The sequence below is a fragment of the Bacteroides clarus YIT 12056 genome, from assembly GCF_900129655.1.
GTDB classification, from domain to species: domain Bacteria; phylum Bacteroidota; class Bacteroidia; order Bacteroidales; family Bacteroidaceae; genus Bacteroides; species Bacteroides clarus.
The window spans coordinates 1-57671 of the sequence record NZ_FQWK01000008.1; the positions used below are offsets into that span (position 1 = coordinate 1).

Sequence of the window (57671 nt, forward strand, 5' to 3'; positions counted from 1 at the left end):
CCGTTACGATATACGTTGAATTCGGTATCCATAGGGTCGGATGAGAGGTATCTCCATGAAATGGTGACGGTAGAAGCGTCTTTGCGGATAGCGACCACACCACGTCCGAGATTTTCACGTTGCAATTTCTTGTAGTTGTAGTTAGTCCGGGCGTTTAAGCTTATAGTAATAATCAGCATGGATGCGATTAGATAATACAGGTGTTTTCTCATATCTTTTTCAGTTCTTGGGTTACGGGAATATTGTTTTTCAAATAGTCCAAGTAGCATCTGCAGATTAAAAGGCTTTGGGGAACTACAGAGAACTCGGCACGAATCCAAATCTATTGTGCTATCATATCCTAACCTTGTAGCCATTGTTCAATGCAATATACAACTCGAAAGAAGTATATACGAGGTATGCATTTCACTTACGGATAAGTCCAATCTCGTAGATTTATTCAACAAAAATAAATTCATAAGTTATCAAAGAGGAAAGCGGTCTTGATAGACTAAGTTTATTTGATTTTCTAAATTCTAGTGCCCCACTAACTTGTAGTGGGCACTAGTGATATTTATCAATAATTTAGAATGCCAACAAGTAGCGGTAAAGGCGCTTATCTTTCAGACCAACACCTTTATAGCGATCTGCCAATGCTGTCTTACCATAAGAATAGCACCAATTTGAACCAGCAGCACGAAGCGATGTAGACCAATAAAGATCGGTTGAAATTTTATCACCTTCAGCCTTATCTAATGAAGCATCTATGGCAGTGCGATTGGCCTCTATGTTAATATGATCGCGAAGTGATGGAAGATACCAACCCGATGTTATATCAGGAGCAACAGTCGTTCTACACCAAATATTGTATGACTCTATCATTACACAATTGTAACTATGGGTGTAACCTCCAATAACTAGCGGATTGCTAACAGACATCCATGAGTGGGTATCCTCAAATCCTATTTCAGCAAAGGTATCTTCCTTAAGAGAACCTGCAGAATTGGTATTCTGATTGGCTAAACCATGACCATAATCTATCCACCAGTTCCTCCATCCCGCGTTATTCTCCGCCGATGTAGTGGCAGCATAGTCACCCCAGGCTGCAAGACTACCGTTATTAAGTGAAAGGACAATGGCGTGAGTAGCTGTCTTATAGGATGAAGAAATACCGTCTGTTGTGCCAAGTTTTGCCACAACACCTATTACCATTGCTTTCTGTTGCGCCGTGAGCTCTGCATCTTTTGATACAAGTTTGCCAGTGGAAAGATAGTAGTCACCTACCTGCAGATTGTAACCAGAAACAAGGTCTACACCGCCATCTATAACATAGTCAGCATATTCACCTTTGTTGATATTTGCGAGGTTGTTAATGGTAGCATTGTTTTGTCTGTCACCATCTGTATACGATACGTTGAGTGTCTCTGAAGTGTTCGCCTTTACTATAAGGCGGTAAGACTGTATCTCTGTATCAAAATATGGTTTTACAATCTTGCCGCCAAGTTTGAACTGAACATTTTCCGCTTTCGTCAATACATAAGGTTCCATACCTTGGTTTGTGAAGACATACGAACTGTTAGGTAGTTCAACATTCACCATGCAGTTGACATGTGTCATATTCAACTTTACATAATGCAATTTTGTATCTACCGTGCAAGCACCTGTAACCATGATATCGGCACTATTAAAGTTCTTTACATTCTCTTGATTCAACGGAACTTGAAGACTGTTGATGTATTCAGAAAAAGGGGTTTCCGACGAGGCGTCGAAAGTGATATTTTCATTATAAGGAAAATATGCATAGAACTTAATGTCTGCCATGTCTACCGAGTAGTTGAGACTTGTTGCGGGAGACCAAAAACCAGACTGATTGAGTGTAAGTGGCAAATTGTTCAGATCTTCAACAACATAGCCATTTTTCACTCCAAATACACCGGCTTTATCGCCAACGGTAAAGACAGTGGTCATTGTAGTAGTGTTGATAGAGGCGCGCGTATGTGATTCAGTGATTTCAAAGCGCAGTGCAGCAACATTAAAGTTGCTCATCGTGTAGTCATCGCTACTACAGCTATTTAGCACAAATGTTAGCACTAAGGTAAGAATTGAAGTTATCTTATTCATGGATTTATCAATAATAAATTGGTTAATCATTAGTGTGAACTTATGTTACCGCCACCAGTAGAAGGGGTCCACTGTGCACCACCTGGAATAAACTCGATGGAACCTATGCCGTCAGTAAGGTCTATATTATATTCGTTCATATGGTCTTGAACCAGTGATACTTCACCCATGGCAACTGTGTAAGAGCGGTTGGTTCCAAGTATAACAATCTTAGCAGGATCGTAGGAATCAGCGGTAACTATTTGTGGAATAAGGGTAAGTGTAATAACTTTTGCACTATTATAAACAACATCTGCGAGATCTGATGTAACATTGAGTTCAATATCGTTTGTGAACGAATTGACGGTAGCTTCATGAACAAAACCACACAGACGATAGCCCTTTATGGTCTCGTCTTCCGGAACAATTAGGTTCAACTTCATTTGAGCATATGCATACTTAAAGTTTAATATTGCTGAAGTTACACCTATAGTAATATCGTTTGTATTTGCCACAAAGAGTGGTGGAATAGCGCTTTGGTCCTTTGTATTAAGATTGATGATGGCCTCATTTCCGTCTTCACCCATAAAAGGATAGTAAGCCGAAATAAATCCATTACCTTTAATGTATATAGGTACGCCTATAGTAGCATCAAACGTAGCTCCATCCTCGGCACAAGTGTATGAACGATTACGCGAGGTATTATCGTTGTAACTTGTGGTAATGCCTATCTTATCGCCAGCAACGAAGGTCTTATCTTGAAATAATTCAGAAGTTATATGTGCCGAAATATTCACCATGCTACCCTCTCTATCAGTAGTAAAGTGTCCACCTAAGTAATCTTCGTTAGAACAGCTCGCTAATACAAACAATATGATTAGCAAGAGCGATATATTTGAAAATTTTTTTTTCATACTTTTCTTTATATTAACGTGTCGTTTAATATCCCTTATTCTGAGTGTATAATCCCTGGTGAACCTGAATTTGGCTCAACGGAATAGGGTAGAGATACATGTCTGGGGTTACGCGGTTGGCATAAACAGTATAGTTTGCCGAGTGGCTGCCATCGCGAAGGTCGCGGTAGTTGATGAACTTCGTCTTGATGTCGTCAACAAACGTATTCAGGCGAACCTGATCGAACCAACGTTGCCCTTCGCCTAGTAGTTCGTGACGTCGCTCGCTTAATACAGCAACTTGGAATTGTTGGGGTGAGAGACCTGTCAGTGTACTCATACCAGCACGAGTACGAATAAGATTAAGACAGTGGTAACCTTCATTTGTATTGCCTACACATTCGGCATAAAGTAACATCACATCTTCTATGCGCAACAGAGGAAAATTCTGTGGCCAGTACGTACGGTCTACAATAGAAGCGTCCATATCGGGGAAGCCAAGTTCATTTCTCTTCATTTTATGCTCGAAGAACTTTACCATAAAGTTGTTTGCATCCTTTATGCCACCAACATATTCGCCCGTCTCTTCGTCGTAAAATGAGGCCGTGTTGATAGTTCCCGACAAACGTTCATCGAGTATGTCAGTGACTTCACCACCCTCGACATCAGCATTTAGCTGGAAGAACTCGTCTTGAAGATCGCGGTTGATGTATAAGTGTGGACCTATAGTGAGGTTAGCGTTACAATAGTTGTCAGCTTTAGAGTTCTGAACGCGTGTAAGTGGTGTCATTGGGTTACCGGCATCTTTTTCGCAAGCATACTGAATTTCAAAGAGGAAGTACTTATTATTGTTTTCATGAATCCACATCTTATTCCATTCATCAATATCTTTTGCCCAATACTTTGTTGGAATACCATTCAATGCATTAGCTTCTTGTAATACTTCACGTAGCATTTCCTCGGCTTGAGCCTTAGTGTCTTTGTAGAGTGGAAAGCCTGCCATCTGCATGTAAACCTTTCCCAGCAAAGCTTTGGCAGCTATAGCACTCACACGTTCAGGATGTTTCTTGCCTTGGAAGTCTACAGATGACTCCTGAAGATTGTTAGTGGCAAACTCAAGGTCTTCTATAATCTGAGTATAAATCTCTACACTCTCGCTTTGTTTCAGTGCAAATGATTCGGCTGTTGACAATACTGTTGTAGATAACGGCACACGACCGAAGAAACGAACCAAATCGAAATAAGCAAAACCGCGCAAGAAACGAGCTTCAGCCTCGTATTGCGTCTTAACGTCTTCGGTAGTTTCAGACAAACCTCCCATATTTTCTAACAAAGCATTAGCTGAAGCTATTAATTTATAATAGTCGGCCCAACAGTTTGCTACGATAGAGTTGGTTAGTAATGAGGTGGAGTTAAATTGAGAACAATCAGCATAGTCATTTGCCTTGGCTTCGGTAGTTTGCAACATATTATCTGAACGAATTTCTGACATTGCAAAATAATATATAGATAATGGCTTCAAGCAACTATATACACCAGTAAGTGCTTGATCCATTTGCGCCGGTGTCTTGTAGAAGTTTCCAGTACTAAGCGAACTTTTGGATGGAGTTTCAAGAAAGTCGCTGCAGCTTGTGACCACAAGTGTTAGCACTAAGGCTAATATTGATATTTTTTTGTTCATCTTGGTATATTCGATATTATTATTCAAAGTGTATATATGGTTATTACAAACTGATATTACAGCCAATAGAAAATGTACGAGCAGAGGGATAAGCTCCATAATCGTAAGCACGTACCTGACTACCAGAGTTGTTGGATTCTGGCGAATAACCACCATAATAGTTATCTATCATAAAGATATTCTCAACACTTGCAGTAATGCGCAAAGAGCGGACCATAACATCCTTCGAGAAATTAAAGCGATAACCAAGGGTTATATTTTTCAATTTGATGAAGTCAGTTGAATACAACCAGCGTGTAGAGAATTGCTCTTCAATGCTGCCATAGGTACCCACAGCAGCTGGTATCTTCCCATTACCCACGTGGTCAGGATTAAGCCACATATCTTTATAATGATCCAAGCGATTGAGCGCGTTGCCTTGATACTGCATGTCTATTGCACGTCCTAGAGCAGACCATATTTTTCCGCCACACTGACCGGTGATAAGGAACGACATGTCCCAATTGTTCCACTTGAAGGAGTTGTTTAATCCAAAAGTCCATGATGGTTGTGGCTTGCCACAGTATGTGCGGTCGGCCTCGTTAATGACACCATCGCCATTAACATCGCGATAACGGACAGAGCCTACAACTGAACTTTCTTGTTTAGGGAAGCGTGCAAGATCCTCTTCGTTACGGTAGACTCCATCAGCTATATACATATAGTATTCACCTACTGGATGACCGACCTCTATGATTTGAGTTTTATTATCAAAGCCTGTGTAGATAGTACTATTCTCACCAAGATCGGTGACCTTATTTGTAGAGTAACCTACGGAAGCCTTTGTTGTCCACGTTATGAGGCCTGTAAGATTTTCTGTTTTTAACTCTATTTCTACTCCATTTGTACGAATATTCCCTATGTTATCCCATCCCTTAGCATATCCGATAACCGATGGAAGAGTGACCTGATAGAGCATATTACTAATGTTCTTTACATAGTAATCTACTGCAACTGAGATGCGATTTCTGAAGAAACTAAGATCAAGGCCATAGTTCCATGAGTTAGTTTTCTGCCATCCAAGGTCATCATTGTTCAATGATAAGGGGATGTAGCCTGGGATAAGTGTTCCGTCTTGAGCATAATTGGTAGATGTAAGCATACCATCTGCCGCATTTGTAGGAATAGAGTTAGAACCGTTAGAACCGTAGGATACTCTCACTTTGGCTTGATTCATAATCCAAGTGCGGTCCCAAAACTTCTCGTTACTGATACGCCATGCTGCAGATATGGCCGGAAATGTACCCCATTTGCGATTAAGACCGAACCGACTAGAACCATCTCGACGTATTGATGCATTAATGAGATACCGTGAATCATAGCCATATTCGACACGACTAAAATATGAAATCAAATGGTCGTCAGTAGAATATGTAGCATCAAAACGTGTAGGCTCAACGCTAGTTAGTGTCCATCCCTGTATGGTGTTATTAGGAAATTGTGTAGCAGCCATGGTGTATGATGCTGCGTCTTGCGTAGATTCTGCAGACCAACCTACTACAACATTAAAGTTGTGCTTTTTTGCAAACTTACGAGTGTATGTAGCTGTAGCTTGAATAAGATACTTGTGCGAACGTGTTCCATTCCAGTTGCCAACAGCTGCATAACCTTCACCCTGTGTCCAGTTGCGGTTTAGCGATGACGGTGTAAAGGTTTTGCGTTCACGATTATTGAATATCCATGAAGCCAAGGCCCGTATTTTAAGATGTTTATTTACCTGATATGCGGCGCGAGCACTTGCTTGTAAGCGTATCTGCTCGTCACGATACGAACGATCGCGCATCAGTGCAACGGGTGAAACGGTAGAACCAGCCCACATATAGCGTGAGAATGGTTCAGCTGCAGTGTTTAAGCCTGCAGCCTGTTCTACCACAGGAACCAGTTGAAGTGCCTGCATTGCTGCATTGTCTTTACCATCGACATTGCCACCAGTAGTCACCATCATTTGAGGGGTTAAATCTAGTCCTAGTGTAAGGCGTTCCTTAATCGATGTCTCGGTAGATAGTTTTGCGTTCAAACGGTTCAATCCAGTGTGTATTACAATACCATCTTGGTGTGTATAACCCAATGATGCACGATAGCTAGATGTCTTGTTTCCGCTAGAAATGGCTAGGTTATAGTTCTGCGAGAATGCTGTACGAAACATTGCTTTCTGCCAATCTACGAGTGATAATCCGCCATATCCTATCATTTTCCAACGAGGATCTGACACAGAAGAGGTTGAAGCACTACCGCCAGTCATTGCGACTTGCTCTGCATATGTATCACCCGCAAGTGCCCCACGGTTCCCATAAGTGTAAACATAACTATTGTCATTGCTCATCTGTCGCCATATCATCCAGTCTGATGGGTTGAAAATATTCATCATTTTTTCGGGAGTAGATAATGAGAAATTTGTCGTGACATTAACACTTGTACGACTATTCTTATCTCCCTTTTTTGAAGTGATAAGAATTACACCGTTAGCGCCACGCGAACCATAGATGGCCGACGATGAAGCGTCCTTCAGTACTTCTATAGACTGTATATCATGCGGGTTAATACTATTAAGATCAAAGCTTTCGTCCATAGGCACACCGTCTACAACATATAGTGGGCTTGACGATGCACTCTCATTAATAGAAGTCGCACCACGTACTTTTATCTGTACCGATGAACCTGGGGCACCTGATGTAGATTGTATGTCAACACCAGCAAGCTCACCTTGCAGTGCAGCAGCTACATTAGTTAGTGGACGGTCTACAAGAGCATCGCCTTTCACCTGTGCCACGGCATTGGTAATATCACCACGCTTTACAGAACCATAACCAATGGCTACAACTTCGTTAATAGTGATTGTATTCTCCTCAAGTCGAGCATTAATTTTGCCATCTACTACTTTTATAGTAAGTGGCTTGTAACCAATGTATGTAATCTCAACTTGTTTTGCATTGCTCTTCAGAGTAAATTTTCCGTCTATATCGGTAATTGTGCCTTGTGTACCTGCCTTTATCGTGGCACCTATAAGTGGCTCGCCATCATTATTGCTGACAACCGTTCCTGTGATAACAGCTTGCGCTGAAACAATAGTCACCACCATCAAAAGCATAAGGGTTAATAATATCCTTTTCATATCTCTCTTTTTATTCTACAATATTCATATTTTTCCATATAGGAGCATTCTTGTAAGTCTCGCTACAACCTGTAGGGACTTTAACTTCTGCTGATGAACTAATACTAGAGAATACGGTTTCATCGGCAATTATTGGTGGCTCTGTGGCATTAACTGTGATGAAACGTAGAGCAATACAGCCGTAAAACGCCATACGTCCTAGCTTTGTTACTGATACAGGTATATTTATAGATGTAAGTTTTTCACAGCGCCCAAAGCATGCAGAAGGTATTTCTGTGACACCTTTGGGGATATTTACACTAGTCAATGTCGTGCAGATATTGAATGCACCTTGGCCAATGGAGGTTACTGTTTCAGGCAAAACACATGCAGTCATAGTGCGACAACCCATAAAAGCCTCCTCACCAATACTTGTTACGGTGAGTTGTTTACCGTCATTTTCAATGAATTCGGGTACATTTACATCTCCTTTGTAGGTAGAGACTTTAACAGTTGCAGTGGAAGCATCCTGCCAATGCAGTGGGTTACTACCATCGAATGTCACTGTTGCTGTGCCATTTTTGCTGTCAAGGAAGAACATCTTTGTGCCATCTTTAAGTATTGAGATGAACTGTCCGCGTGATGATGTCCAATAGTTTGGATCACCTTCAGTGATACCATCGTCGTCACAACTACATAAAACCGTGGCGCAAAGTATCAGCAATTCGAAAGCTTTGAAAAAGTTTTTTTTCATATAAAAGATCATAGTCATAAATATTATCTTTAGTTTTATTCCGTTGTTTAGTTATACTTGTTTTTCCAGACTCTCTCCCATTTTTCCTCCCAAGTTTTACGTTCGCTTTTAGGAACGAATGGTTGGTCGAGTGCTGGATATACATGTCCATCTTTAGAGAAACTTACTCTTACAAAACCAACTTTTTCTCGAAAATGAGTCTGTGTGTCGTTACCAAAGTAACTACACCACCAGTCACCCTTCTTATCTTTGAAAAATCCTGTACCACCACCACATGGAATTGCTTCATGGCGCATAGTGTAAGGACCGTAAATAGACTCTGAAACTGCAACGCATGGTGAGTAACGGCCTTCGTAGGTGTCGGCACCGCCAAGGTAGTATTTACCATTATATTTAAATATGACTGCACCTTCATGACCGATGTCAGCGAAATTACGCTTAACACATCCTGTAGCGTGGTGTGAAGCAATGGTATCTGGAGTGCTGAAAATTACAGTACGAAAATCTTCAGCAAAACCATCCATTTCTTTGTTCAAGCGAGCAATGCGTGTAGCACCTGCATAAGTGAAGTAGACTTCTCCATCCTCATCTTCAAACAATGTTGCATCAATAGCTGCAACTATAGGTTCATTGCTCTTGAAAGCATTAACGTAAGGGCCTTCTGGTTTACCTGTAGCACTCTTTAGTATGCCAATTCCTCGTGGACACATACTGAAGCAAATGAAATAGTTTCCGCGAATATAATGAATTTCTGGAGCCCATACGGCACGTACAGCACGGCGTGGGTGTTTACGCCACTGTTTTACCCATTCGTCAGCCTCTTTGTCGATATCCCAAACTAGACCCATATATTCCCACGACTTGAGGTCAGCAGATTTCCAAAGTTCAATACCTTTGGCATAAGCCCAAATATTATCGCCCGACGAACCTGTTAGATAATACATGCCATCTCCACCAAGAGTAACGACTCCATCGCGAAGGTGAACATCCCATGCTGGTTTGATAGGAGGTACCAACCCCTCTTCTACAGCTGTTCCGCTGCAAACCTTTGACACTACAGTATATTCGGGGCGTATATCCTGCCCTTGATACTGTACATCGATAACGCCACTACGCCATCCACCACGTCCATCGCCAACAACAGCATGCCCTGCACCACTTGTTGCACGGAACTGCATAGCCCAATCAATGTCAGATTGTAGTGGAGTGAAGTCTCCGTCTAACGCGTGCATAATTTTTGCCACTGCTGGTTTATTGTTGTTTTTGTATTCAACCTTTAGAGCAAATACAGCTGAACCAGACAGGCGAATTGCATCCTGACTGGTTATATCTATTGAAACTAGTTTTCCACCGAAACTATTGAAAGTGCCAATTTCATGGCGAGCATGGTTATTCTTCCATATCTTTACATACATAGGTCTATTGTCTGTGGCGGCCTTATAGGCATACATTGTAATCTTGGAAACCTCTTTTGACTTTTCTATTGTAAGGATTCCCTCTCCTTGGCGACGAAAGAAAATGCCAGGGTAACATTTTCCATCAATTAAGATGACCCGCTCTTTCTGTAGATAGTTTGAATTGAAGAGTACATTGTCTTTCTGTCCATCTACATCTTTTGATACTAATGTGACGAGAGCTGTTTCAGTAGAACCATAAGTGACAGATGTTACTCCACCATTGATACTTTTTGATAACTCAATGTTAGCGTTGTTACCAGCACATACGAATGTGTTTTGCGCCCAAGCTCCAATAGAAAGAGTCATGATGCACAATAAAGAAAATACTTTTTTCATTTCATTGATATTAAATTCTTGATTTTGTTTAATTACGCCGGTAAAAGTACTGATGGTTTGCAAAATAGATATTTGTTTTTGTTCAATACCGTACAATATTATTCAAATCCTATTTATAGTCGTTTATTACAAAAGTATTTTCATCCCGCCACTAATAAAAACACGATATTCACTTTTTATATTCTTGGCTTTTTTATAACATCATAATGGAGTCCAAGGCTATTTCTTTCCTTGTCATGAAATACATAAAACATTTTATACGCTTTAAGATTTTGAGAAATATATTAATCTAACTTATAAGGTAGGTGACTATATACTATCTTATAGCAGATTGCACCCTCTTTATATTTCCATACACCCTAATTCTTAACAAAGATTCACACTGTAAGGTAATATGTAGTTACCATACAGTAAAATAAAAAAATAAGTTTATGTACAATAATTAAGTTATCTTTTCTGATATTCAGAAGGCTTAATACCAAAATATGCTTTGAAACAAGTAGAGAAATACTGAGGTGTAGAGAAACCTAGTTGATATGCCACCTCTGCAATTGTAAGCTTTTCATCCTTAAGCATCTCAGCAGCATGTTGCATCCTACGCTTACGAACATATTCTTTAGGTGAACATCCTACAAGCGAAGTTATCTTCTTGTAGAAGTTGGTACGCTTGTAATCTAAAGCCTCTGCGATATTATCTATGTTCATATTAGCGTCACTCATGTGTAAATCTATATATCTGTCAAATCGGGCGATAAGTTTTAAATCTCGTTCTTCAGTGATTAATTCTGGCAGTATGACCTTTGCACCTGTTGGTTTTACATCGTCATCAGAGACAGTATTGGCATAATCTAGCTTCAGATAACTGCGTTGTTTTATCAGATTAACGGTTTGTGCTATCAGTAATTGCATACTGAAAGGTTTTGTCACATAGGCATCAGCGCCCATAATCATAGATTTTAATTCCGTATTTTCACTATCTATAGCAGTAAGCATAATTACTGGGAGGTATCGATAAGAACTTTTACGAATATGTTGTAGCAGTTCCATACCATTTTTATTTGGCATCATGTAATCTGTTATTACCAAATCTGGCAACTTTTGCTCTAGCATCTCTACTGCTTCGGCACCATCTGTTGCCACCATAACATGAAAATACTGGCTAAGTTCTTGATGTAATATGTCTTGTATATCAATATCATCCTCAACAATTAGTACACAGCGATCGTTTAGCGGGTTGCTTATAAATAGTTGTTCACGCTGTTGATAGCCGTTAGGGCCATCACTGGTGAGTGAAAGCTGCTGTTCACTCATTACCTCGTTTTCAGCATATTCATCTCTGCCTATGGGAATAGAAAGAGTGAACACGGAGCCACATACATCCATGCGATTGTTGTAAGTGAGACAACCATGGTGGTTAACGGCCAACTCATAGCTAAGATTTAGTCCAATTCCCATAGAGTCTAGAGATGAAGTAAAACGTGAATAACGGTCAAATATGGTATCCCGCTTATCTGCAGGTACGCCTATACCATTGTCTGTTACTTTTACAGATAGTACCTTATTCTCATTTACAGCAAGGTACACTGTAATTTCACCACCAACGGGGGTATACTTGAAAGCATTCGAAAGCAAATTAAATATGATTTTATCTATATAGCCGCGGTCTACCCATGCCTTTACGTGGGTAGCAGTTCGGCTGAACTGGTAATTTATACGACGACGTTCGCTTTCTTCATGAAATGATTGGTATATATTGTATATAAATGTAGATACATCCGTTTCTTGTACTCGCAATTGCAGATTACCAGTCTCTATTTTGCGAAATTCCATCAACTGATCTATAAGTCGCTTAAGCCGTTGGCTATTTTGGCGCATCATCTGTATTGACCCTTTTATTGTGCTAGATGTGGCGGATAGTTGTTCAAGCTTATCGATGCTAGATAGAATTAGGGTAAGTGGTGTTCGGAATTCATGTGAGATATTTGTAAAAAATTTTAAGCGATATTCGGTAAGTAGATGCTCATCACGCATGCGTTGACGCAAGATACGTTTCTTGCGATTTTCATTATAAATCACTATTACCACTACCGCTGCTATCACTATATAAATAATATATGCCCACCAAGTGTTCCACCAAGGCTCACTGATAACAATCTCGAGCATGCGCTCTTCAGTTTTGCTTCCACCGCAAATGGCTTCAACATGAAAGATGTAGCGACCTGGCAAAAGATTCTGATAGTTGACACTATTACTTGTAGTGGTTTCGCTCCATTCGTCTATACCTTCCATAAAGTAACGATATGTGGTAATATTACCGCTAAATATGTTCATGTCAGAGACGTTGATAGTCAGAGAATTTTGATTATGTGCCAATGTTACCTTTTGTACTCCATTTATGTTAACTTCACCTAGTGGTGACGAAGTCATTCGGTAGGTCGGCTGGCCGTTAATAATCAACTCTGTGAACTCAAGATTACGTTGTCTTTTATCGTGTAATCCTTGTTTGAGGTTATGTACAACTATACCATCAAGAGTACCAAACCATACATTTCCATTGCTTAATGCTACGGTACAATTGGGGTTACAATAGTTTAATAATCGGTTATCATCACTCAAAAACTGGCTAGCTTTGTGATTCTTGGGATTATAGCAGGTGCAACCGTTCTCTGTTCCAATCCACATATTACCTTGTCTATCACTGATGATGCTCTGTATAGAGAGGTTTGTGATAATCTCATTAGACAGATCCTCAAATTGAATGTCGACATGATTGACAATTTTACTCAGAGGTATGTTACTACGATACAGACCATTGTGCGTGGTCCCCACCCAAAGATAACCCAAATGGTCTAGATGCAAGCAGTTGGTGCTCGCTATGCTGCCGCTACTATTCTTCAGTTTATATAGCTGGTATGACTTGGGATTAGTTAATAATTCATCTGGGCAGAATGATACTACACCACCATTACTGCCTATCCAAATACGATTATGTTTATCATAAAGGAACTGGCGAGTTTCAAGTAGTTTTTCATTGGTAAATAGCCTCTGAAACTCGCCATAGCTACCATCTTTTTTAGGTTCAGCTACGGCTATCAGCCCCTCTACACTTGCCACCCAAACACGTCTTTTATTGTCTACAACTACATGATCTGTACGCTGTCCGTCCATATAGAATCGGTCTTTCAAGAATACTCCTCGCGAACGTGTTGTTGCCCAAAGCGAACCATCAGGCATATTGCCTATATTGTTGTACAGAACGTTTGATGGTAGTTGGGCAAAAGACTTGAATTCCCCAATTTCATCTACACTATACACCTGACCAGCAGCAGTAGCTGCAACTATTTCGCCTGACTGCAACCGTGTTAGAACCTTCACTTCGTTATCGTCATTTAGGCGGCTTTTCCCGAATTTTATAGTTTCTGCCTCTTTTTTATTGCCAACATGTAGGCGGGTAAGTCCATACCTAGTATTGCTGATAACAATGTCTCCAGCCATATCTAGTGTTATTGCTACAATATGATTAGAAGGCAAAAGGTCAGGATAGTCTTGTGTAGTCAAATGCTGCAGTTCTCCAGTTGTAGGGTAGTAGATAAACAATCCATTACCGTTGGTACTCACCCACACGCGGCCTTCTTTGTCAGTAACTATGTAAATTTTTAAATCTACTGCCAACTGCCTCAGTTCGTCGTCAATAATATGCAAAGTAAAACTCTTACCTACATTACTATCTGTATACCGCAATGTTCCATTCTTATTGTCATATACAAATAAACGACCAAGATTGTCATAGAGGTGCATACTATTATGACTATACATGCTTTTATAAAATGTAACAGAATCACAGAAAGCTACCAGTTTATCACTTTCTAGGTTATACAATAGCAGTTGATTGGTATTGAAGCGAAACAATAATTGATTGTCTGTCCAATTGTTTATAGACACAATACGATTTGAAGGCATCAAACTCATATCGCCTTTAGTACTGCGTTGATACTGACGATAGCTATAGCCATCATAACGATAAAGGCTGTATTGTGTGGCAAACCATAGAAAACCTTTGCTGTCAAATTTGAGACACCGTACATTATTATCTGGCAATCCATTATCTGTTGTAAGATGATATGCGGTGATATCAGCTTTCGCATAACATATAGTGGTAAAGATTATTAATAATAAAGTTAAAAAGAAATGTCTCATAGTATTCGTTTTTAGCATGAGTATATTGTACAAAAACGCGATTTTTTTATACGAAAGGCTATTACTAGTAAGTCCGAATTTTGTTTCACTAGTTTTTGCAAAGTTAGCAATTTTCATAGTATCAAGCAAGTATCTGCTGAATCAAAGCAATGACCGGACACGGCTTTTTCATTAAAAAATATTGTTCATCGCTTGTTGCTATAAAAAAAATCCTTATATCCGCGTGCAGCGATGCGAAAGCACCGCCTTAGGTGTTTTTTCTTATCGTTTATTTTTTTAGGCAGGATTCAATAGGATATGATTTGATATTGTCTTCCGCCTTTGTTTTTGCAATAACCAAAATACGATTCATTTTACGGATATACAATATTTACATATAACTCTACTAAAGAAGAAGCACTTTGACAGTCTTCGTGACAGCGCCATGACCCATTTGAGAAAATTTGTATCCTCAGTCCCTGAATATCGCAGAACAAGTAGAGGAAACTTCAAACACAAACTTGAAGACACACTCATGCGTCATATTGGGGAAACTCAGCAAGTGTATCACCAGAGCTAAAATACTTCAATTTGGCAAACGTCACTTGAAACGCCTGCAGGCGAAAGCGTTATTTCCGTATGGCTTACTGTCAGAAGCTACACTTTACCGTGTGTTTCAAAACACAGACAATGAAAGGACGGCTGATCGAATATCTGTTTTTGTAGATGTTTTCCGCAAGGAAATATGCTCTTCGGCAACGAACATTATGTGTATTGATGGCAAGGTCATGCGAAGTACACTATACGACAACGGACGTAATCCTAATATCGTTTCTGCATACTCACTTCGTTCAGGTCTTACTTTGACTGCTAACATTTGCAAGGAGAAAAGTAATGAAATCAAATCCCTACCCCGATTATTGGATAAACTGGACGTGTTAGAATGTATAGTCACAGCAGATGCCATGTCATTCCAAAAAGGTAATAATAGACAAGATTAAATAGAAAGAGGAGACTTCGTGATTGAATTCAAAGCGAATCAAAGATCTGAGCTTGAGACTCTATAAAGACTGATGTTTACAAGAAAGGTCCATACTTGGAGCACGGTAGGATTGGGTCAAGGATATGCCGTATATACCGCAGGGAAGAACTTATTGCCGACAAGAAAAAAATGGAATGGTAGTTTGGCAGTTATAGAAATACTCACATCTACGGAAAAAAAGTCTGATAGTAAGATTATATCTGAACAGCGAGTGTATATTTCAAGCCTGAATAGCTGTGCAGAACCCGCTTAGTCAGATAACCAAATAGCATTAGGCGCAAGCGTGCACTGGAATCTTGGCCGCAACTTCCGGCAGGACAGCATAAAGCGTAAGGCTGAACGGACGGCTAGGAATCTCGACACAATTCAAAGGATGGTCTTGGCACTGATTGTTGTTTTGAAGAACAGAAGGAAAAAATATCAGATAAACGAAAAGGTACGGCTGAGATAACAAGAGAGCTATCAGTAAGTTTCACTAAGGTATTACATTTTCTGGCTCAAAAGGGGAAAACATCAGACTTAATATATTTATAATCTATTAATTATCAACAATATGATTAACATCCATGCCGTACTGAAATGGATAGGGAGATTGTACCCCTAAATCAAAGCTTAAATAAAAAGCCGTAGGAATAAGAGAGGGCGGACTATTCCGCCGCTACGTCCCAACCCGAAAGTACATCACCGTAGAAATAGAAAGTAACTTTAAAGACAGTCTCGCTATTCTCATCCGCCACCCGATAGCAACGGGTAGCATCGTAAGATTCCGTTTGCTTATATTCACCCAAAGCCAACGAGGGCAGTTCCTCTGTACCGGACGTTTTGGCTATAATCTGCCGCATACGTTTCTCTATCAACTCCATGACGCCTTTATGGGCAAAAGGATTCGCATCCGCCACATGAGGATAAACAGCTTCAATGATGCCGCCATTAGCTGCACGTACCGCCTTTACGCTGTCTGTATAAGCCTTGAACCGCTTCTTTACTTCAGGAGAACGCAGACCCGCCACCGTAAATACGGCGATACCTTGAGCGCCGCTATTCAAGGCGGCGTCCATACATGCAAACATCTCCGGACCGTCGGTAGCGGTCATACCACAGTACAACACGGTTTTATCATTCTTGTCGCGCGCATTCTCAACGGTACAATCGGAAATGAAGCTGACATCTTCCGTATAGAAAGTATGGTACACCATCGGGAAGACGATATCCAGATTCCATTTACCCCAGTCCTGCCGCACCATGCGTGAAGCCATTTTCGGAGTAGGAAACGGAGATGCCGCCATTGTCTTGCCGTACGAATGTACCACCTCGGCAATCATATTGGCAACTTCCGTTATCCGGTCGCAACGGAACTGCCGCCACTTCACGTCCGATGAAGGGTCTTCCTGCCCACGCGGATCATAACCATATTGTTCCTTGAACTCTTCGAGCATGGCGGGATGATAACCGTAATCCCACGCGGCATATTCGCGATCCTGCACAATACCGTAATGCGGCCATAACGTGGTAGGAAGCACGACATCCACAAAACGGTTGTAATCAATGGCAATCCCGTTCAGTCCTTCGACTTCACAATACGACTTAATTTTCTCTTTGATAAATTCGCGTACCTCAGGCAGCGCAGGACACAGGAATTTATAATAGTCCACGTATGCCGTAGTATCCGCAAGACTTTTTCCGTTACGGTTCACACTGAACCATTCGGGATGTTCCGCCAGAATCTTGTCGCGGTCATGCTCCAAATTCATAGTCCATAGCCATGCATATACTTCAATGCCGTGTTTATGGGCAATAGGAATCGCGATACGATAATCGTCGGGAGTGGGTGCGTTCAGCATTATCCCGTCCATGCCGATGTCATTCATCACTTGGCATACCGAATCAAAATTCATGCAAGGATGATAATCCAGCCATGTCCAGAACATGGGGTATTCCTTAACGGTAACTTCTTTTTCCTGTCGGCATGCATACAGGCCTGCTATCAGAAACAGCACTAAGAATGGTGTCAAAAAGTTCTTCATCATATTAAACTAAGATTAAATATAAAATTCGGGAAAACTCCTCTTATATAAAGACAGGTGACAACGCTCCATCCCTAAGAAATCCGGTAAAAGTTTTCGTTAATAAATTCAAAGACGGGATTTTCCAGCCGGACAGAGAGAACATAAAAAAGGCAGAAGAACAATCATCTCCTGCCTGTAATATAATGTATTGACAATCCTTTATTCTTCGTACATCTTGTCAATCAGTTCCTTATAGTTCTTTGAGACAACGGAGCGTTTCAACTTCAATGTATTGGTCAATTCTCCCCGTTCCATATTAAACGGTTCGGGCAATAAAGTGAAACGTTTCACTTGCTCGTAATTGGCAAACTGTTGCTGCAACGTATCGATACGGGCACGGAACAAAGCCTGCACTTTAGGATGTTGCAATAAATCGGCCATATCTTTATACTCAAGACCTTTTTCCTTAGCGTAGTTCTTTACCAAGCCATACACAGGAACAATCAGGGCGGATACAAACTTGCGCTGATCGGCGATAATGGCAATCTGGTCGATATAACGGTCGATTGCCAGTTTGGTTTCCAAAGCCTGCGGAGAGATATATTTGCCATTGGAAGTCTTGAATAAATCCTTGATACGTTCGGTCAGATACAAATGATCATCTTTCAGATAACCGGCATCACCCGTATGGAACCAACCGTCTTTATCGATGGCTGCCGCAGTGGCTTCCGGTTTCTTATAATAACCGGTAGTAATCGTCTTACCCCGGAGCAGGATTTCATTATTCTCTCCAATCTTTACTTCAAGATCGGGCATGACGGTTCCGACCGAACCGATTTCATATCCTTTGTCAAGGAAGCAGGAAACGGTAGCGGTAGATTCCGTCAGTCCATAACCCACTACCATATTAATGCCCACCGAATGCACGAATTCGCAGATTTCATCGGACACAGCCGCACCGGCGGTCGGGAAGAAATTACCGTTCTCAATACCGATTGTCTTTTTCAGCAGGGCATAGATAGTCTTTTCGTAGAACTTGTACTTCAGATGAAGCATCAGAGGCGGCGTCTTGCCCACACGCAGGTAATCGATGTTATGCATCTTGCCTACTTTGATGGCATCCAGCATCATTGCTTTCCGCAATCCGGTTTCCTGCGCAATCTTTTCCTGTACGCCCGCATAAACCTTCTCCCAGAAACGGGGAACGCTGCACATCAATGTAGGACGCACTTCCTTGATAGTAGTCTGAATATCCGCCGGACGAAGATTGATACAAACCTGTACCCCTCTATGAATACAGAGATAAGTCCAGGCTTTCTCAAACACATGCGTCAGCGGAAGGAAGTTCATGGATACATCCTTATCCGTCATGGCGGTCAAACGAATATCATGGATACGGATAGCCTCTCTGTAATTGAAGTGGTGTAACATCACGCCTTTCGGCTCTCCGGTAGTACCGGATGTATAAAGGATATTCGCGAGGTCGTCATCCGATGCGCGGGCGCTACGCTCTTCCACAACATCATTGTGGGGAAGCCCCTCACCCAATGCGAGAAAATCATCGTAGTAAATGGATGTCTTATCGCGGGGATCGAGCACCACGCTACGGTCGAAGATAATAAGTTTCTGCAAAGAATGGCAAAAACCGAATGCGCTGAAAGCGGCATCGTACTGAAACTGCTCGCCTACGAAAAGGAAACGTATCTGAGCGTCATTAATAATATACTGCGCCTGAGCCGAAGAACTGGTAGCATACAACGGTATGGTCACCAGACGATTGGCAAAAGCCGCAAAATCAGTAAATAAACATTCCGGTTTATTTTGTGAGAAGATACCGATATTTCTCTGTTCCTCTACACCCAAAGCCACCAACGCATTGGCTGCCTGACGTACCGTTTGAGAGAATTTATTCCAAGTGATGGGTATCCATTGTGATGTTTCATAGTCCCTGTATTTAAGGGCTACTTTGTCTCCATACTTCTCTGCCTGACGATGTACCATGACAGACAAATGATGATAAGTCATATTTTTAATAAATTGGTAAATATGGGTGCAAAGGTATTAGTTTTATTTGAAACTATCTCCCTTTTTCGGGATTTATCCGTAAGTTTGCAGAGTAATAACGAATATATAACTAATCTTGACGATGACAACCGACATACAGACTTTAGTTTCCGAAGCAACCGGACTGCTTAAATCATTGATAGCTATCCCCTCATTAAGCCGCGAAGAAGAACAGGCCGCGGACTTTTTACAGAACTATATCGAAATGCAGGGAATGACAACCGGAAGAAAAGGTAACAATATATGGTGCCTCGGCCCGATGTTCGATTTGAATAAACCGACGCTGCTGCTCAACTCTCATATCGATACGGTGAAACCCGTAAACGGATGGCGGAAAGCTCCGTTCAGCCCGTCGGAAGAAAACGGAAAGATTTACGGTTTAGGAAGTAACGATGCCGGAGCAAGCGTAGTCAGCCTGTTGCAGGTGTTCCTGCAACTTTGCCGGACTACACAGGCATACAACCTGATTTATCTGGCTTCCTGCGAAGAAGAAGTATCGGGCAAGAACGGCATAGAGTCCGTATTGCCGGAACTGCCTCCCATACAATTCGCCATTGTGGGCGAGCCTACGGAGATGCAACCCGCCATCGCCGAAAAAGGGTTAATGGTACTGGACATCACCGCTTACGGCAAATCGGGGCATGCCGCCCGAAACGAAGGCGATAACGCCATATATAAAGTATTAAACGATATCGCCTGGTTCCGCGACTACCGTTTCCCGAAAGAATCGTCTTTATTGGGGCCGGTAAAGATGAGTGTAACCATGGTAAATGCGGGAACCCAGCATAATGTCATACCCGACCGCTGTACATTTGCGGTCGACATCCGCAGCAATGAATGCTATACCAACCGGGAACTTTTCGACGAGATACAGAAGCATATCGGTTGTGAAGCCAAAGCCCGGTCTTTCCGTTTGAGTTCTTCGCATGTTTCTCCCGAACATCCGCTGGTAAAAAAGGCTGTTGCGATGGGCAGAACGCCATTCGGTTCCCCTACCCTTTCAGACCAGGCGCTGATGTCCTTCCCGTCCATGAAAATGGGACCGGGCAAGAGCAGCCGTTCCCATACGGCAGATGAGTTTATCTTCATCAAAGAGATTGAGGAAGCCATTACGCTCTATCTGGATTTGCTGGACGGGGCGACAATATAATGCTACCTGTTCAGCCAGGGTTCGGGATTCAGTTTCTCCTTTTCACGGCGTAGCTGGAAGTGAAGTACCGTACGTCCGCCGTCAGCTCCATCCGAGAATACCTGACCGATAGCTTGCTTGGTAGTAACCGTGTCACCTTGTTTAACGGAAGCGGAAGACAGGTTGCAGTACACTGAAATATATGCTCCGTGGCGGATAAGGATATTAAACAGCCCGTTCAGTTTGAATACGGCCGCCACCTTACCGTTAAAGATGGCGCGAGCCTGCGCTCCCGGTTTTCCCTGAATGTCGATGCCTTTATTATCCAACTTGACATTGCGCAGTCCTTCCACCGCATATTGCCCGTAATGACTGGTTATGATATAAGCTCCGCTGATAGGCATAGGCAACTTGCCCCGATTATTGGCAAAGTCGCCGGATAGCTCACGGTCGGCCTTACTCATGGTATAAGTTTCCAGAGGAGCAGCTTTGTTTTTGGAAGCGGACGCCGCCGACTTATCCGTTTTCGCCCCTTCTTTCTTGCGGGCAGCCGCTTCGCGGCGCGCTTCTTCGGCGGCGCGTTTGCGGGCTTTCTCTATTTCTTCGGCAATCAGGCGGTCGATACGCGCATTGAGTTGATTGGCCTCGCGGCGCTTTCTGGCAATCTCGTTCTGCAATCCGCGTTGTTTCTTCTGCAAGCTGGTTACAAGGGTACGCTTTTCTTTCTCCTGCGCTTCCAGTTTTACTTTCTCGGCCTCACGCTCTTTCAGCAAATCGGCTTTGGCGGTCCGCACCTGCCTGAGTTCCGCCTTTTTCTTATTGACTTGTTCCTGCTTTTTCAGCACTTCCTCACCTTGCAGACGCTGGTAAGTGGCATACTCACGCACATAGCGCAAGCGGCGATAGGTCTGCGCCAAACTCCGGGCAGAGAAAATAAACATCAGTTTCTCCTCGATGGAACGGTTCTTATAAAGGTATTGAACGGATGACTCGTATTTCTTCTTCTTATCCTTTAAGTCACGCTGCAATTTTCCTAACTGGCGTTCCAACGACGATAACTCACGGTCTATCGCCTCCACATCCTTGTTTATAGTAAGGATATAGCGTTTACGCTCCTCTATCTGGCCTGTCAAAGCGGCAAGTCCATTCAACTGGCTGCTTACGGTTTTCTTTGTGGTTTTCAGAAGTGTTTCCGATTCGGTAATCTGCTTTTGCAAAGCGCCGCGCTTGCTTTCCAATTCCTTTATCAGCCTGTTAGACTGCGCGAGGAGCGGAAAAGCCATACAGAAACAACTTATAAAAATACAAAGCAAACGTCTCATAGGCTCATCAGCATTTCTAATATTTCATTTAACTCTACCTGCGTATACTTTGAAGACAATTCGGTAGGCGTCAGAGAAAACGAATCATTGGAAAAGTTGGACAACTCGACTTTGCCTTTCTCCAAAGAGGGAATACCCAGCTCCTTTCCCGACAAATCTTTCTTGCCGTCGGGTTTGGAAGCGTCAAACAGAATCTTTTCCAAATGGGCAAAGTCGGCTTTCTTCGGCAACACATCCTTCAATTCCTTACGGGTAGCACGCACATAACGTTTGCCCATACGGTCTACCAGTAATATCTCTTCGGGCGTCACTTCCATGCGCGCCACCTCTGTACGTATGATGGGCATCAGGAAAGAGAGCTGCATCCGTTCGCCGCTTATCAACTTCATCGTGCCGTTTACGGTAAAAACCGCATCTTTGGTAGGAACCGTCAACTTCACCTTAGACGACAGATAGCGGGCGCTTTCGAGTAATTTGGACGTCTCCGCCTTACGAGAGGTTTTACAACCCGCCAGACAGCAGAGGAGAAAGAGCATGAAGAGCAGCGTCTTACTATTGAATTTCGTTTGTTTCATCGCCTTATTACTTTTATCATTTACACTTTACCGCCTTACTTATCGCTGATATACTTCTTCTTTTGAATCTTCTGTTTCAGCGTTTTGGACTTACTGCCTATCTCCAATGCCTGTTTCCAGTATTCCAAGGCCTTGTCCGCGTCACCTGTCATATAGTAGATATCACCGCAGTGTTCCACGATAACATCGCTTTTGCCGCCATCATTCTTCATGGCATCGTCTATATACAAACGGGCTTCGGCATAGTTGCCTTTCTCAAACAGAATCCAGGCGTAAGTATCTAAGTAAGTGGCATTATCAGGTTCCGCCTTTACCGTCTTATAACTCATCTCCTCGGCTTTATCCAGATTACGACGCTCGACAGACAGGTAATAAGCGTAATTATTCAAGGCTCCGATATTGGAAGAATTATACACCAGCGCCGAATCATAAGCGGCATAAGCTTCCGTATTCAAATCTTTCGTATGATAAGCATCTCCCAAAATGGAATAGAAATCCGAAACGACCTCTTTCTTACTGTCCGCCGTGATTTGCGTCAACGCTTTTTGGCAGATGGAAATCACATCATCTGTCCGTTCCGCCTGATTATACGCAATAGCCAGATAGAAATAGAATTCCAGCATTTCAGGATTGGTTTCAACACCGGCTTCGCATAAATCAATCACATCCTTGTAATCCTCTTTGCGTACCGCCTCACCCAGTAGCATCATACGCGCGGCCGTATTGGTAGGGTCGATTGTCAATACCTGACGCAGTACCGGAAAGGCTTCTTTGTTCATTCCTTTAGACAAGAGATACTGGGCGTAAAGCATCGGTATCCCGGCATCGTCCGGTTCCTGTTCCAGAATACGGTCGAAAAGGTTGATAACCCGCGTACTATCCTTGCCGTCCTGCTCATTCTGCACTACGAACTGACGCATTACGTTCAGTTTTGTTTCCGAAGGAACTTTCTTGTTGAGCAATAAAGTATCCAACTGCCGCTGGTAAAGGTCTTTCTGACCGGTCGCCTCATAATAGGACGCCAGCGAATACATCGCCATAGCATTATCCGGCTCGGCATCCAGCACCTTGCGGTACACGCTATATGCTTCTTCCTTCTTTCCGTTCTGCATATACACGTCTCCCAACACAACCTGATAACGGGAATCCATCGGATACTCCGCAACCAGACTCTCTATCTCATGGAAAGCATTCTTGTTATCTTTCATTTGCAGGTAAATACGGAACTTCTCCATACTCAACTGCTCGCTTTTGCCCATCTTCCCCTCAATCCGGTTCAAGGTGGCAATCACTTTATCGTACTGCTCCTGCCGGTTATAAATATCCAGCAAGGCATAAAGCGGATCCAGCTTGTCAGTGAAACGCACGGACATATCTTCCAGCAGCTTCATGGCCTTCTCCTTCTCGTCCTGTTGCTGATAAAGATTCGCCAGTCCCTGGCTGTACCAATAATTATCCGGATCATTCTCCACGGCTTTCTCCAATGCGGCCTGACCCTGAGGCGCTTGTTTCAAGTACAAATAATACTGAGCCAGTTCATATAAAGCCGACGAAGCATTCGGATTGATAGTCAGGCAATGCTGCAACAAATCAAAGGCCGCGTCATAGTCTTTCTGAACCTTCAGGCGGGCTGCCTCCAAAAAGAAGTAATCGTACTTACGCTGCTGTTCCGGAGTGAGCACAACAGCCTCTGCCGGCCGTACCTTCATCTTCTGCCGGGAAGTACCGCAGGAAACAAACAGCACACAGGCCAATAAGCATCCGATTATTTTAATATTCTTATTTCTCATTCAAGCATCCTGTTATACGCCCGTATGTCCGAAGCCACCGGCACCGCGTTCCGTTTCATCCAACACATCCACTTCCTGCCATACGGCCTGCTCATGGCGGGCAATCACCATTTGGGCGATTCGTTCTCCATCCTCAATCATAAATGTTTCCGAAGAAAGGTTCACGAGGATGATACAGATTTCACCGCGATAGTCGGCATCGATAGTACCCGGAGAGTTCAATACCGAAATACCTTTCTTGATAGCCAAACCGCTGCGGGGACGGATTTGCGCCTCAAAACCTGCCGGCAAAGCGATGTACAGCCCCGTAGGCACCAGGCAACGCTGCAATGGCTCCAAAGCCATCGGTTCGGAAAGATTGGCACGGATGTCCATTCCGGCGGACAATTCGGTAGCATACGCAGGCAACGGATGTTTCGACTTATTTATAATTCGGACGGTCATACTATTATTTGCCATTTTAATGAAGTTACGATTAAGATTACTTTAATTCACTATTTAACGGGCAAAATTACGGATTTTGAAGCAAATAGTCATACATTTGCAGTTAAATAATAAGAAAGTAATAACATGATGGATTGGAATACCCTCATATCCGCCAAACGATTCGGTTTGGAAGAGTTTCATAAAGAGCGTCACGAGAACCGTTCTGAATTTCAGCGGGATTACGACCGCCTCATCTTCTCCGCGCCCTTCCGGAGGTTACAGAACAAGACACAAGTGTTCCCCTTGCCCGGCAGCATATTCGTGCACAACCGCCTGACACACAGTCTGGAAGTTTCCTGTGTAGGCCGTTCGCTGGGCAATGACGTAGCCAAAGCCATCCTTGCCCGCCGCCCCGAATTGCAAAACTCTTATCTGCCGGAAATCGGTTCCATTGTTTCCGCCGCGTGCCTGGCCCACGATTTGGGTAATCCGCCATTCGGACATTCCGGCGAACGCGCCATCTCCACGTTCTTTTCGGAAGGAAAGGGATTGGCATTGAAAGGGAAGCAGCCCGACGGGGAGCAACTCACCCCGACGCAATGGGAAGACCTGACACACTTTGAAGGAAACGCGAACGCCTTCCGTCTGCTTACCCACCGGTTTGAAGGACGCCGCAAAGGCGGCTTCGTCCTGACCTATTCCACCCTTGCCGGCATTGTAAAATACCCCTTTTCATCGAGTTTGGCAGGACAAAAGTCCAAATTCGGGTTCTTCACCACCGAGGAAGAAAGCTTCCGACGGATAGCCGAAGAACTGGGCATGAAAAAGCTTAATGACTCGCCTCTGAAATATGCACGCCACCCGCTTGTTTATCTGGTAGAAGCCGCAGATGACATCTGCTATCAGATGATGGATATCGAAGACGCTCACAAGCTGAAGATTCTCACCACGCAAGAAACGCAGGATTTACTTTTATCCTACTTCCCCGACGAGCGTAGAGCGCATATACTCGATACTTTCAAGATTGTGAGCGACACCAACGAGCAGATTGCCTATCTGCGCTCTTCCGTTATCGGACTGCTTATCGGAGAATGCACCAAAGCGTTCCTCGACAATGAAGCGCGGATTTTAGAGGGAGAATTCGAGGGCAGCCTCATCAAACATATTACCGAACGGCCTGCCGCAGCCTACAAACATTGCGCAGAGGTGTCTTTCCGGAAGATATACCGTTCGCGTGATGTATTGGATATAGAACTTGCCGGTTTCCGCATCATCAGCACTTTGCTCGAGCTGATGATTGATGCGGTATGTTCACCGGAAAAAGCATACTCGCAGTTGCTCATCAACCGGGTGTCCGGTCAATACAATATGAAAGCGACCGCGCTGTATGAAAGAATACAGGCCGTACTGGACTACATCTCCGGCATGACGGACGTCTTTGCCCTCGACCTCTACCGGAAAATCAACGGGAACAGCCTGCCTGCGGTATAACTATCTGCTTGGGAAGAATATCTTATTCGCTCCGGAAGTCAGATTACACGATTCCGGCTCGTTTTCGATGAATGACTGGATATGGCGAATACGCTTTTCCGCCAGGATTTCATCGACAGCGATTAAGATACCTGTCTCTTCCACATCACCGAAACCGTAATTAATAGCCGTACCGAACATACGCATTGTCGGGCTAAGGCTCATATACGCATTTACCAACGGCGGAATATTGTATCCCAATTTACGGATTTCACCATTTAAAATCTTATAGTCTTCTTTAAATGTATCCTTACAGAATAAAGTAGCCAACTCATTCTCGTCAGATTCCAATTGCAGCGGTTTCATCGGAGTAATCAAGCTGTCTTTATCGGCGAAATGCTTCTTCAGGAAATAAAGAATCATGTCACGTCCCTTACGGATATAACTGGGGTACATAGTCACCTTTCCGAAGAAATACTTCACGTTGGGCATAACCACTGTCAGCGCGCCCAAACCGTCCCACAGATTATCCAGCGCAAACAGGCCTTTACTGTCGCGGCGGGTAGACTGATATTCGAGCGTCACGAACGAACGTCCGAGCTCAATGGTAGTGGGAAGATATTCATTCAGGAACTTCTCGGAGAAGTTAAACATGTGCGCAGTAGCCAGAATCGGCGCGCCGTGCTCGTCGAAACGTACGTCCGTACCGAGAATATAGCGATAACCGCCTAATATTTCTTCCGCTTCCGGATTCCAGACAATCAATTGTTTATAAGGATTATCCATCAAGTCATATTCGTCGAGGTCCATGGACATCCCTGTTCCGCCACCGGCAGCACGAAATGCTATCTCACGCAGACGTCCGATTTCCTTCATCGTATTAGGTGAATCCTGAGCGGTAACAATGTATATCTGATTATTACTCTTATTCGTCATGCGCAAGCGTTTGTCTTCGGTCAACTCCGCCTTCAGCAATTCTTTGCTTATCGGTGCAATAATATCTTCCATCTTCCGAGCTTCTATTTTTTAATATTCAATGTTCAACTTATAATTTATACACGATATCCTTCACATACTGCGCCCACTGCGCAGGTGTTTTCGTCTTATCGAATGTTTGCCAGGGAATAGGCTTGCCTATCGTAATGGTAAATGTCTTATGGCGGTTCTTCAACATCTCGTCCGCCAGATACAGCATAGCGATATTGAACTTGATGCCCGACAGTTTGCAGAGATTGGCCAGGTTATAAAAGAAATTGGAATTACGGCCTTCAAAATGAATGGGCACTACATCGCGGTGCGCCTCAACGCTCTTCACAATAAACGTCTTTTTCCAATCCAAGTCGCGGATAACTCCATTCCGGCGCCGCGAGCAAAGCCCGGCAGGAAACATAATGAGTTGGTCGTCCGACGCAAATCCGGCCTCTACCATTTTCGGAAAGTCCTTAGCCTGTTTGCCGGTCTTGTTAATAGGTATGCAGAGAGGAGCTAATCCACGCAGGTTCATGAGCAGGTCATTCACCATATATTTCACCTTTCCATCGTAAAAAGTACCGAGTACGTAGCCTAACGCCACCCCGTCCTGTCCGCCCAAAGGGTGATTGGAAACAAAGGTATAAAGTCCGTCTTTCGATAAGTTCTCCTCGCCCTTCACTATCAGTTTGGCATCCAGAAAGTCCAAACAGGCCTGCAGGAACTCCACCCCCACTTTATCTTTCGACTCTCTCAGAAAAACATTCAATTCATCTTGATGAACGATGCGCTTCAAATAAGACACGACAAACTTAGGGATATACTTCACATGCTTCGGAGCTTTCTCCCGAAGAATCTTATCAATGTCAATCAAAAATAAAGAGTCGTCAGCCATTCTTTTTATGATGAAATGATTGCGCAAAATTAACGCATCTTTTTAATTAAATGCAAATAATCGATAGAAAACTACACCCAAAATCTATCAAATAGCACCTAAAATCTATCAATTGATAGTTTTTACCCCAAAGATTGCTTAAAAACCACCCGACACAAAGCCGAAACTTTCGTAAACTTGCAATGCTGAAAGGCTAAACGAACAAGTAACCATTTAACAAAGCACATTATGAATAGTATTACATTTAAAAAAGATCTGCTCGGAGTTCAAAACGATTTATTACGCTTCGCGTACAAGCTCACCTCCGACCGTGAAGAAGCAAACGACCTTCTTCAAGAAACATCTCTCAAAGCTTTGGATAATGAAGATAAATACATGCCCGATACTAATTTCAAAGGTTGGATATATACGATCATGCGTAACATCTTTATTAACAATTATCGTAAGGTTGTACGCGACCAGACATTTGTAGACCAGACAGATAATCTTTATCATCTGAACCTGCCGCGCGATACCGCTTTTGAGAGTACGGAAAGCGCATACGACCTGAAAGAGATGCACCGCATCGTCAACGCATTGCCACGCGAATACAAAGTTCCGTTCTCCATGCATGTTTCCGGTTTTAAATACCGCGAGATAGCCGAAAAGCTGGGACTTCCGTTAGGAACCGTAAAGAGCCGTATATTCTTCACCCGCCAGAAACTACAACAAGACCTGAAAGATTTTGTTTAATCAATATCCCATATAAAATCATCCCATGAGATAAATGTATTTGTCTCATGGGATGAATCTTTTTGTCCCGTAAGATGATTTTATCCGTCTTACGGGACAAAATCATTCGTACAGGGAGACGATTATAGGCCCCTCACAAAATCACAGGGTTCACCCGCCAAGCGCCGTCAACAGGAAGCCGTGAAAGGTGAAGGGGATATAAGCGAACATTGTTTTATCCGAAACACACTATCCGTCCGGAATAAACGCACCATGTATTTCCACTAAACAGATAATGCGTTTCCGGCCGACAGACCATGCGTTTCCCCGGAGGATATTTTACTTTCCTACGAGGATAAATTCATTTGATACGCCTTTCATCACACATCCGTCCCGCCTGCCGGAGCAACCCGTCCGCCCGCACCAATCCCCCACCAATCAAGCGACGCAACACTCTGTTCATTTTCAACAGAATAAGTAATCAACATGCTGTTGAAAACTTCTAAGTAAGATTTTAGTTAAAACATTGTGGGGAATTGTGGGGAAATGTGTATTTTTACCGTCGCTTATTATAATAAGGTGAAAATGATACGCTTTTTAGGCAATATTGAAGCAAAAACGGATACAAAGGGACGCGTATTCATCCCTGCCGGTTTTCGGAAACAGCTGCAGGCTGCTTCCGAAGAGAGACTCGTATTGCGTAAAGACGTGTTTCAGGAGTGCCTGATACTCTATCCCGAAAGCGTCTGGTTCAAAACGCAAACCCAACTTCGGCGGCGGCTGAACAAGTGGAACGCCAAACACCAACAAATTTTCCGGCAGTTTGTAAGCGATGCGGAAATCATGGTTCCCGACGGGAACGGACGTATCCTGTTGCCTAAGCGCTACTTGCAAATGGCGGGCATACAAAGCGATGTACGTTTTATCGGCGTGGACAACACCATCGAAATCTGGGCGAAAGAAAAGGCGGAACAACCTTTTATGAATCCGGAAGAATTCAGCGAGGCATTGCAAGATATTCTGGGAGACGAGAATTGGGAAGAAACAGAGGCAAGCGATGAGACAGCAGAGTAATAAACGATTCTAACTAAAAAATGAAGGAAGAAACAACATATCATATTCCGGTACTTTTGATGCCAAGCGTCGACGGGATGAACATCCGCCCGGACGGAACGTATGTAGACGTGACATTCGGCGGCGGCGGTCATTCCCGCGAGATAGTGTCACGCTTGGGCGAGGGTGGCAGATTGCTGGGATTCGACCAAGATGAGGATGCGGAACAAAACATCGTAAACGACCCGCACTTCACATTTGTACGCAGCAATTTCCGTTATCTGCATAACTTCCTGCGTTATCATGGTATCGGGCAAGTGGACGCCGTACTCGCCGACCTCGGCGTGTCGTCACATCATTTCGACGATAGCGAGCGGGGATTCTCTTTCCGCTTTGACGGCGCACTCGATATGCGGATGAACAAGCGCGCCGGACTCACTGCCGCCGACATCGTAAATACATACGACGAAGAGCGTCTGGCCGACATTTTCTATTTGTATGGGGAACTGAAGAACAGCCGCAAGCTGGCATCCGTTATCGTCAAGGCGCGCGCCACCCGAAAGATTGGCACCATCGGAGAGTTCCTGGATATTATCAAACCGCTCTTCGGACGCGAAAGAGAAAAGAAAGAACTTGCGAAAGTGTTTCAGGCGTTGCGCATCGAAGTCAATCAGGAAATGGAAGCGTTGAAGGAGATGTTATATGCAGCTACGGAAGCATTAAAGCCCGGCGGACGACTGGTAGTGATCACCTACCATTCGCTGGAAGACCGCATGGTGAAAAACATCATGAAGACCGGCAATATAGAGGGCAAGGCGGAAAAAGACTTCTTCGGAAACGTACAAACGCCTTTCCGTTTGGTAAACAACAAAGTGATTATTCCGGATGACGACGAGATTGAGCGTAACCCGCGTTCGCGAAGCGCCAAACTGAGAATCGCGGAGAAAATCATAAAGTGATTAAGATGATAAAGCTATAAAGTGACAGGGCGATGAATGAGACGGCTAATAAACAGGAAGAGGTGAAAGGCGAAAAGGTAAAAAGACGGACTTCGCTAAAGAACATCATAGGCGGTGACATTCTGGCTACGGACTTTTTCCGTCGTCAGACGAAGCTGCTCGTCCTCATCATGGTTCTTATTCTGTTCTATATCCATAACCGCTACGCCTGCCAGCAGCAGATGATAGAGATAGACAAGCTCAAGAAAGAGCTGATAGACATAAAATACGACGCTTTGACACGCAGTTCCGAACTGATGGAGCGAAGCCGTCAATCGCGTATCGAAGAATATATCGCGACGAAAGAAAGCGATTTGCAGACTTCGACCAATCCGCCGTACTTAATCAAATAAGTATAGGGAATGGAAAACAGACCGGTAAATAGTAAATAGTAAATAGTATAATAGTAAATCGAAACAGCCTTGGCAGTAAACAAGAAAAATATAATGACCCGTTACTTCTTCGTAGTCCTTGTTATGGGACTGATAGGAGTAGCCATTATCGTAAAAGGTACCGTCATCATGTTTGCCGAACGTCAGTACTGGCAAGATGTCGCCGACCGCTTTGTGAAGGAGAATGTTACGGTGAAGCCCAACCGTGGCAATATTCTTTCATCGGACGGTAAATTAATGGCGAGCTCCCTACCGGAGTACCGCATTTATATGGATTTCAAAGCGGGTGGAGAGAAGAAAGACACCATGCTGATGAATCATTTGGGCGAAATCTGCGAGGGATTGCACCGGATATTCCCCGACAAAAGCGCTGCCGAATTTAAAAGGCATCTGCTAAAAGGACGCAAAAAGGGCAGCCGCAATTACCTGATTTACCCGAAGCGCATCTCTTATATCCAGTATAAGGAAGCCAAAAGATTGCCGGTGTTCAACTTGAACAAATACAAAGGCGGTTTCCACGAACAGACTTACAACCAACGTAAAAAGCCTTTCGGCTCTTTGGCCGCCCGTACGTTGGGCGACCTCTATGCCGATACGGCGCAAGGGGCAAAGAACGGTATCGAGCTGGCATTCGACACGCTGCTGAAAGGACGTGACGGCATCACCCACCGCCAAAAGGTGATGAACAAATACCTGAACATAGTGGACATCGCTCCCGTAGACGGTTGCGACATCATCTCCACCATCGACGTAGGCATGCAGGATATTTGCGAAAAAGCGTTGATAGATAAGTTGAAGGAAATCAATGCCAGCGTAGGTGTCGCCGTACTGATGGAAGTACAGACAGGAGAGATAAAAGCCATTGTCAATATGATGAAAGCGGGTGACGGCAACTATTACGAAATGCGCAACAATGCCATCAGCGATATGCTGGAACCGGGCTCTACCTTCAAGACCGCCTCTATCATGGTAGCCCTTGAAGACGGGAAGATTACTCCCGACACGGAAGTCGATACGGGTAACGGCATCATGATGATGCACGGCCGCCCGATGAAAGACCATAACTGGCACCGGGGCGGATATGGCAAAATCGATGTGACACGTATTCTGGAAGTATCATCCAACATCGGCGTTTCCTATCTTATCGACAAGCATTACAGCGACAATCCGCAAAAGTTTGTAGACGGATTGAAGCGTATCGGCATAGACCGCCCGCTTCATCTGCAAATAGCCGGAGAGGGCAAGCCTAACATCCGCGGTCCGAAAGAACGCTATTTTGCCAAAACCACGTTGCCCTGGATGAGTATAGGATATGAAACGCAGGTACCGCCGCTGAACATACTGACTTTCTACAATGCCATCGCCAATAACGGCACAATGGTACGTCCGAAATTCGTGAAAGCGGCTGTGAAAGACGGCGAGGTTGTGCATGAATTCCCTACGGAAGTCATCAATCCTAAGATTTGCTCGGACAATACGCTGACGCAGATACGGGAGATTCTGCACAAAGTAGTCTCCGAAGGTTTGGCCAAGCCGGCCGGAAGCAAACAGTTTGCCGTAGCCGGCAAGACGGGTACGGCGCAGATTTCGCAAGGCGCCGCCGGATATAAGGCGGGACGGGTGAATTATCTCGTCAGCTTCTGCGGATACTTCCCGGCAGAGGCTCCCAAGTACAGTTGTATCGTCTCCATACAGAAACCGGGACTTCCGGCATCGGGCGGTTTAATGGCGGGCAGCGTATTCAGCAAGATTGCGGAAAGGGTATATGCCAAGAATCTGCGGTTTGATATACGCAGTGCGATAGACAGCACCACGAATGTGATTCCCGCGGTAAAAGCGGGAGAGATGAACGAGGCGTTGCGTGTGCTCAACACATTGGACGTTCCGGTGCAGAAGCAGTTCGAGGCACAGAAAGGGCGAGAGTTATGGGGACACAGTCAGGCCGCCCCGTCTGCCGTTATCCTGCAAAATCAGAAAGTTTCCGCAGGCATAGTGCCCAGCGTAGTGGGCATGGGGGCTAAAGATGCCGTTTATCTGCTGGAAAGCAAGGGGCTTAAAGTACGCCTCAACGGCATCGGCAAAGTAAGAAACCAGTCCATTGCAGGTGGAAGCCGGCTGGTAAGAGGTCAGACGATAGCCTTGACGTTACGTTAATATAAGAATATACATATATATAATAAGGTATGAAATTAACCGAACTATTAAAAGCAATACAACCGGTACAAGTTATCGGCAGTACGGAAAAAGATATAACAGGAGTAAACATCGACTCCCGTTTAGTTGCGGCCGGACATTTGTTCATGGCAATGCGCGGCACGCAGACCGACGGGCACGCATATATTCCGACAGCCATTGAGCAAGGCGCTATAGCCGTACTGTGCGAAGACATGCCGGAAGAACCCAACCCCGATATTACATATATCCAGGTAAAAGACAGCGAAAATGCGGTAGGTAAGGTTGCCACCACCTTCTACGGCGACCCCACTTCCAAGATGGAGTTGGTAGGCGTAACCGGCACTAACGGCAAAACAACCATTGCCACCTTATTATATAATACATTCCGTTATTTCGGGTATAAAGTCGGACTGATTTCCACCGTATGCAACTACATCGATGACCAGCCCGTTCCAACCGAGCACACCACTCCCGATCCGGTTACCCTTAACCGCCTGTTGGGTGAGATGGCAGACTCCGGATGCAAATACGCATTCATGGAAGTCAGCTCCCACTCTATCGCGCAGCAGCGCATCAGCGGTCTGAAGTTTGCCGGCGGCATCTTCACCAACCTTACGCGCGACCACCTGGATTATCACAAGACTGTTGAAAACTACCTCAAAGCAAAGAAGAAATTCTTCGATGATATGCCGAAGAGTGCGTTCAGCCTGACCAATCTGGATGATAAGAACGGATTGGTCATGACTCAGAACACACGCTCACGCGTATATACTTATTCATTGAGAAGCCTCAGCGACTTTAAAGGGAAAGTACTGGAGTCTCATTTTGAAGGCATGCTGCTCGATTTCAACAATCACGAGCTGGCCGTACGTTTTATCGGCAAGTTCAATGCTTCCAACCTTCTCGCCGTATTCGGCGCAGCCGTGTTATTGGGCAAGAAAGAAGAAGATGTGCTTGTCGCCCTCAGCACTTTACATCCTGTAACAGGCCGGTTTGATTCTATCCGCTCCCCGAAGGGCATCACCGCCATTGTAGATTACGCCCACACTCCGGACGCTCTGGTAAATGTACTGAATGCCATCCACGACGTATTGGCAGGCAGGGGGAAAGTGATAACCGTAGTTGGCGCAGGTGGCAACCGCGACAAAGGGAAACGTCCTATCATGGCCAAGGAGTCCGCCCGTCTGAGCGACCGTGTTATCATCACTTCCGACAATCCCCGCTTCGAAGAGCCGCAAGACATCATCAATGACATGCTGGCAGGCTTGGACAAAGACGATTTGGAGAAGACGATCAGTATCACCGATAGGAAATACGCCATAAAGACCGCCTGTTTGCTGGCGCAACCGGGAGACGTTATCCTCGTTGCCGGCAAAGGACACGAAAACTATCAGGAGATAAAAGGAGTGAAGCATCATTTCGATGATAAAGAAGTACTTAAAGAAATTATGAATTGAGCAGTGTGAATTATGAATTTCAATGCAGCGTATCGTACGATATTCCCCGTATGCATCCCGATTCATAATTTATAACTCATAATTAGAAAAGACATGTTATACTACTTATTCCAATGGTTAGATAAATACGACTTCCCCGGTGCGGGTATGTTCGGTTATACATCTTTCAGGGCGTTAATGGCTATCATCCTGGCATTGCTCATTTCGAGTATCTGGGGTGACAGGTTCATTAATCTGTTAAAACGCAAGCAAATCACCGAGACACAACGGGATGCCGACATCGACCCGTTCGGCGTAAACAAGGTGGGTGTGCCGAGCATGGGTGGAGTAATCATAATCTTTGCCATTTTGATTCCCTGTCTGTTGCTGGGTAAGCTGAACAATATCTATATGATTCTAATGCTTATCACAACAGTCTGGTTAGGCTCGCTGGGATTCGCCGACGACTATATCAAGATTTTCAAGAAAGACAAGGAAGGTCTGCACGGTAAATTCAAAATCATCGGCCAGGTAGGCTTGGGGCTCATCGTAGGACTGACGCTGTATCTCAGCCCGCAGGTCGTTATTCGTGAGAACATCGAAGTGGAAAAGCCGGGACAAGGTATAGAGGTAGTACATGCCGCTAAAGAAATCAAAGCTACGCAGACGACCATTCCTTTCTTTAAGAGCAACAACCTGGACTATGCCGACCTCGTATCTTTTATGGGAGAGCACGCCCAAACGGCCGGATGGATATTGTTCGTATTCATTACAATCTTCGTAGTGACCGCCGTTTCCAACGGCGCTAATCTGAATGACGGCATGGACGGCATGGCAGCGGGCAACTCCGCCATCATCGGTCTGACTTTGGGTATACTGGCGTACGTATCCAGCCACATCGAATATGCCGGCTATCTGAACATCATGTATATCCCGGGCTCGGAAGAACTGGTAATCTTCATCTGCGCCTTCATCGGCGCCATGATAGGCTTCCTCTGGTACAACGCTTACCCGGCACAAGTATTCATGGGTGATACAGGCAGCCTGACCATCGGCGGCATCATTGCCGTATACGCCATCATTATTCACAAAGAACTATTAATACCGATTCTCTGCGGTATATTCCTCGTAGAGAACCTGTCGGTAATTCTGCAACGGGTATATTACAAAGCCGGTAAACGGAAAGGCGTCAAGCAGCGTCTCTTTAAACGAACGCCGATACACGACCACTTCCGCACCGGCATGAACCTGATAGAGCCCGGTTGCAAAGTGGTATTTACCCAACCGACGCAATTGTTCCATGAATCAAAGATTACCGTCCGTTTCTGGATCGTAACCATTGTATTGGCAGCGATAACAATTATAACGTTAAAGATAAGATAACAATTAAATGAAGAATTATGAATTATAAATGAAGAATCTGGCTGCGCACTATTACGCTGCATGGCAATTCTTCATTCATCATTCTTCATTCTTAATTATAATAAAGTATGAGTAGAATTGTAGTTTTAGGAGCAGGCGAAAGCGGCGCGGGAGCTGCCGTACTCGCCAAAGTTAAGGGTTTCGATACGTTCGTATCCGATATGTCCGCCATTAAAGACAAATACAAGGAACTGCTGGACAGGTATGACATTGCTTGGGAGGAAGGACAGCATACCGAAGAGCTGATACTCAATGCCGATGAGGTGGTAAAAAGCCCCGGTATCCCCAATGACGCGCCGCTGATTCTGAAATTGAAAGAGAAAGGTATCTCTATCATCTCCGAGATAGAATTTGCCGGACGTTATACAAACGCTAAAATGATTTGTATTACAGGTTCTAACGGTAAGACTACCACTACTTCGCTCATTTACCACATTTTCAAGAGTGCGGGACTGAACGTGGGACTGGCCGGAAACATCGGCAACAGCCTCGCCTTGCAAGTAGCAATGGAAAAGCACGATTATTATGTTATCGAGCTCAGCTCCTTCCAACTGGATAATATGTATAAGTTCCGTGCCAATATCGCCGTACTGATGAATATCACTCCCGACCATCTGGACCGATACGATCATTGTATGCAGAAATACGTAGACGCCAAATTCCGCATCACGCAAAACCAGACGCCGGAAGACGCTTTCATCTACTGGAACGACGACCCTATCATCCGCAGGGAATTGGAGAAGCACGGTCTGAAAGCGCATCTCTATCCTTTTGCCGCCGTGAAAGAGGACGGAGCCATCGCTTATGTGGAAGACGGCGAAGTGGAAATCAACGAACCTATCGCTTTCAATATGGAACAAGAGGAACTTGCCCTGCACGGAACCCATAATCTCTATAACTCATTGGCGGCCGGTATCTCCGCCAATCTTGCAGGCATCAGGAAAGAAGATATACGCAAAGCCCTATCCGACTTCAAGGGTGTGGAACACCGTCTGGAAAAGGTGGCGACCGTACGCGGCATCCAGTTCATCAACGACTCCAAAGCGACCAATGTCAATTCTTGCTGGTATGCTTTACAAAGCATGACAACCAAGACCGTACTGATTCTTGGCGGCAAAGACAAAGGCAATGACTATACCGAAATAGAAGACCTGGTACGCACCAAATGCTCGGCCTTGGTTTATTTGGGGCTGCACAATGAAAAGCTGCATGAGTTCTTCGACCGTTTCGGGCTACCCGTTGCCGATGTGCAAACCGGTATGAAAGATGCGGTAGACGCAGCTTTCAAACTGGCGCAGAAAGGCGAAACGGTATTATTGAGTCCCTGTTGCGCCTCATTCGACCTCTTCAAGAGCTACGAGGACAGAGGCGACCAATTTAAGAAATACGTAAGAGAGTTATAAATGGATTTATTAAAAAGCATATTCAAGGGAGACAAAGTAATCTGGATTATCTTCCTCTTCCTTTGCCTCATCTCCATCACAGAGGTATTCAGTGCGGCCAGTACGCTTACCTACAAAAGTGGCGACCACTGGGGGCCTATCACTCAGCACAGCATTATCCTAATGGTGGGCGCTGTGATTGTGGTACTTATGCACAACATTCCCTATAAATGGTTCCAGGTATTTCCCGTCTTCCTGTTACCGGCTTCCGCGATACTGCTGGTGCTGGTCATGATGATGGAACGTATCAATGGCGCGGCGCGCTGGATGACATTCATGGGTATACAGTTCCAACCCTCGGAGATTGCAAAAATGGCGGTTATCATCGTCACGGCTTTCATCCTGTCCAAAGGGCAGGATGAGGACGGCGCCAATCCGAAGGCGTTCAAACGGATTATGATAATAACCGGGATTATCTGCCTGCTCATTGCTCCGGAGAACCTGTCCACAGCCGCACTGCTGTTCGGAGTAGTCTTTTTGATGATGTTCATAGGACGTGTCTCCGCTAAAAAACTGTTGATACTGATTGGCGGTTTGGCATCGGTGGGTGTTATCGCCGTAGCTTTCCTGCTGATGACAAAGAACAGCGATATACCTTTCCTGCACCGGTTTGACACGTGGCGTGCCCGTATCGAGAAATTCACGAGTGACAAGGAAGTACCCGCCGCCAAGTTCGACATAGACAAAGACGCGCAGATAGCCCACGCACGCATCGCCGTTGCCACCAGCAATGTTGTAGGCAAAGGTCCGGGTAATTCCGTACAGCGGGACTTCCTGAGCCAGGCATTCTCCGACTTCATCTTTGCCATTATCATCGAGGAGCTCGGACTGGTAGGAGGAGTCATAGTTGTATTCCTCTATATCTGCCTGTTGATACGTGTAGGGCGTATCGCCAAGAAATGCGACCGTACCTTCCCCGCCTTTCTCATCATCGGCATAGCCTTGTTACTGGTGTCACAGGCCGTCTTCAACATGATGGTAGCCGTGGGGTTGGCTCCCGTTACCGGACAACCGCTACCGCTTATCAGCAAGGGCGGTACTTCTACGTTGATAAACTGCGCCTATATCGGTATGATATTGAGCGTCAGCCGATATACAGCCAAACTGGAAGAGCAGAGGGAACATGATGCGCAAATCACCATGCAGGTAGAAACCGGCAGCGGAGAAGAGAGTACTTACAGCGAGGCGCAAAGCGCCGCAGAGCCGACAGCCAAAATGCTGAACAGCGATGCAGAATTTGAATAAGATTAATTATCAGTAGTAGCAAATAGATGAACTCAGATATGGAAACAAAGAATAGCAAGCCGCGCATTATTATTAGCGGTGGCGGCACAGGCGGACACATTTTCCCGGCTGTATCCATCGCCAACGCGATTAAGGAGTTGCGTCCCGATGCGGAAATCCTGTTTGTAGGCGCAGAAGGGCGTATGGAGATGCAGCGTGTACCCGATGCCGGTTACAAGATTATCGGTCTGCCCGTAGCGGGTTTCGACCGCAAACACTTGTGGAAGAACTTTGCCGTATTGATGAAACTGGCGCGCAGCCAATGGAAAGCGCGCAGAATCATCAAACAATTCCGTCCGCAGGTGGCGGTAGGCGTAGGCGGCTATGCCAGCGGCCCGACCCTGAAAACGGCGGGAATGATGGGAGTACCGACTCTGATACAGGAGCAAAACTCGTATGCAGGCGTCACCAACAAGCTGCTTGCCAAGAAAGCCTGTAAGATATGCGTTGCCTACGAAGGTATGGAAAGGTTCTTCCCCGCAGAGAAAATCATCATGACCGGCAACCCTGTCCGTCAGAATCTGTTCGGACATTCCGTTTCGCGCGAAGAAGCCGTACGCTATTTCAGTTTAGACCCGTCCAAAAAGACTATCCTGATATTGGGCGGCAGCCTCGGTGCGCGAACCATTAACCGGACTTTAACCGCGGGTCTTGACATCATCCGGCAGAATCCCGATATACAGTTCATCTGGCAAACCGGTAAAATATACATCGACCAGGTAAGAGACGCCATCACCACAGCAGTCGGTGAAGCCGTACACCATCCGCATATCAACGCCATTCCCAATCTGTATGTAACAGATTTCATCAAAGACATGGCGAATGCCTATGCGGCGGCCGATTTGGTAATCTCCCGTGCCGGTGCAGGTTCCATTTCAGAATTCTGCCTGCTGCACAAACCTGTAATCCTTGTTCCGTCGCCCAATGTGGCGGAAGACCACCAGACCAAGAATGCGCTGGCGCTCGTCGATAAAGACGCCGCTATCTATGTGAAGGACGTGGAAGCCCAGGAGAAACTTCTGCCCGTGGCATTGGCAACCGTAAAAGACAGCGGTAAGCTGAAAGAATTGAGCAACAACATCGCCAAACTGGCATTACCCGACTCGGCAACAATCATTGCCAAAGAGGTGCTGAAACTTATTAAATGACAAGTACATGAATATAGAAACCATAAAATCCGTTTATTTCGTCGGCGCCGGCGGCATTGGCATGAGCGCGCTGATACGCTATTTTCTTTCCAAAGGCAAATTCGTAGCAGGGTATGACCGCACGCCGAGCGCGCTGACCGAGCACCTGATTGCAGAAGGCGCACAGATACATTACGAGGAAGACGTCACCCTTATTCCGGAGAATTGCAAGGACAAAGGAAACACATTGGTTGTGTACACCCCTGCCATCCCCCAAGAGCATGCCGAGCTGGCGTACTTTCATAAAAACGGTTTTGAGATACACAAACGCTCCCAAGTGCTGGGCACCATCACCCGCAGCAGCAAGGGACTTTGCGTTGCCGGCACTCATGGAAAGACTACCACGAGTACAATGGCCGCACACTTGTTTCACCAGTCGCATATAGGCTGTACCGCTTTCCTCGGCGGCATTTCCAAAAACTACGGAACAAACCTGCTCCTGTCGCAGACCAGCCCGTACACCGTGATTGAAGCGGACGAATTCGACCGTTCCTTTCACCGGCTCTCTCCTTATATGAGCGTCATCACCGCCACAGATCCCGACCATTTGGATATATACGGTACATGCGAAGCCTATCTTGAAAGTTTCCGTCACTACACCACCCTTATCCAACCGGGAGGCGCATTGATTATCCGTAAAGGCCTTGCCCTGCAACCGGACGTGCAACCGGGAGTAAAGATATATACCTACTCCCGCGACGAAGGAGACTTCCATGCGGAGAATATCCGCATCGGCAATGGTGAAATCTTCATAGACTTCGTTGCTCCGGACACCCGTATCAACGACATCCGGCTTGGCGTACCCATCGGCATCAATATAGAAAACGGCGTAGCCGCCATGGCGCTCGCCCACCTGAACGGAGTTACCGACGAGGAAATCAAACAAGGAATGGCAAGTTTCCGCGGAGTAGACCGCCGCTTCGACTTCAAGATTAAGACGGACAAGCTCGTATTCCTCAGCGACTACGCTCATCATCCTGCCGAAATCGCGCAAAGCGTAAAGTCCATCCGCGAGCTTTACAAGGACAAGAAGATAACCGCCATCTTCCAACCGCACCTCTATACCCGCACCAAAGACTTCTACAAGGACTTTGCAGACAGTCTTTCCCTATTGGACGAGGTGATTCTGACGGAAATCTACCCCGCCCGCGAACAACCCATTCCCGGTGTCAGCAGCCGACTCATTTATGACAACCTGCGTCCGGGTATCGAAAAGTGTATTTGCAAGAAAGAAGATATTCCGGCCCTGCTTGCAAAGAAACCTATCGAAGTGCTGATAGTGTTGGGCGCCGGTGACCTGGATAACTATGTGCCTTCCATAACCCGATTGCTCGAACAGCGGGCAAACAGTGAATCGTAAATCGTCAAACAGTAAATAAGCCTATGATTAAACGGATTTTACTTTCTATCGTCCTGCTGCTTATCCTCGCCTATCTGGTGGTAGCCATTACCGCTTTCAACCGAAAGCCGGCGGGTCGGGTGTGCCGCGATGTAGAGTTGGTCATCAAGGATACGGTATACGCCGGTTTCATCACGAAAAAGGAAGTGGCCGCCATGCTGGAGAAGAAAGGCATCAGCCCCATAGGCAAGAACTTAGACCGTATACGCACCAAGACTTTAGAGCAGGTACTCTCCAAACATCCGCTCATCGACGAAGTGGAATGTTACAAGACACCAAGCGGCAAACTCTGTATCGAAGTAACCCAGCGCATCCCTATCCTGCGGATAATGAGCGCCAACGGCGAAAACTACTATCTGGACAACAAAGGCACCGTGATGCCGCCCGATGCAAAGTGCGTCGCCCACCTCGCCATTGTGACCGGAAACGTAGAAAAGTCGTTTGCCATGAGGGATTTATATAAGTTTGGTGTATTTTTGCAAAAGAATTCGTTCTGGGACGCACAAATCGAGCAGATTCATGTATTACCCGGCAGGAACATAGAGTTAGTACCGCGTGTAGGCGACCACATCATCTACCTCGGCAGGCTTGACGACTTCGAACGGAAACTGAAACGGGTAAAGACATTCTACGAGAAAGGCTTAAACAAGGTAGGCTGGAACAAATATTCCCGTATCAGTGTTGAGTTCGGTAACCAGATTATCTGCACGAAAAGAGAATAGTTTCCGCGCAGCAAACAATAGACAGTAAATAGTAAAATAGTAAATAAGATAGTTATGGCAACAACAGATTTCATCGCCGCTATTGAGTTGAGTTCTTCCAAAATTTCCGGTATCGCAGGAAAGAAGAACAGTGACGGAAGCATTCAGGTGTTGGCTTACGCACGTGAAGATGCATCCTCGTTCATTCACAAGGGTGTCATCTACAATATCGATAAGACAGCGCAGGCATTGACTTCCATCACCAACAAGCTGGAAAGCCAGCTTAACAACTCCATTGCCAAAGTATACGTAGGCATCGGCGGACAGTCATTGCGCACAGTAAAGAATGCGGTGAGTCGTACACTGGAAGAAGAGGGCATCATCTCGCAAGAGCTGGTAGACTCCATCTGTGACGAGAACCTTGAAGTGCCGTTGGCAGACATGAGCGTACTGGATGTAGCCCCTCAAGAGTATAAGATAGACAACAACCTTCAAGCCGACCCGGTAGGAGTGGCGGGGCAACACATCACAGGACAATTCCTCAACATCGTAGCCCGCGCCTCACTCAAGAAGAATCTGGAACACAGCTTCGAGCAGGCAAAGGTAGAGATAGCCGACCTTCTCATCGCTCCGATAGCCTTGGCAAACGCCGTTTTAACGGAAAACGAGATGCGTTCGGGCTGTGCATTGGTGGACTTCGGCGCCGATACGACTACCATTTCAGTCTACAAGAACAATATTCTCCGCTACCTGAGTGTATTGCCATTGGGCGGAAACACCATCACCCGTGACATCACCTCGCTGCAAATGGAAGAGCAGGATGCCGAAAAGCTGAAGCTTCAATACGGCAACGCCCTTTACGAAGAAGAAGAGGAGAGCGAAACTCCCGCCGTATGTACGACGGACGACGGACGCGCCATCGAACTGACTACGCTGAACAACATCATCGAAGCCCGTGCCGAAGAAATCCTTGCCAACGTATGGAACCAGTTACAGCTCTCCGGTTATGAAGACAAACTGTTCTCCGGGGTCGTATTCACCGGCGGCGGCGCCAACCTGAAGAATATTGAAGAAGCGTTCCGCAAGCAAAGCAAGATAGAGAAAATAAAGACGATGCGCTTCGTGCATAACACCATTCACGGTTTCAGTGACGTGCTGGCCAAAGACGGCATGCAGAACACGTTGCTCGGCCTTCTTGCCGCAGGCAATGAGAACTGCTGCCTGCAAGAGGTAAAACCTGCGCAACCGGCCGGCAATCCCACGCCCAAACCCGTTGACATGTTCGGCAACGACGAAGCCCTGAAGGAACAGGAAGCCGCAGCCCGTGCCGCCAAAGCTCAACGCGAGAAAGAGGAAAAGGAGCGCAGAGAGAAGGAGCGTAAAGAACGGGAGAAGAAAGAAAAAGAGAAGAAGAAAGGTCCCAGCTGGTTTGAAAAGACCTTCAATAAGCTCTCCAACGAGATTTTCTCAGACGACGATATGAAATAATTAAAAACTCTATAATCATGGATGATATAGCACAATTCGATTTTCCGACCGATTCACCGAAAATCATCAAAGTTATCGGTGTGGGTGGCGGTGGCGGTAATGCCGTAAACCACATGTACCGGGAAGGCATACATGATGTAACGTTCGTGCTGTGCAACACAGACAACCAGGCGTTGAAAGACTCGCCCGTTCCTGTGAAGTTGCAACTCGGCAAAGAAGGTCTGGGAGCCGGAAACCGTCCCGCCCGTGCCCGTAAGGCAGCCGAAGAAAGTATCGAAGACATCAAGGCCATGCTGAACGACGGCACGAAAATGGTCTTCATCACCGCCGGAATGGGCGGTGGTACAGGTACGGGTGCAGCGCCCATCATTGCACAGACCGCCAAAGAAATGGACATCCTGACTATCGGTATCGTCACCATCCCGTTCCGTTGGGAGGGCGACAAGAAGATAGACCAAGCACTGGACGGCGTGGAAGAAATCAGCAAGCATGTGGATGCCCTGTTGGTTATCAACAACGAGAAACTGAGCGAAATATATAGCGAACTCTCCGTAGACGACGCTTTCGACAAAGCCGACGACACCCTTTCGGTTGCCGCCAAGAGTATTGCCGAAATCATCACCCTGCACGGCAAGGTCAACCTCGACTTCAACGATGTGAAAACCGTACTGAAAGACGGCGGCGTAGCCATCATGAGTACAGGATACGGCGAAGGAGACAACCGCGTAAGCATGGCTATCCAGAATGCCCAGCACTCTCCGCTGCTGAACAACAACGATATCTTCAACTCCAAGAAAGTATTGCTCAATATCTCTTACAGCTCCCAGCACAAACTGATGATGAGCGAAATGGATGAGGTAAAAGAGTTCATGAACCGTTTCAGCCGCGACTTCGAAACCAAATTCGGTATGGCTATCGACGACAAGCTGGAACAAAGCGTCAAGATTACCTTGCTTGCCACCGGCTTCGGCATCCAGGACATTCACATGAAGGAAATGGACGACCGCATCACCCAGCGTACCGCAGAAGAACAGAAACGCCTCGCCGAACTGGAAGAAGAGGAAGAGCAAAGACGCTCACGCCGCGAAACATATTACGGAAAGGACGCCAATACCAAGTATCAGCGCCTGCGCCGCCGGCATATCTATATCTTCAACCCCGAAGACCTGGACAATGCCGACATCATCAGTATGGTGGAGAACTCCCCCACTTACCTGCGCGACAAGAGCACCCTGGCCGCAATCAAAGTCAAGGCGGAAGAAGCCGGAATACTCGCCACCGAAGAAGCGCAGGAAGCGGAGAACGGCGGCAACAGCGTAATCACCTTCTAAACCGTCTGCCGTTCTAAACTTCAGCCGTAAACAACAAATTGTAAACAGTAAAACAGTAAAGAATAAGATGGATTTATTTGAAAGAGTCAGCGAAGACATTAAAAACGCAATGAAGGCTAAAGACAAAGTAGCCCTGGAAACACTGAGAAACGTAAAGAAAGTATTCCTTGAAGCAAAGACCGCTCCGGGAGCCAATGATACCCTGACCGACGCCGACGCCCTGAAAATCATTCAGAAACTGACAAAGCAGGGCAAAGATGCCGCCGAGATTTATGTGCAACAGGGACGTCAGGACCTTGCCGACGCAGAATTGGCGCAAGTAAAGGTAATGGAAGCATATCTGCCCAAACAAATGTCTCCCGAAGAATTGGAAGCCGCTCTGAAGGCAATCATCGCCGAAGTAGGCGCTACCGGCGGCAAAGATATGGGTAAGGTAATGGGTGTGGCCAGCAAGAAACTTGCCGGACTTGCCGAAGGACGTGCCATTTCAGCCAAAGTAAAAGAATTGCTGGGATAAGGATTTTCCCAATCCCGCTACGCATAGAGCCGTACCTCAAGCGTCTCCCTTTTTGGAGAAGATAGCTTGGGGTACGGCTTTTTATTGCTGCATTATTCATCGCCCGTCCTGGTCACAAATTCTCATATACCACGGCACAAAGTGTTCAAACACATAAAAACAAAATGTTTCAGCCTATAAAAACAAAAAGTTTCAATAGGCGGAAACGAAATGTTCTGCGTAGTGAAACAAACTGTTCCATACCGCGAAACAAAGGGTTTCAACGGTTGGAACCCTTTGTTTCCCCCTTTGAAACCCAAAACCGGATACAGTGAAACGGGATTATCCCCGGGGCGGAACTTAATCAAACAACTCTTTCAGGACTTCCAAAGACTTGAGTACGGGAAAATCAGGCAGATGCAAACGGTAATATTCATTCATTATCGCCAGACAACGGGCACGTTCCGTGCGGCTCATGGCAAAGAGATGCATGGTTTCATAATTCATGCGCATTAGCCCCGTCAGGCGTGACGCCTCTTCCTGCCCTATGTAATCGGAATGCAACTGCGGGCGTAACGGAGTAAAGCAAGCGTTCTGCAAATCGAAATAGTCACCGCTGTGATAATCTTCCAGATTCGGATACAACCCGAGGAAGCGCGACAGCCGCATCAAAAAGACCAGATGAAAGTTGGCAAAACCGCTGCCGCATTCATCCAGCCAGACAATGGAATGCTGCAAATAAGCGAATAAAGGACGGTTTTCCGCTTCCTCGCGCAACGCACGATATAAGAACTCGGACAAAAACAGAGCGATGGCAGACTTATAAGGATCGTAAGGAATCGAAGTAAAAGGATAGAGAGACTTGGCCTCTTTCACCTTATATATAGTGGTATTCGGCCGGAAGTCCGCCTCCAACTCCACCAAAGACAGAGGCTGGAACAGTACCGACTTCACCGCAGCCTTACGCGAACGAGACACCGGAACCAGGAAAGAAGCCCGTCCGGACACCTCGGTATAGATGTCTACAATAATAGAAGTATCCTTATACTTCAAAGAATGTAATACGATTCCTTGCGTTTTCTGTAACATTTCCGTCCTTTATCAAGTTTCAATCCGGTTAACAAAGCTACAAAAAAAGCGCGAAACTACGGAATTTAAAGAAGGAGAATAAAAAAACGAAGCAAAGACAGAAAAATTGAAACACCAATATATCTCTGATTATCAGAGGATAAAACCTTATTTAAAAAGAAACTCAGAAGAAATACCGCAAAATTTTCATCGGAAATGTTTGCCAATTCAAAAATAGTTTCTACCTTTGCAACCGCAAACGAAAGGAAAGTCGGATGCAAGAGCGGAAACGCTCACCAAGGATGGCCCGTTCGTCTATCGGTTAGGACGCAAGATTTTCATTCTTGAAAGGGGGGTTCGATTCCCCCACGGGCTACAATTAAAAGAATAAACGAATTAAAAAAGATTAGTCGAGATGGCAAATCACAAATCATCACTGAAAAGAATCAGACAAGAAGAGACAAGAAGACTTCACAACAGATACTATGGTAAAACCATGAGAAACGCTGTTCGTAAGCTTCGTGCTACTACAGATAAAGCTGAAGCAACAGCTATGTATCCTGGTATCACAAAGATGTTGGATAAGTTGGCTAAGACTAACGTAATCCACAAGAACAAAGCTAACAACTTGAAGTCAAAGTTGGCGGTTTACATCAACAAACTCGGTTAAGCTGATAAGTTACACAAAAGATATGAGAGGCCGGACTTTTTAGTCCGGCCTTTTCTGCATTCGCATCATCCCCGGACAATAGTTCCGAAACAAATTCTCACGGTGCTAAAAAGCTGTAAACAGCCCAAATTTATCAAGGCGTTGGCATGATATATCAAGGATTTTCACTATTTTTGCTTTGTTATTACAATAAGAGAAATTAGATTATGACTGAAGAAGAAAAGATAAACGGCGAAAGTAATTACTCGGCCAGTAACATCCAGGTTTTGGAAGGTTTAGAGGCCGTACGTAAGCGTCCTGCCATGTATATCGGCGACATTAGTATCAAGGGACTCCATCACTTGGTTTACGAAGTTGTAGACAACTCCATCGACGAAGCGCTCGCCGGTTATTGCGACCACATCGAGGTTACCATCAACGAGGACAACTCCATCACCGTACAAGATAACGGACGTGGTATTCCGGTAGACTTTCACGAAAAAGAACAGAAATCAGCTCTCGAAGTTGTTATGACCGTGTTGCATGCCGGTGGTAAATTCGACAAGGGCTCTTATAAGGTTTCCGGCGGTCTGCACGGTGTCGGCGTATCTTGTGTGAACGCACTGTCTACGCACATGACTACCCAGGTTTTCCGCAACGGAAAAATCTACCAGCAAGAATACGAATGCGGCCATCCGCTATACTCGGTAAAGGAAGTAGGCACTACCGATATCACAGGTACACGCCAACAGTTCTGGCCGGATGATACAATCTTTACCGAAACCGTGTACAATTACGATATCCTGGCAACCCGTATGCGTGAGCTGGCTTATCTGAACGCCGGTATCAAAATTACGCTGACCGACCTCCGCGTAAAAGAGGAAGACGGAAGCTACAAGCAAGAAATTTTCTATTCCGTAGAAGGTTTGAAGGAGTTTGTACGCTATATAGATTCTTCCCGCGAACATCTGGTGAACGATGTTATCTACATCAATACCGAAAAACAAGGTACGCCGGTAGAAGTGGCCATCATGTACAACACTTCCTACAATGAGAATATCCACTCTTATGTAAACAATATCAATACCATTGAAGGTGGTACTCACTTGGCAGGTTTCCGCCGTGCGCTGACCCGTACTTTGAAGAAATACGCCGAGGACAACAAGATGCTGGAGAAGGCAAAGGTAGAGATTTCCGGTGACGACTTCCGCGAAGGTCTGACCGCGGTTATCTCCATCAAGGTGGCCGAACCGCAGTTTGAAGGACAGACCAAAACGAAGCTCGGCAACAACGAGGTTATGGGAGCCGTAGACCAGGCTGTAGGCGAAGCGCTCTCCTATTACCTGGAAGAGCATCCCAAAGAGTCCAAAATGATTGTAGACAAGGTGATATTGGCGGCACAGGCACGTGTGGCAGCACGCAAGGCACGCGAGTCCGTACAACGCAAGTCGCCGATGTCGGGTGGCGGTATGCCGGGCAAACTGGCCGACTGCTCCAGCAAGGACCCGGAAGAATGCGAGCTGTTCCTCGTCGAGGGTGACTCTGCCGGTGGTTCTGCAAAACAAGGACGTAACCGTGCTTTCCAGGCTATCCTGCCGCTGCGCGGTAAGATTCTTAACGTAGAGAAAGCCATGTGGCACAAGGCATTCGAAAGCGATGAAGTAAACAATATCATTCAGGCTTTGGGTATCCGCTTCGGTGTAGACAGCGAAGACAGTAAGGAAGCCAACATAGACAAGTTGCGTTATAAGAAAGTTATCATCATGACCGATGCCGACGTCGATGGCTCTCACATCGACACGCTGATTATGACGCTCTTCTTCCGCTATTTCCCGCAGGTGATACAGCAAGGTTATCTGTACATCGCCACTCCCCCGCTCTATCTTTGTACCAAGGGTAAGGTAAAAGAGTATTGCTGGACAGACCAACAACGCCAGAAGTTTATCGATACTTACGGCGGCGGTTCGGAGAATGCCGTTCACACCCAACGCTACAAAGGTTTGGGTGAAATGAACCCGGAACAGTTGTGGGAAACAACCATGAATCCGGAAAACCGTATGCTGAAACAAGTGCATCTTGAAAATGCCGCCGAGGCCGACTACACGTTCTCCATGCTGATGGGTGAAGATGTAGGCCCGCGCCGCGATTTCATTGAAAAGAATGCAACGTATGCAAATATCGATGCATAATTAGGGAATTAAAAATTGAGAATTAAGAATTAAAAAATGATAGTATGTCATCATCATTCATTTTTCAATTCTTAATTCTCAATTCTCAATTTTTTATTTACCAACCTCACATCTTACAACGAAGAAGCTCCGGACGGACAGGAAATACCTGTTGACCGGAGCTTTTCTTATATCATTCCTTGTTTCTTCATCTCTTCCGCCGCCAATTCCAGCTCGGCATACCAATCTTCACCGAATTTACGTATCAAAGGTTCCTTTAAGAACTTATACACCGGTACATCCTCTTTCTGCCCCAAAAAGACAGCGGCCTTACAAACATCCCAACGATGATAGTTCACCGCTTTATAAGGCCCGTAATCGCCTATACGGATAGGGTAAAGATGACAGGAAACAGGTTTATAAAAGTCTGTCTTACCTTCTCGGTACGCTTTCTCTATGGCACAATAACAACAGCCTTTCTCGTCATAGCAAGTAAATACACAATCCTTATTATTAACGATAGAGGTTACCAAATCGCCCTCTTCATCCGTGTACACCACACCCTGCGCATCTATCACAGCGCGTGCTTCCGGAGAAAGTTCATCCCATATCACAGGCAGTACCTCTTCCAGCTTCTCTATCTCCTCAAATTCCACCGGAGCACCGGCATCTCCCTCAATGCAACATTCTCCTTTGCAAGCATCCAGATTGCAAAGGAACTTCTCACGCAGTACATCAAAAGAAACGACAACATCATCTATCTGTAACATTAGTAAATTGAAAATTAAAAATTGAGAATTAAAAAATAAATGTTCATCTGTTTAAAGATTGCTTCATAGACTTCACGATGCTCACTAAAAGAGCTATCAACTCGTTACAATCTACAGAAATAGACTCATAAGAAATATCCTCTAAATAATGAGTATCTTTTAGCAGCGATAACCAGTAGGACGTTTCATTCGCTTCTTTTAAAGCAATATTCATCTTATTCAAAAAATCCGCACTACTCTGCGCATGATGAGCTTCAGCCACCAAAGCGCCAATAGCTGTACCACTTCGTAACAACTGTTTAGACAATATAAATTCCTTCTGAGAATCTGCTAAAAACTTGTATGCGTTTACTATTCGAATAGCAAACGCATACGATTTAGCATGGATAACATTATCCCTTGCTATCATTTTTTAATTTTTAATTCTCAATTCTCAATTTCTAATCAAGTCCTTACCCGTCATCTCAGCCGGTTGCTTCATACCCAGAATATGCAGGATGGAAGGAGCAACATCCGCCAATACACCGTTTTCCACCTTAGCATCCTTGTTTGCCGTTACATAAACAAACGGAACGGGATTCAAAGAGTGAGCCGTATTCGGCGTACCGTCCTCGTTCAAGGCATGGTCGGCGTTACCGTGGTCGGCGATGATGATTACCTCGTAATCGTTGGCCTTGGCAGCTTCCACCGTATCTTTCACACAGTCGTCGATGGCTTTTACCGCCTTCTCAATAGCTTCGTAGATACCGGTGTGGCCTACCATATCGCCGTTCGCATAATTCACTACGATGAAATCGAACTTCTTGGTATTGATGGCCTCAACCAATTTATCCTTTACTTCGTAAGCGCTCATCTCCGGTTTCAGGTCATACGTAGCAACCTTCGGAGACGGAACAAGAATACGTTCTTCCGCATCGTACGGAGTTTCGCGACCGCCGTTGAAGAAGAATGTTACGTGAGCATACTTCTCCGTTTCGGCGATATGGAGCTGAGTTTTACCGTTGGCAGCCAAATATTCACCCAATGTATTCTGCACGTTTTCCTTATCGAAAAGGATATGTACGCCCTTGAAAGAAGCATCGTACGGAGTCATACAGTAGTACTGCAAGCCGGGAATAGTGTGCATGCCCTGTTCCGGCATATCCTGCTGAGTCAGGACGACAGTCAATTCCTTGGCACGGTCGTTACGATAGTTGAAGAAGATAACCACGTCACCTTCCTTGATAGTACCGTCGCAGCCGGCATTTACAATCGGCTTGATGAATTCATCGGTTACACCTTCATCGTAAGACTCCTGCATGGCCTGAACCATATCCGACGCAACCTTTCCCTCACCGTTTACAAGCAGGTCGTAAGCCACTTTCACACGTTCCCAACGCTTGTCACGGTCCATGGCGTAGAAACGGCCTACGATGGAAGCAATCTTACCGGCCGACTTTTCGCAATGCGCCGTCAACTGTTCGATGAAGCCCTTACCGCTCTTCGGGTCGGTATCGCGACCGTCCATAAAGCAATGGATAAATGTATTCTCGATACCGTATTCCTTTGAAATATCGCAGAGTTTGAACAGGTGGTCGAAAGAACTGTGCACACCGCCGTTGCTGGTCAATCCCATAAAGTGGATGTTCTTGCCATGTTCCTTGGCGTAAGAGAAAGCGGAAACGATTTCCTTGTTCTTCAGGATGCTGCCGTCGGCACAAGCACGGTTAATCTTTACCAAGTCCTGATATACGATACGTCCTGCGCCGATATTGAGGTGACCTACTTCCGAGTTACCCATCTGTCCGTCGGGCAGACCGACATTCTCACCGCTTGCCTGCAACTCAGAGTGCGGATAAGCCGCCAACAAGCTATCCCAGTAGGGAGTAGGCGTATTGAAAATCACATCATCTTTACCTTGATCGCCGATACCCCAGCCATCAAGAATCATTAAAAGGGCTTTCTTGCTCATAATTAGTATTGTTTTAATTGTACAAATCTCTTTTTTACGGAAGGAAAAGGGCGTATAAAACATACCTGCCGATTTCTTTCAGGTACGGATTACACGGATTACGCAGATTAAAGGATACGCTATATATAGACTGAATGAGAAACCCGTGAAATCCGTGTAATCCGTACCTGAAACAAGAAACTGTAAGCGTCTTATGGCTTTGGCACAGCTCCCTTTTTCCGGTTGCAAAGGTACAAAATAGCGGCCAAACTATGCCACTTCAAAAAGTAAAAATAACATTTGCGCAAAGAGCCTCTCCCCGTAAATAACAAGAAATCCTAAAAAAGCCGTGCAAACGCAGAAAGTCAGGCCTGATTTTCATACTTTTGCAGAGCTTTTAAATAAAATCAACTGAAATTATGGACGATTCAAACCCACGAACGTGCAATAGTGTTTACAATTAAAGCGAACGGAGACGTTGGTCGCAATGCCTCTGTTCGGACTAAAGAAAGGAGGCAAAACAATGAGAAAGTATCTCTACAGCGAAAACGGCTTCGTAGAAAAGGCCGAATGGAAACCTAACTGCTGGGTAAACGTGGAATGCCCGGACGACAGCGATTTCCAATTCCTTACCCAAGAACTGAAAGTTCCCGAATCATTCCTTGAAGATATAGCCGATACGGACGAGCGCCCGCGTACGGAGACGGAAGGCAACTGGCTGCTGACTATCCTGCGTATTCCCATGCAGAGCAGCCAGCACGGCATCCCGTTTATCACTGTGCCTATCGGTATCATCACAAACAACGACATCATCGTTTCCGTGTGCTATCATCACACCGAACTGATACCGGACTTCATACAGCATACCCGCCGCAAAGGTATCGTCGTCAACAATAAGCTGACGCTGATTTTACGAATCATATACTCCTCTGCCGTATGGTTCCTGAAATACCTGAAGCAAATCAATAACGATGTAGCCACCGCCGAAAAGGAACTGGAAAAGAGTATCCGTAACGAAGACCTTCTTCAGTTGATGAAGCTGCAAAAGACGCTCGTATACTTCAACACTTCCATCCGAGGAAACGAAGTTATGATAGGACGGTTGAAGAATATCTTCCAAGATACCGACTACCTCGACCTGGAACTGCTGGAGGACGTCGTGATAGAGCTGAAACAGGCGTACAACACGGTGAACATTTACAGTGACATCCTTACGGGAACGATGGACGCCTTCGCCTCCATCATATCCAATAACGTGAACGCCATCATGAAACGCATGACGAGCCTCTCCATCACACTGATGATACCCACATTGATAGCCAGCTTTTACGGCATGAATGTGGATATACATCTGGAAAGTTTTCCGCATGCGTTCATATTCATCATTCTGCTGTCCGCAATATTGTCGGCCGTAACCTTTATATGGTTCAGAAAGATTAAGTGGTTCTAAAACAGTTCCAGCTGTCCGTCACCCAGCAGATTAAAAGTCATGCGATGATAAGGAGTGGTTCCCCGTCCGGCGATAGCCGCACGGTGCTTCTTCGTGGGATATCCCTTATTATGATTCCAATCGTAGTAAGGGAACTCTTCGTGCAGCCGGTTCATATAATCATCACGATACGTCTTGGCCAGAATGGATGCCGCCGCGATGGAAAGATACTTACCGTCGCCCTTCACAACGGTGGTATGCGGAATATCCCCGTATTTCCTGAAGCGGTTACCGTCGATAAGCAAATGCTGCGGGCGCAACTGCAACCGGTCAACAGCGCGATGCATGGCAAGGAAGGAAGCGTTCAGGATATTTATCTTGTCAATCTCCTTGGGGGAGACAACACCTACCGCCCATGCCAGCGCTTCTTTCTCGATGACCTCGCGCAAAGCGTAGCGTTGCTTCTCGGTAAGTTGCTTGGAGTCGTTCAGCAAATCGTTCTCGAAGTCTTTGGGCAGAATAACGGCGGCGGCATATACGGCGCCGGCAAGACAGCCGCGTCCGGCCTCATCGCAACCGGCTTCTATCAGTTCTTTGTTCAAATAAGGTAACAGCATATATCACTACGTTAGAGCATACAAAGATAAATCTTTTCATAAGTAAACCGGACTTTTAAAGAGAATAAATAATATGCTTATCTTTGCCGGCAAATAAAACGACAACGGATATGTTTACAATTATCGGACTGATGCTCACCGGGATGCTGCTGGGCTATCTCTTACGAAAAAGGAATCTACACAGGATTCATACGGTTATCACAGTGTTAATCTGGGCGCTGCTTTTCATTCTCGGCATCGAGGTAGGCGGAAACGAGCAGATTATCAAAGGGCTGCATACCATAGGAATCGAGGCTGTCATACTAACCTTAGGCGGTACTTTGGGAAGTGTCGTCGCTGCCTGGGCATTGTGGAAAGCTTTATATAAGAAGAAAGGAAGAACGGCATGAAAGGCAGTCTTATTATAATCGGTTTCTTCGTTTTGGGTACGCTTTGCGGAGTTTTCCACCTGATACCCGTTGATGTAGTCATGGACAGCGAAATCAGCTTCTATGCTCTTTGCGCATTGATGTTCAGCGTAGGACTGAGTGTAGGCAACGACCCGCAGACATTAAAGAACTTCCGTTCGCTTAATCCGCGACTGGTCTTTCTGCCTGTCATGACGATACTGGGTACATTGGCAGGTTCCGCGGCGGTCAGTCTTATCCTTACCCACCGTTCCGTAACCGACTGTCTGGCGGTAGGCTCGGGATTCGGATATTATTCGCTCTCCAGCATCTTCATCACCGAATACAAGGGAGCCGAGCTCGGTACTATCGCCCTGCTGGCCAATATCAGCCGCGAGATACTGACTTTGCTGGCAGCTCCGCTACTGGTGCGCTGGTTCGGCAATCTGGCTCCTATCTCTGCCGGCGGCGCTACGACAATGGATACCACACTGCCGATAATCACCCGTACTGCCGGACAGCAGTTTGTCGTCGTTTCCATCTTCCACGGGTTTGTGGTGGACTTCAGCGTGCCGTTTCTGGTCACCTTGTTCTGTTCGATATAGGTGATGGCAGATAGAAGTCTTGCATTGAGGTGAGAATACGGCATCGTTACAACAGATTCGTCCCATGAGATAACTGTATTCGTCTTACGGGACAAAAAAAATTATCCCGTGAGATGAATAAATCCGTCCCACGGGATGAATAGTTTCGTCTTACGAGACGAATCACGTATGCTTAGAACAAGCTCCAAGCCACGGTCAGCCCCGCCATAACGATGGCTACCATGCTCATCAGCTTGATAAGGATGTTAAGGCTCGGACCGGAAGTGTCTTTAAAGGGGTCGCCTACCGTATCGCCTACAACCGTGGCTTTATGCACTTCACTGCCTTTGCCGCCGAAATTGCCCTCTTCTACATACTTCTTGGCATTATCCCATGCGCCACCGGCATTCGCCATAAAGATGGCAAGTACGAATCCGCTGCTAAGACCGCCGATAAGCAGTCCCAACACACCGGGAACACCGAAGATAAGTCCGGTCATGATAGGAGCGACAATTGCGATGAGTGAGGGAACTACCATTTCGCGCTGCGCGCCTTTCGTGGAGATGGCTACACAGCGTTCATAGTCGGGCTCCGCCTCACCGGTCAGAATCCCTTTTATATCACGGAACTGACGGCGCACCTCATCTACCATGTGGGCGGCCGCACGGCCTACGGCATTCATCGTCAATCCACAGAACAGAAAAGCCATCATACTGCCGAGGAACATACCCGAGAGGACTTTAGGATTCATCAGCGTAACATCGTAATGATGCATGAAGTCGAAGAAAGTAGCGTCCTGCACGGACACCGCTTCACCGCCCACAAAGATGTCGGTAGTGCCCAGACGGGTCAGCCCGATACGGATTTCCTCGATGTAGGATGCAAGCAGGGCAAGCCCCGTCAACGCGGCCGAACCGATAGCGAAACCTTTGCCCGTGGCGGCTGTCGTATTCCCCAAAGAGTCGAGCGCATCGGTACGCTTGCGTACTTCCTCACCCAGACCGGACATCTCCGCATTACCGCCGGCATTGTCGGCAATAGGCCCGTAAGCGTCCGTAGCCAACGTAATGCCCAAAGTGGAAAGCATACCTACGGCAGCGATACCGATGCCGTAAAGTCCCAAGCCTACATTGGCAAAGTCGAATCCGGAAGCAAAAAGATACGAGGCAATGATGCCCACCACCACGGCAATCACCGGAATAGCGGTAGAGAGCATACCCAAACCGATGCCGGAGATAATGACCGTGGCCGGCCCCGTCTTGCCGCTCTCACTCAGCTTCTGGGTGGGACGATAGGATTGGGAAGTATAATATTCCGTAGAACGCCCGATAACGATGCCTACCACCAGACCTACCACTACCGAACAGGAAATCCACATCCAGTTATCCAGCTTCAGCAACCAAAGAATAAGGAAAGTAGCAACGACTATCAGTACCGAACTCAAGTTCGTACCGAAAGCGAGGGAATTCAGCAAGTCTTTCATCTTGGCGTTCTCGTTGGTACGTACAGCGAAGATACCTATAATAGAGAGAATGATACCTACGGCCGCAATCAGCATCGGAGCGATAACGGCTTTGAACTGCATCAGCGTATCTCCCGAATGGATAAAAGCGGCGGCGCCAAGGGCGGCCGTAGCAAGGATGGAACCGCAATAGCTCTCGTAAAGGTCGGCGCCCATACCGGCCACATCGCCTACATTATCGCCTACGTTATCGGCGATGGTTGCGGGATTGCGCGGGTCGTCTTCGGGGATACCGGCTTCCACTTTACCCACGAGGTCGGCTCCTACGTCGGCGGCTTTCGTATAGATACCGCCGCCCACGCGTGCAAACAGGGCTTGTGTGGAAGCTCCCATACCGAACGTCAGCATCGTGGTGGTGATGATGCAAAGTTTATGGGTGGGTGTCATCACATCCACCGGGATAACTGCGTTGAGCAGCAGATACCAGAAAGAAATGTCGAGCAGGCCGAGCCCCACTACAACCAGTCCCATTACCGCACCGCTGCGGAAAGCGACACGCAAGCCCGCGTTCAACGAGTTGCGCGCGGCATTCGCCGTACGCGCCGAAGCATACGTAGCCGTCTTCATTCCGAGAAATCCGGAAAGGCCGGAGAAGAATCCGCCTGTAAGGAAAGCTATCGGAACCCACGAGTTCTGCACTCCGAAGCCGTAAGCCATAATCGAGAAGAGAATCACCAGCCCCAGGAACACCCAGCCCACAATCTTATATTGCTGACGGAGATAGGACATGGCGCCTTTGCGCACGGCAGCGGCAATCTTAACCATTTGAGGAGTTCCCTCACTCTCTTTCATCATCTGACGGTGGAAATACCAGGCAAAGCAAAGTGCCAGAACGGAAG

At 45.7% G+C, this 57671-nt stretch carries 45 protein-coding genes, 1 tRNA gene and 1 pseudogene (1 of these 47 running past the window's edge); 25 read left to right on the forward strand and 22 right to left on the reverse strand.

Annotation, left to right across the window (positions count from 1 at the left end):
• A partial coding sequence (locus BUB52_RS13885; RefSeq protein ID WP_455768258.1) for a rhamnogalacturonan endolyase family protein occupies nucleotides 1–179 on the reverse strand: 179 nt, incomplete at its 3' end.
• 87 nt (nucleotides 180–266) lie between these two features.
• Between BUB52_RS13885 and BUB52_RS16005 the strand changes: the two are divergent.
• Nucleotides 267–486 (forward strand): annotated as a pseudogene (locus BUB52_RS16005) (IS4 family transposase); the annotation flags it as partial.
• A gap of 78 nt (nucleotides 487–564) precedes the next feature.
• Here BUB52_RS16005 and BUB52_RS13890 read toward each other — a convergent pair.
• The 7 genes from BUB52_RS13890 to BUB52_RS13920 all read right to left on the reverse strand — a co-directional run bounded on the left by BUB52_RS13890 (nucleotide 565) and on the right by BUB52_RS13920 (nucleotide 14527).
• Nucleotides 565–2100 carry a fimbrillin family protein gene (locus BUB52_RS13890; RefSeq protein ID WP_157183382.1) on the reverse strand — a complete coding sequence of 512 codons (1536 nt, stop codon included), beginning with the start codon at nucleotides 2098–2100 and terminating at the stop codon, nucleotides 565–567.
• Nucleotides 2101–2129: 29 nt separating this feature from the next.
• A complete protein-coding gene (locus BUB52_RS13895) occupies nucleotides 2130–2993 on the reverse strand; it encodes a fimbrillin family protein (RefSeq protein ID WP_009120335.1) in 864 nt (287 codons plus the stop codon).
• A 25-nt stretch (nucleotides 2994–3018) separates the two neighbouring features.
• The gene (locus BUB52_RS13900) at nucleotides 3019–4809 is read right to left on the reverse strand and encodes a RagB/SusD family nutrient uptake outer membrane protein (RefSeq protein ID WP_083554550.1); all 1791 of its coding nucleotides are present in this window, start codon (nucleotides 4807–4809) and stop codon (nucleotides 3019–3021) included.
• Nucleotides 4697–7804 (reverse strand): SusC/RagA family TonB-linked outer membrane protein, encoded by a 3108-nt coding sequence (locus BUB52_RS13905; protein ID WP_009120333.1) that lies wholly within the window; start codon nucleotides 7802–7804, stop codon nucleotides 4697–4699. Before BUB52_RS13905 ends, BUB52_RS13900 begins: the two co-directional genes overlap by 113 nt.
• Nucleotides 7805–7814: 10 nt before the next feature.
• Nucleotides 7815–8555, reverse strand: a complete 741-nt coding sequence (locus BUB52_RS13910) for a leucine-rich repeat domain-containing protein (RefSeq protein ID WP_009120332.1) — start codon at nucleotides 8553–8555, stop codon at nucleotides 7815–7817.
• A gap of 29 nt (nucleotides 8556–8584) precedes the next feature.
• A complete protein-coding gene (locus BUB52_RS15495; protein ID WP_139259722.1) occupies nucleotides 8585–10393 on the reverse strand; it encodes a family 43 glycosylhydrolase in 1809 nt (602 codons plus the stop codon).
• Nucleotides 10394–10777: 384 nt separating this feature from the next.
• Nucleotides 10778–14527 carry a hybrid sensor histidine kinase/response regulator transcription factor gene (locus tag BUB52_RS13920; protein WP_167317654.1) on the reverse strand — a complete coding sequence of 1250 codons (3750 nt, stop codon included), beginning with the start codon at nucleotides 14525–14527 and terminating at the stop codon, nucleotides 10778–10780.
• Nucleotides 14528–15051: 524 nt separating this feature from the next.
• Here BUB52_RS13920 and BUB52_RS15915 point away from each other — a divergent pair.
• Nucleotides 15052–15507 carry an ISAs1 family transposase gene (locus tag BUB52_RS15915; protein WP_254302421.1) on the forward strand — a complete coding sequence of 152 codons (456 nt, stop codon included), beginning with the start codon at nucleotides 15052–15054 and terminating at the stop codon, nucleotides 15505–15507.
• Between the two features lie 688 nt (nucleotides 15508–16195).
• Here the strand turns inward: BUB52_RS15915 and BUB52_RS13930 are convergent.
• Entirely contained in the window at nucleotides 16196–17575 is a 1380-nt protein-coding gene (locus tag BUB52_RS13930; RefSeq protein ID WP_009120325.1) for a glycoside hydrolase family protein, read from the reverse strand.
• Nucleotides 17576–17773: 198 nt separating this feature from the next.
• Nucleotides 17774–19579, reverse strand: coding sequence for an AMP-dependent synthetase/ligase (locus BUB52_RS13935; RefSeq protein ID WP_022218267.1), 1806 nt, complete (start codon nucleotides 19577–19579; stop codon nucleotides 17774–17776).
• 121 nt (nucleotides 19580–19700) lie between these two features.
• Between BUB52_RS13935 and BUB52_RS13945 the strand changes: the two genes are divergently transcribed.
• Nucleotides 19701–20768, forward strand: a complete 1068-nt coding sequence (locus tag BUB52_RS13945; RefSeq protein WP_009120323.1) for a M20 family metallo-hydrolase — start codon at nucleotides 19701–19703, stop codon at nucleotides 20766–20768.
• A 2-nt stretch (nucleotides 20769–20770) separates the two neighbouring features.
• Here the strand turns inward: BUB52_RS13945 and BUB52_RS13950 are convergent, their stop codons facing one another.
• From BUB52_RS13950 to dut, 4 genes are read right to left on the reverse strand one after another with little or no spacing between them, the layout of a single operon-like run.
• Nucleotides 20771–22069 carry a murein hydrolase activator EnvC family protein gene (locus tag BUB52_RS13950; RefSeq protein WP_039950128.1) on the reverse strand — a complete coding sequence of 433 codons (1299 nt, stop codon included), beginning with the start codon at nucleotides 22067–22069 and terminating at the stop codon, nucleotides 20771–20773.
• Entirely contained in the window at nucleotides 22066–22644 is a 579-nt protein-coding gene (locus BUB52_RS13955; protein ID WP_009120321.1) for a DUF4292 domain-containing protein, read from the reverse strand. The genes BUB52_RS13950 and BUB52_RS13955 overlap by 4 nt, the downstream gene beginning before the upstream one ends.
• A 35-nt stretch (nucleotides 22645–22679) precedes the next feature.
• Nucleotides 22680–24434 (reverse strand): tetratricopeptide repeat protein, encoded by a 1755-nt coding sequence (locus tag BUB52_RS13960; RefSeq protein WP_009120320.1) that lies wholly within the window; start codon nucleotides 24432–24434, stop codon nucleotides 22680–22682.
• Between the two features lie 12 nt (nucleotides 24435–24446).
• Nucleotides 24447–24878, reverse strand: coding sequence for a dUTP diphosphatase (gene dut, locus BUB52_RS13965; protein WP_022218272.1), 432 nt, complete (start codon nucleotides 24876–24878; stop codon nucleotides 24447–24449).
• A gap of 126 nt (nucleotides 24879–25004) precedes the next feature.
• On the opposite strand from dut, the gene BUB52_RS13970 reads away from it, so the two are divergent.
• On the forward strand, nucleotides 25005–26351 hold the full coding sequence (locus BUB52_RS13970) for a deoxyguanosinetriphosphate triphosphohydrolase (protein ID WP_009120318.1): 1347 nt from the start codon (nucleotides 25005–25007) through the stop codon (nucleotides 26349–26351).
• On the opposite strand, the gene BUB52_RS13975 is transcribed toward BUB52_RS13970, so the two are convergent.
• The gene (locus tag BUB52_RS13975) at nucleotides 26352–27338 is read right to left on the reverse strand and encodes a glycine N(alpha)-acyltransferase GlsB (protein WP_009120317.1); all 987 of its coding nucleotides are present in this window, start codon (nucleotides 27336–27338) and stop codon (nucleotides 26352–26354) included.
• Between the two features lie 37 nt (nucleotides 27339–27375).
• Nucleotides 27376–28194 (reverse strand): lyso-glycine lipid O-acyltransferase GlsA, encoded by an 819-nt coding sequence (locus tag BUB52_RS13980; protein WP_009120316.1) that lies wholly within the window; start codon nucleotides 28192–28194, stop codon nucleotides 27376–27378.
• Nucleotides 28195–28422: 228 nt separating this feature from the next.
• On the opposite strand from BUB52_RS13980, the gene BUB52_RS13985 reads away from it, so the two are divergent.
• From BUB52_RS13985 to BUB52_RS14055, 15 genes are all read left to right on the forward strand, one after another.
• A complete protein-coding gene (locus tag BUB52_RS13985; RefSeq protein WP_009120315.1) occupies nucleotides 28423–28926 on the forward strand; it encodes an RNA polymerase sigma factor in 504 nt (167 codons plus the stop codon).
• Between the two features lie 564 nt (nucleotides 28927–29490).
• A complete protein-coding gene (gene mraZ, locus BUB52_RS13990) occupies nucleotides 29491–29979 on the forward strand; it encodes a division/cell wall cluster transcriptional repressor MraZ (protein ID WP_022218275.1) in 489 nt (162 codons plus the stop codon).
• 20 nt (nucleotides 29980–29999) lie between these two features.
• Complete coding sequence (rsmH, locus tag BUB52_RS13995; RefSeq protein ID WP_009120313.1) at nucleotides 30000–30917, forward strand: 16S rRNA (cytosine(1402)-N(4))-methyltransferase RsmH; 918 nt, start codon at nucleotides 30000–30002, stop codon at nucleotides 30915–30917.
• A 32-nt stretch (nucleotides 30918–30949) separates the two neighbouring features.
• Entirely contained in the window at nucleotides 30950–31309 is a 360-nt protein-coding gene (locus tag BUB52_RS14000) for an FtsL-like putative cell division protein (RefSeq protein ID WP_009120312.1), read from the forward strand.
• 93 nt (nucleotides 31310–31402) lie between these two features.
• Nucleotides 31403–33502 carry a penicillin-binding protein gene (locus tag BUB52_RS14005; RefSeq protein WP_009120311.1) on the forward strand — a complete coding sequence of 700 codons (2100 nt, stop codon included), beginning with the start codon at nucleotides 31403–31405 and terminating at the stop codon, nucleotides 33500–33502.
• A 29-nt stretch (nucleotides 33503–33531) separates the two neighbouring features.
• Nucleotides 33532–34980, forward strand: coding sequence for a UDP-N-acetylmuramoyl-L-alanyl-D-glutamate--2,6-diaminopimelate ligase (locus tag BUB52_RS14010; RefSeq protein ID WP_009120310.1), 1449 nt, complete (start codon nucleotides 33532–33534; stop codon nucleotides 34978–34980).
• Nucleotides 34981–35073: 93 nt separating this feature from the next.
• On the forward strand, nucleotides 35074–36342 hold the full coding sequence (gene mraY / locus BUB52_RS14015; RefSeq protein WP_009120309.1) for a phospho-N-acetylmuramoyl-pentapeptide-transferase: 1269 nt from the start codon (nucleotides 35074–35076) through the stop codon (nucleotides 36340–36342).
• A gap of 107 nt (nucleotides 36343–36449) precedes the next feature.
• A complete protein-coding gene (murD, locus tag BUB52_RS14020) occupies nucleotides 36450–37784 on the forward strand; it encodes a UDP-N-acetylmuramoyl-L-alanine--D-glutamate ligase (RefSeq protein ID WP_009120308.1) in 1335 nt (444 codons plus the stop codon).
• On the forward strand, nucleotides 37785–39068 hold the full coding sequence (locus BUB52_RS14025) for an FtsW/RodA/SpoVE family cell cycle protein (protein ID WP_009120307.1): 1284 nt from the start codon (nucleotides 37785–37787) through the stop codon (nucleotides 39066–39068). It begins immediately after the preceding gene.
• A 38-nt stretch (nucleotides 39069–39106) separates the two neighbouring features.
• Nucleotides 39107–40255 carry an undecaprenyldiphospho-muramoylpentapeptide beta-N-acetylglucosaminyltransferase gene (murG, locus tag BUB52_RS14030; RefSeq protein WP_039950136.1) on the forward strand — a complete coding sequence of 383 codons (1149 nt, stop codon included), beginning with the start codon at nucleotides 39107–39109 and terminating at the stop codon, nucleotides 40253–40255.
• 7 nt (nucleotides 40256–40262) lie between these two features.
• Nucleotides 40263–41654 carry a UDP-N-acetylmuramate--L-alanine ligase gene (gene murC / locus BUB52_RS14035; protein ID WP_039950127.1) on the forward strand — a complete coding sequence of 464 codons (1392 nt, stop codon included), beginning with the start codon at nucleotides 40263–40265 and terminating at the stop codon, nucleotides 41652–41654.
• Nucleotides 41655–41677: 23 nt separating this feature from the next.
• Entirely contained in the window at nucleotides 41678–42415 is a 738-nt protein-coding gene (locus BUB52_RS14040) for a cell division protein FtsQ/DivIB (protein ID WP_009120303.1), read from the forward strand.
• A 54-nt stretch (nucleotides 42416–42469) separates the two neighbouring features.
• Nucleotides 42470–43882 (forward strand): cell division protein FtsA, encoded by a 1413-nt coding sequence (ftsA, locus tag BUB52_RS14045; RefSeq protein WP_009120302.1) that lies wholly within the window; start codon nucleotides 42470–42472, stop codon nucleotides 43880–43882.
• 17 nt (nucleotides 43883–43899) lie between these two features.
• A complete protein-coding gene (gene ftsZ, locus BUB52_RS14050; RefSeq protein ID WP_009120301.1) occupies nucleotides 43900–45213 on the forward strand; it encodes a cell division protein FtsZ in 1314 nt (437 codons plus the stop codon).
• Nucleotides 45214–45280: 67 nt separating this feature from the next.
• The gene (locus BUB52_RS14055) at nucleotides 45281–45730 is read left to right on the forward strand and encodes a GatB/YqeY domain-containing protein (protein WP_009120300.1); all 450 of its coding nucleotides are present in this window, start codon (nucleotides 45281–45283) and stop codon (nucleotides 45728–45730) included.
• Between the two features lie 339 nt (nucleotides 45731–46069).
• Here BUB52_RS14055 and recO read toward each other — a convergent pair whose 3' ends face one another.
• Nucleotides 46070–46798, reverse strand: coding sequence for a DNA repair protein RecO (gene recO / locus BUB52_RS14060; RefSeq protein WP_009120299.1), 729 nt, complete (start codon nucleotides 46796–46798; stop codon nucleotides 46070–46072).
• 283 nt (nucleotides 46799–47081) lie between these two features.
• Between recO and BUB52_RS14065 the strand changes: the two genes are divergently transcribed.
• The 3 genes from BUB52_RS14065 to gyrB all read left to right on the forward strand — a co-directional run bounded on the left by BUB52_RS14065 (nucleotide 47082) and on the right by gyrB (nucleotide 49615).
• Nucleotides 47082–47153 (forward strand) — tRNA-Glu (locus BUB52_RS14065).
• A 39-nt stretch (nucleotides 47154–47192) separates the two neighbouring features.
• Nucleotides 47193–47447: a 30S ribosomal protein S20 gene (rpsT, locus tag BUB52_RS14070; RefSeq protein WP_005656082.1), complete on the forward strand. Its 255-nt coding sequence runs from the start codon at nucleotides 47193–47195 to the stop codon at nucleotides 47445–47447.
• A gap of 206 nt (nucleotides 47448–47653) precedes the next feature.
• Nucleotides 47654–49615: a DNA topoisomerase (ATP-hydrolyzing) subunit B gene (gene gyrB / locus BUB52_RS14075; protein ID WP_009120297.1), complete on the forward strand. Its 1962-nt coding sequence runs from the start codon at nucleotides 47654–47656 to the stop codon at nucleotides 49613–49615.
• Between the two features lie 167 nt (nucleotides 49616–49782).
• Here gyrB and BUB52_RS14080 read toward each other — a convergent pair whose 3' ends face one another.
• The 3 genes from BUB52_RS14080 to gpmI are packed head-to-tail and all read right to left on the reverse strand — an operon-like array spanning nucleotide 49783 to nucleotide 52315.
• A complete protein-coding gene (locus tag BUB52_RS14080; RefSeq protein ID WP_009120296.1) occupies nucleotides 49783–50364 on the reverse strand; it encodes a DUF3109 family protein in 582 nt (193 codons plus the stop codon).
• Nucleotides 50365–50407: 43 nt separating this feature from the next.
• Nucleotides 50408–50773, reverse strand: coding sequence for a four helix bundle protein (locus BUB52_RS14085; RefSeq protein WP_009120295.1), 366 nt, complete (start codon nucleotides 50771–50773; stop codon nucleotides 50408–50410).
• A gap of 24 nt (nucleotides 50774–50797) precedes the next feature.
• A complete protein-coding gene (gene gpmI, locus BUB52_RS14090; protein WP_039950126.1) occupies nucleotides 50798–52315 on the reverse strand; it encodes a 2,3-bisphosphoglycerate-independent phosphoglycerate mutase in 1518 nt (505 codons plus the stop codon).
• A 502-nt stretch (nucleotides 52316–52817) separates the two neighbouring features.
• Here gpmI and BUB52_RS14095 point away from each other — a divergent pair.
• The gene (locus tag BUB52_RS14095; RefSeq protein ID WP_039950135.1) at nucleotides 52818–53744 is read left to right on the forward strand and encodes a magnesium transporter CorA family protein; all 927 of its coding nucleotides are present in this window, start codon (nucleotides 52818–52820) and stop codon (nucleotides 53742–53744) included.
• Here the strand turns inward: BUB52_RS14095 and BUB52_RS14100 are convergent.
• Nucleotides 53741–54340 (reverse strand): ribonuclease HII, encoded by a 600-nt coding sequence (locus BUB52_RS14100; RefSeq protein WP_009120291.1) that lies wholly within the window; start codon nucleotides 54338–54340, stop codon nucleotides 53741–53743. The two genes, BUB52_RS14095 and BUB52_RS14100, sit on opposite strands and share 4 nt — an antisense overlap.
• A 110-nt stretch (nucleotides 54341–54450) precedes the next feature.
• On the opposite strand from BUB52_RS14100, the gene BUB52_RS14105 reads away from it, so the two are divergent.
• Both BUB52_RS14105 and BUB52_RS14110 read left to right on the forward strand, forming a co-directional pair.
• Complete coding sequence (locus BUB52_RS14105) at nucleotides 54451–54729, forward strand: LysO family transporter (RefSeq protein ID WP_009120290.1); 279 nt, start codon at nucleotides 54451–54453, stop codon at nucleotides 54727–54729.
• Nucleotides 54726–55331 carry a LysO family transporter gene (locus BUB52_RS14110; protein WP_009120289.1) on the forward strand — a complete coding sequence of 202 codons (606 nt, stop codon included), beginning with the start codon at nucleotides 54726–54728 and terminating at the stop codon, nucleotides 55329–55331. Before BUB52_RS14105 ends, BUB52_RS14110 begins: the two co-directional genes overlap by 4 nt.
• 172 nt (nucleotides 55332–55503) lie before the next feature.
• Here the strand turns inward: BUB52_RS14110 and BUB52_RS14115 are convergent, their stop codons facing one another.
• Nucleotides 55504–57671, reverse strand: the 3' portion of a protein-coding gene (locus BUB52_RS14115) for a sodium-translocating pyrophosphatase (protein ID WP_009120288.1). It continues 34 nt past the right edge of the window; the window shows 2168 of its 2202 coding nt (coding positions 35–2202); the start codon falls outside the window, past its right edge — the gene reads right to left on this strand; it ends in the stop codon at nucleotides 55504–55506.

Excerpts from the sequence above, each read along its gene's own strand:
- BUB52_RS13890 (WP_157183382.1), bottom strand. The coding sequence starts at position 2,100 with ATGAATAAGATAACTTCAATTCTTACCTTAGTGCTAACATTTGTGCTA.
- BUB52_RS13895 (WP_009120335.1), bottom strand. The coding sequence starts at position 2,993 with ATGAAAAAAAAATTTTCAAATATATCGCTCTTGCTAATCATATTGTTT.
- BUB52_RS13900 (WP_083554550.1), bottom strand. The coding sequence starts at position 4,809 with ATGGTGGTTATTCGCCAGAATCCAACAACTCTGGTAGTCAGGTACGTG.
- BUB52_RS13905 (WP_009120333.1), bottom strand. The coding sequence starts at position 7,804 with ATGAAAAGGATATTATTAACCCTTATGCTTTTGATGGTGGTGACTATT.
- BUB52_RS13910 (WP_009120332.1), bottom strand. The coding sequence starts at position 8,555 with ATGACTATGATCTTTTATATGAAAAAAAACTTTTTCAAAGCTTTCGAA.
- BUB52_RS13920 (WP_167317654.1), bottom strand. The coding sequence starts at position 14,527 with ATGAGACATTTCTTTTTAACTTTATTATTAATAATCTTTACCACTATA.
- BUB52_RS13930 (WP_009120325.1), bottom strand. The coding sequence starts at position 17,575 with ATGATGAAGAACTTTTTGACACCATTCTTAGTGCTGTTTCTGATAGCA.
- BUB52_RS13935 (WP_022218267.1), bottom strand. The coding sequence starts at position 19,579 with ATGACTTATCATCATTTGTCTGTCATGGTACATCGTCAGGCAGAGAAG.
- BUB52_RS13945 (WP_009120323.1), top strand. The coding sequence starts at position 19,701 with ATGACAACCGACATACAGACTTTAGTTTCCGAAGCAACCGGACTGCTT.
- BUB52_RS13950 (WP_039950128.1), bottom strand. The coding sequence starts at position 22,069 with ATGAGACGTTTGCTTTGTATTTTTATAAGTTGTTTCTGTATGGCTTTT.
- BUB52_RS13955 (WP_009120321.1), bottom strand. The coding sequence starts at position 22,644 with ATGAAACAAACGAAATTCAATAGTAAGACGCTGCTCTTCATGCTCTTT.
- BUB52_RS13960 (WP_009120320.1), bottom strand. The coding sequence starts at position 24,434 with ATGAGAAATAAGAATATTAAAATAATCGGATGCTTATTGGCCTGTGTG.
- dut (WP_022218272.1), bottom strand. The coding sequence starts at position 24,878 with ATGACCGTCCGAATTATAAATAAGTCGAAACATCCGTTGCCTGCGTAT.
- BUB52_RS13970 (WP_009120318.1), top strand. The coding sequence starts at position 25,005 with ATGATGGATTGGAATACCCTCATATCCGCCAAACGATTCGGTTTGGAA.
- BUB52_RS13975 (WP_009120317.1), bottom strand. The coding sequence starts at position 27,338 with ATGGAAGATATTATTGCACCGATAAGCAAAGAATTGCTGAAGGCGGAG.
- BUB52_RS13980 (WP_009120316.1), bottom strand. The coding sequence starts at position 28,194 with ATGGCTGACGACTCTTTATTTTTGATTGACATTGATAAGATTCTTCGG.
- BUB52_RS13985 (WP_009120315.1), top strand. The coding sequence starts at position 28,423 with ATGAATAGTATTACATTTAAAAAAGATCTGCTCGGAGTTCAAAACGAT.
- mraZ (WP_022218275.1), top strand. The coding sequence starts at position 29,491 with ATGATACGCTTTTTAGGCAATATTGAAGCAAAAACGGATACAAAGGGA.
- rsmH (WP_009120313.1), top strand. The coding sequence starts at position 30,000 with ATGAAGGAAGAAACAACATATCATATTCCGGTACTTTTGATGCCAAGC.
- BUB52_RS14000 (WP_009120312.1), top strand. The coding sequence starts at position 30,950 with ATGAATGAGACGGCTAATAAACAGGAAGAGGTGAAAGGCGAAAAGGTA.
- BUB52_RS14005 (WP_009120311.1), top strand. The coding sequence starts at position 31,403 with ATGACCCGTTACTTCTTCGTAGTCCTTGTTATGGGACTGATAGGAGTA.
- BUB52_RS14010 (WP_009120310.1), top strand. The coding sequence starts at position 33,532 with ATGAAATTAACCGAACTATTAAAAGCAATACAACCGGTACAAGTTATC.
- mraY (WP_009120309.1), top strand. The coding sequence starts at position 35,074 with ATGTTATACTACTTATTCCAATGGTTAGATAAATACGACTTCCCCGGT.
- murD (WP_009120308.1), top strand. The coding sequence starts at position 36,450 with ATGAGTAGAATTGTAGTTTTAGGAGCAGGCGAAAGCGGCGCGGGAGCT.
- BUB52_RS14025 (WP_009120307.1), top strand. The coding sequence starts at position 37,785 with ATGGATTTATTAAAAAGCATATTCAAGGGAGACAAAGTAATCTGGATT.
- murG (WP_039950136.1), top strand. The coding sequence starts at position 39,107 with ATGGAAACAAAGAATAGCAAGCCGCGCATTATTATTAGCGGTGGCGGC.
- murC (WP_039950127.1), top strand. The coding sequence starts at position 40,263 with ATGAATATAGAAACCATAAAATCCGTTTATTTCGTCGGCGCCGGCGGC.
- BUB52_RS14040 (WP_009120303.1), top strand. The coding sequence starts at position 41,678 with ATGATTAAACGGATTTTACTTTCTATCGTCCTGCTGCTTATCCTCGCC.
- ftsA (WP_009120302.1), top strand. The coding sequence starts at position 42,470 with ATGGCAACAACAGATTTCATCGCCGCTATTGAGTTGAGTTCTTCCAAA.
- ftsZ (WP_009120301.1), top strand. The coding sequence starts at position 43,900 with ATGGATGATATAGCACAATTCGATTTTCCGACCGATTCACCGAAAATC.
- BUB52_RS14055 (WP_009120300.1), top strand. The coding sequence starts at position 45,281 with ATGGATTTATTTGAAAGAGTCAGCGAAGACATTAAAAACGCAATGAAG.
- recO (WP_009120299.1), bottom strand. The coding sequence starts at position 46,798 with ATGTTACAGAAAACGCAAGGAATCGTATTACATTCTTTGAAGTATAAG.
- rpsT (WP_005656082.1), top strand. The coding sequence starts at position 47,193 with ATGGCAAATCACAAATCATCACTGAAAAGAATCAGACAAGAAGAGACA.
- gyrB (WP_009120297.1), top strand. The coding sequence starts at position 47,654 with ATGACTGAAGAAGAAAAGATAAACGGCGAAAGTAATTACTCGGCCAGT.
- BUB52_RS14080 (WP_009120296.1), bottom strand. The coding sequence starts at position 50,364 with ATGTTACAGATAGATGATGTTGTCGTTTCTTTTGATGTACTGCGTGAG.
- BUB52_RS14085 (WP_009120295.1), bottom strand. The coding sequence starts at position 50,773 with ATGATAGCAAGGGATAATGTTATCCATGCTAAATCGTATGCGTTTGCT.
- gpmI (WP_039950126.1), bottom strand. The coding sequence starts at position 52,315 with ATGAGCAAGAAAGCCCTTTTAATGATTCTTGATGGCTGGGGTATCGGC.
- BUB52_RS14095 (WP_039950135.1), top strand. The coding sequence starts at position 52,818 with ATGAGAAAGTATCTCTACAGCGAAAACGGCTTCGTAGAAAAGGCCGAA.
- BUB52_RS14100 (WP_009120291.1), bottom strand. The coding sequence starts at position 54,340 with ATGCTGTTACCTTATTTGAACAAAGAACTGATAGAAGCCGGTTGCGAT.
- BUB52_RS14105 (WP_009120290.1), top strand. The coding sequence starts at position 54,451 with ATGTTTACAATTATCGGACTGATGCTCACCGGGATGCTGCTGGGCTAT.
- BUB52_RS14110 (WP_009120289.1), top strand. The coding sequence starts at position 54,726 with ATGAAAGGCAGTCTTATTATAATCGGTTTCTTCGTTTTGGGTACGCTT.